At 71.7% G+C, this 55,483-nt stretch carries 50 protein-coding genes and 7 pseudogenes (1 of these 57 cut by a window edge); 31 read left to right on the top strand and 26 right to left on the bottom strand.

Features of this window, described 5'->3' with window-relative positions; all coding sequences use genetic code 11:
- The 4 genes from uraD to ACFY2Z_RS03335 all read left to right on the top strand — a co-directional run.
- On the top strand, positions 1-498 hold the 3' portion of the coding sequence (uraD, locus tag ACFY2Z_RS03350) for a 2-oxo-4-hydroxy-4-carboxy-5-ureidoimidazoline decarboxylase (RefSeq protein WP_390742479.1). The gene continues 12 nt to the left of window position 1, outside the view; only the last 498 of its 510 coding nucleotides appear in the window; its start codon lies off the left edge, out of view; it ends in the stop codon at positions 496-498.
- Between the two features lie 78 nt (positions 499-576).
- Positions 577-984 (top strand): hydroxyisourate hydrolase, encoded by a 408-nt coding sequence (gene uraH / locus ACFY2Z_RS03345; protein WP_390742478.1) that lies wholly within the window; start codon positions 577-579, stop codon positions 982-984.
- A gap of 4 nt (positions 985-988) precedes the next feature.
- Positions 989-1,909 (top strand): factor-independent urate hydroxylase, encoded by a 921-nt coding sequence (gene pucL, locus ACFY2Z_RS03340; RefSeq protein ID WP_390742477.1) that lies wholly within the window; start codon positions 989-991, stop codon positions 1,907-1,909.
- 21 nt (positions 1,910-1,930) lie between these two features.
- Entirely contained in the window at positions 1,931-3,307 is a 1,377-nt protein-coding gene (locus tag ACFY2Z_RS03335) for an 8-oxoguanine deaminase (protein WP_390742476.1), read from the top strand.
- Positions 3,308-3,432: 125 nt separating this feature from the next.
- On the opposite strand, the gene ACFY2Z_RS03330 is transcribed toward ACFY2Z_RS03335, so the two are convergent.
- From ACFY2Z_RS03330 to ACFY2Z_RS03310, 5 genes are all read right to left on the bottom strand, one after another.
- Positions 3,433-4,026 carry an exonuclease gene (locus ACFY2Z_RS03330; protein WP_390742475.1) on the bottom strand — a complete coding sequence of 198 codons (594 nt, stop codon included), beginning with the start codon at positions 4,024-4,026 and terminating at the stop codon, positions 3,433-3,435.
- Positions 4,027-4,224: 198 nt separating this feature from the next.
- Positions 4,225-4,647: an acyl-CoA thioesterase gene (locus tag ACFY2Z_RS03325; protein ID WP_390742474.1), complete on the bottom strand. Its 423-nt coding sequence runs from the start codon at positions 4,645-4,647 to the stop codon at positions 4,225-4,227.
- 59 nt (positions 4,648-4,706) lie between these two features.
- Positions 4,707-5,336, bottom strand: a complete 630-nt coding sequence (locus ACFY2Z_RS03320; protein ID WP_390742473.1) for a hypothetical protein — start codon at positions 5,334-5,336, stop codon at positions 4,707-4,709.
- Positions 5,337-5,346: 10 nt separating this feature from the next.
- The gene (locus ACFY2Z_RS03315; RefSeq protein ID WP_390742472.1) at positions 5,347-5,997 is read right to left on the bottom strand and encodes a histidine phosphatase family protein; all 651 of its coding nucleotides are present in this window, start codon (positions 5,995-5,997) and stop codon (positions 5,347-5,349) included.
- A gap of 77 nt (positions 5,998-6,074) precedes the next feature.
- Positions 6,075-7,283, bottom strand: coding sequence for a pyridoxal phosphate-dependent aminotransferase (locus tag ACFY2Z_RS03310; protein ID WP_390742471.1), 1,209 nt, complete (start codon positions 7,281-7,283; stop codon positions 6,075-6,077).
- An 88-nt stretch (positions 7,284-7,371) separates the two neighbouring features.
- Between ACFY2Z_RS03310 and ACFY2Z_RS03305 the strand changes: the two genes are divergently transcribed.
- A complete protein-coding gene (locus ACFY2Z_RS03305; RefSeq protein WP_390742470.1) occupies positions 7,372-7,998 on the top strand; it encodes a winged helix-turn-helix transcriptional regulator in 627 nt (208 codons plus the stop codon).
- A gap of 96 nt (positions 7,999-8,094) precedes the next feature.
- Here ACFY2Z_RS03305 and ACFY2Z_RS03300 read toward each other — a convergent pair whose 3' ends face one another.
- Genes ACFY2Z_RS03300 through ACFY2Z_RS03290 form a run of 3 tightly spaced genes read right to left on the bottom strand, consistent with a single transcriptional unit; the run spans position 8,095 to position 11,760 of the window.
- Positions 8,095-8,904 carry a hypothetical protein gene (locus ACFY2Z_RS03300; RefSeq protein WP_390742469.1) on the bottom strand — a complete coding sequence of 270 codons (810 nt, stop codon included), beginning with the start codon at positions 8,902-8,904 and terminating at the stop codon, positions 8,095-8,097.
- Positions 8,904-10,169 carry a VWA domain-containing protein gene (locus ACFY2Z_RS03295; protein ID WP_390742468.1) on the bottom strand — a complete coding sequence of 422 codons (1,266 nt, stop codon included), beginning with the start codon at positions 10,167-10,169 and terminating at the stop codon, positions 8,904-8,906. The genes ACFY2Z_RS03300 and ACFY2Z_RS03295 overlap by 1 nt, the downstream gene beginning before the upstream one ends.
- 43 nt (positions 10,170-10,212) lie before the next feature.
- Positions 10,213-11,760, bottom strand: a complete 1,548-nt coding sequence (locus ACFY2Z_RS03290; protein WP_390742467.1) for an IucA/IucC family protein — start codon at positions 11,758-11,760, stop codon at positions 10,213-10,215.
- A gap of 55 nt (positions 11,761-11,815) precedes the next feature.
- On the opposite strand from ACFY2Z_RS03290, the gene ACFY2Z_RS03285 reads away from it, so the two are divergent.
- A complete protein-coding gene (locus tag ACFY2Z_RS03285) occupies positions 11,816-13,318 on the top strand; it encodes an IucA/IucC family protein (RefSeq protein ID WP_390742466.1) in 1,503 nt (500 codons plus the stop codon).
- Positions 13,319-13,339: 21 nt separating this feature from the next.
- Here ACFY2Z_RS03285 and ACFY2Z_RS03280 read toward each other — a convergent pair whose 3' ends face one another.
- Positions 13,340-13,852 carry a MarR family winged helix-turn-helix transcriptional regulator gene (locus tag ACFY2Z_RS03280; RefSeq protein WP_390742465.1) on the bottom strand — a complete coding sequence of 171 codons (513 nt, stop codon included), beginning with the start codon at positions 13,850-13,852 and terminating at the stop codon, positions 13,340-13,342.
- 121 nt (positions 13,853-13,973) lie between these two features.
- On the opposite strand from ACFY2Z_RS03280, the gene ACFY2Z_RS03275 reads away from it, so the two are divergent.
- The 3 genes from ACFY2Z_RS03275 (at position 13,974) to ACFY2Z_RS03265 (ending at position 15,938) form a co-directional block, all read left to right on the top strand.
- Positions 13,974-14,348: an HGxxPAAW family protein gene (locus tag ACFY2Z_RS03275; protein ID WP_390742464.1), complete on the top strand. Its 375-nt coding sequence runs from the start codon at positions 13,974-13,976 to the stop codon at positions 14,346-14,348.
- A 379-nt stretch (positions 14,349-14,727) separates the two neighbouring features.
- A complete protein-coding gene (locus tag ACFY2Z_RS03270; RefSeq protein WP_390742463.1) occupies positions 14,728-15,642 on the top strand; it encodes a HipA family kinase in 915 nt (304 codons plus the stop codon).
- Positions 15,639-15,938 (top strand): SelT/SelW/SelH family protein, encoded by a 300-nt coding sequence (locus ACFY2Z_RS03265; protein WP_390742462.1) that lies wholly within the window; start codon positions 15,639-15,641, stop codon positions 15,936-15,938. The genes ACFY2Z_RS03270 and ACFY2Z_RS03265 overlap by 4 nt, the downstream gene beginning before the upstream one ends.
- A gap of 27 nt (positions 15,939-15,965) precedes the next feature.
- On the opposite strand, the gene aceB is transcribed toward ACFY2Z_RS03265, so the two are convergent.
- The gene (aceB, locus tag ACFY2Z_RS03260) at positions 15,966-17,585 is read right to left on the bottom strand and encodes a malate synthase A (protein WP_390742461.1); all 1,620 of its coding nucleotides are present in this window, start codon (positions 17,583-17,585) and stop codon (positions 15,966-15,968) included.
- Between the two features lie 232 nt (positions 17,586-17,817).
- On the bottom strand, positions 17,818-18,426 hold the full coding sequence (locus ACFY2Z_RS03255; protein ID WP_390742460.1) for an NTP transferase domain-containing protein: 609 nt from the start codon (positions 18,424-18,426) through the stop codon (positions 17,818-17,820).
- Between the two features lie 185 nt (positions 18,427-18,611).
- Here ACFY2Z_RS03255 and ACFY2Z_RS03250 point away from each other — a divergent pair, with 185 nt between their 5' ends.
- Complete coding sequence (locus tag ACFY2Z_RS03250) at positions 18,612-18,926, top strand: DUF5955 family protein (RefSeq protein ID WP_390742459.1); 315 nt, start codon at positions 18,612-18,614, stop codon at positions 18,924-18,926.
- A gap of 69 nt (positions 18,927-18,995) precedes the next feature.
- On the opposite strand, the gene ACFY2Z_RS03245 is transcribed toward ACFY2Z_RS03250, so the two are convergent.
- Positions 18,996-19,790, bottom strand: coding sequence for an IclR family transcriptional regulator (locus tag ACFY2Z_RS03245; protein WP_390742458.1), 795 nt, complete (start codon positions 19,788-19,790; stop codon positions 18,996-18,998).
- Positions 19,791-20,062: 272 nt separating this feature from the next.
- Here ACFY2Z_RS03245 and allB point away from each other — a divergent pair, with 272 nt between their 5' ends.
- From allB to ACFY2Z_RS03210, 7 genes are all read left to right on the top strand, one after another.
- Entirely contained in the window at positions 20,063-21,403 is a 1,341-nt protein-coding gene (gene allB / locus ACFY2Z_RS03240) for an allantoinase AllB (RefSeq protein WP_390742457.1), read from the top strand.
- Between the two features lie 45 nt (positions 21,404-21,448).
- Entirely contained in the window at positions 21,449-22,606 is a 1,158-nt protein-coding gene (alc, locus tag ACFY2Z_RS03235; protein ID WP_390742456.1) for an allantoicase, read from the top strand.
- Positions 22,607-22,776: 170 nt separating this feature from the next.
- Positions 22,777-23,595, top strand: a complete 819-nt coding sequence (locus tag ACFY2Z_RS03230) for an AIM24 family protein (RefSeq protein ID WP_388967930.1) — start codon at positions 22,777-22,779, stop codon at positions 23,593-23,595.
- Between the two features lie 204 nt (positions 23,596-23,799).
- Positions 23,800-24,195 (top strand): ribonuclease domain-containing protein, encoded by a 396-nt coding sequence (locus ACFY2Z_RS03225; protein ID WP_390742455.1) that lies wholly within the window; start codon positions 23,800-23,802, stop codon positions 24,193-24,195.
- A gap of 259 nt (positions 24,196-24,454) precedes the next feature.
- Positions 24,455-24,679, top strand: coding sequence for a DUF397 domain-containing protein (locus tag ACFY2Z_RS03220; RefSeq protein WP_390742454.1), 225 nt, complete (start codon positions 24,455-24,457; stop codon positions 24,677-24,679).
- A gap of 581 nt (positions 24,680-25,260) precedes the next feature.
- A complete protein-coding gene (locus ACFY2Z_RS03215) occupies positions 25,261-26,520 on the top strand; it encodes a sensor histidine kinase (RefSeq protein ID WP_390742902.1) in 1,260 nt (419 codons plus the stop codon).
- Between the two features lie 155 nt (positions 26,521-26,675).
- Positions 26,676-27,848, top strand: coding sequence for a cytochrome P450 (locus tag ACFY2Z_RS03210; protein WP_390742453.1), 1,173 nt, complete (start codon positions 26,676-26,678; stop codon positions 27,846-27,848).
- 32 nt (positions 27,849-27,880) lie between these two features.
- Here ACFY2Z_RS03210 and ACFY2Z_RS03205 read toward each other — a convergent pair whose 3' ends face one another.
- A complete protein-coding gene (locus tag ACFY2Z_RS03205; RefSeq protein WP_390742452.1) occupies positions 27,881-28,891 on the bottom strand; it encodes a Gfo/Idh/MocA family oxidoreductase in 1,011 nt (336 codons plus the stop codon).
- Positions 28,892-29,007: 116 nt separating this feature from the next.
- Here ACFY2Z_RS03205 and ACFY2Z_RS03200 point away from each other — a divergent pair, with 116 nt between their 5' ends.
- The 9 genes from ACFY2Z_RS03200 to ACFY2Z_RS03160 all read left to right on the top strand — a co-directional run bounded on the left by ACFY2Z_RS03200 (position 29,008) and on the right by ACFY2Z_RS03160 (position 40,389).
- The gene (locus ACFY2Z_RS03200) at positions 29,008-29,757 is read left to right on the top strand and encodes a GntR family transcriptional regulator (protein WP_390742901.1); all 750 of its coding nucleotides are present in this window, start codon (positions 29,008-29,010) and stop codon (positions 29,755-29,757) included.
- 152 nt (positions 29,758-29,909) lie between these two features.
- On the top strand, positions 29,910-30,914 hold the full coding sequence (locus ACFY2Z_RS03195; RefSeq protein ID WP_390742451.1) for a sugar ABC transporter substrate-binding protein: 1,005 nt from the start codon (positions 29,910-29,912) through the stop codon (positions 30,912-30,914).
- A complete protein-coding gene (locus ACFY2Z_RS03190) occupies positions 30,911-31,975 on the top strand; it encodes an ABC transporter permease (RefSeq protein WP_390742450.1) in 1,065 nt (354 codons plus the stop codon). The genes ACFY2Z_RS03195 and ACFY2Z_RS03190 overlap by 4 nt, the downstream gene beginning before the upstream one ends.
- Positions 31,976-31,995: 20 nt before the next feature.
- A complete protein-coding gene (locus ACFY2Z_RS03185; protein WP_390742900.1) occupies positions 31,996-32,811 on the top strand; it encodes an ATP-binding cassette domain-containing protein in 816 nt (271 codons plus the stop codon).
- Positions 32,812-33,021: 210 nt separating this feature from the next.
- Positions 33,022-34,167, top strand: a complete 1,146-nt coding sequence (locus tag ACFY2Z_RS03180) for an ROK family glucokinase (protein ID WP_390742449.1) — start codon at positions 33,022-33,024, stop codon at positions 34,165-34,167.
- Positions 34,164-34,751 (top strand): sugar kinase, encoded by a 588-nt coding sequence (locus ACFY2Z_RS03175; protein WP_390742448.1) that lies wholly within the window; start codon positions 34,164-34,166, stop codon positions 34,749-34,751. The genes ACFY2Z_RS03180 and ACFY2Z_RS03175 overlap by 4 nt, the downstream gene beginning before the upstream one ends.
- Positions 34,752-34,867: 116 nt before the next feature.
- The gene (locus ACFY2Z_RS03170; RefSeq protein WP_390742447.1) at positions 34,868-37,672 is read left to right on the top strand and encodes a DEAD/DEAH box helicase; all 2,805 of its coding nucleotides are present in this window, start codon (positions 34,868-34,870) and stop codon (positions 37,670-37,672) included.
- A complete protein-coding gene (locus ACFY2Z_RS03165) occupies positions 37,669-39,897 on the top strand; it encodes an SWIM zinc finger family protein (RefSeq protein ID WP_390742446.1) in 2,229 nt (742 codons plus the stop codon). The genes ACFY2Z_RS03170 and ACFY2Z_RS03165 overlap by 4 nt, the downstream gene beginning before the upstream one ends.
- 195 nt (positions 39,898-40,092) lie before the next feature.
- Positions 40,093-40,389 carry a hypothetical protein gene (locus tag ACFY2Z_RS03160; protein WP_390742445.1) on the top strand — a complete coding sequence of 99 codons (297 nt, stop codon included), beginning with the start codon at positions 40,093-40,095 and terminating at the stop codon, positions 40,387-40,389.
- 19 nt (positions 40,390-40,408) lie between these two features.
- On the opposite strand, the gene ACFY2Z_RS03155 is transcribed toward ACFY2Z_RS03160, so the two are convergent.
- Complete coding sequence (locus ACFY2Z_RS03155; protein WP_390742444.1) at positions 40,409-40,885, bottom strand: hypothetical protein; 477 nt, start codon at positions 40,883-40,885, stop codon at positions 40,409-40,411.
- 272 nt (positions 40,886-41,157) lie between these two features.
- On the opposite strand from ACFY2Z_RS03155, the gene prpB reads away from it, so the two are divergent.
- Positions 41,158-42,063 carry a methylisocitrate lyase gene (prpB, locus tag ACFY2Z_RS03150; RefSeq protein WP_390742443.1) on the top strand — a complete coding sequence of 302 codons (906 nt, stop codon included), beginning with the start codon at positions 41,158-41,160 and terminating at the stop codon, positions 42,061-42,063.
- 88 nt (positions 42,064-42,151) lie between these two features.
- Here the strand turns inward: prpB and ACFY2Z_RS03145 are convergent.
- Together ACFY2Z_RS03145 and ACFY2Z_RS03140 are read right to left on the bottom strand one after the other, a co-directional pair.
- A pseudogene (locus ACFY2Z_RS03145) lies at positions 42,152-42,498 on the bottom strand (heavy metal translocating P-type ATPase); the annotation flags it as partial.
- Positions 42,499-42,643: 145 nt separating this feature from the next.
- A complete protein-coding gene (locus tag ACFY2Z_RS03140) occupies positions 42,644-43,030 on the bottom strand; it encodes an ArsR/SmtB family transcription factor (protein ID WP_390742442.1) in 387 nt (128 codons plus the stop codon).
- 131 nt (positions 43,031-43,161) lie between these two features.
- Here ACFY2Z_RS03140 and ACFY2Z_RS03135 point away from each other — a divergent pair, with 131 nt between their 5' ends.
- Both ACFY2Z_RS03135 and ACFY2Z_RS03130 read left to right on the top strand, forming a co-directional pair.
- The gene (locus ACFY2Z_RS03135; RefSeq protein WP_390742441.1) at positions 43,162-45,141 is read left to right on the top strand and encodes a heavy metal translocating P-type ATPase; all 1,980 of its coding nucleotides are present in this window, start codon (positions 43,162-43,164) and stop codon (positions 45,139-45,141) included.
- On the top strand, positions 45,138-45,536 hold the full coding sequence (locus tag ACFY2Z_RS03130) for a (2Fe-2S) ferredoxin domain-containing protein (protein ID WP_390742440.1): 399 nt from the start codon (positions 45,138-45,140) through the stop codon (positions 45,534-45,536). Before ACFY2Z_RS03135 ends, ACFY2Z_RS03130 begins: the two co-directional genes overlap by 4 nt.
- Positions 45,537-46,230: 694 nt before the next feature.
- On the opposite strand, the gene ACFY2Z_RS03125 is transcribed toward ACFY2Z_RS03130, so the two are convergent.
- The 4 genes and pseudogenes from ACFY2Z_RS03125 to ACFY2Z_RS03110 all read right to left on the bottom strand — a co-directional run.
- Positions 46,231-47,313, bottom strand: a complete 1,083-nt coding sequence (locus ACFY2Z_RS03125) for a PP2C family protein-serine/threonine phosphatase (protein ID WP_390742439.1) — start codon at positions 47,311-47,313, stop codon at positions 46,231-46,233.
- 146 nt (positions 47,314-47,459) lie between these two features.
- Positions 47,460-49,037 (bottom strand): SpoIIE family protein phosphatase, encoded by a 1,578-nt coding sequence (locus ACFY2Z_RS03120; RefSeq protein WP_390742438.1) that lies wholly within the window; start codon positions 49,035-49,037, stop codon positions 47,460-47,462.
- Between the two features lie 158 nt (positions 49,038-49,195).
- Positions 49,196-49,600, bottom strand: coding sequence for a Fur family transcriptional regulator (locus ACFY2Z_RS03115; RefSeq protein WP_390742437.1), 405 nt, complete (start codon positions 49,598-49,600; stop codon positions 49,196-49,198).
- A gap of 324 nt (positions 49,601-49,924) precedes the next feature.
- Positions 49,925-50,140: pseudogene (locus tag ACFY2Z_RS03110) on the bottom strand (12-oxophytodienoate reductase); the annotation flags it as partial.
- A gap of 180 nt (positions 50,141-50,320) precedes the next feature.
- Between ACFY2Z_RS03110 and ACFY2Z_RS03105 the strand changes: the two are divergent.
- Positions 50,321-50,685 (top strand): annotated as a pseudogene (locus ACFY2Z_RS03105) (transposase); the annotation flags it as partial.
- A 73-nt stretch (positions 50,686-50,758) separates the two neighbouring features.
- Here ACFY2Z_RS03105 and ACFY2Z_RS03100 read toward each other — a convergent pair.
- The 3 genes and pseudogenes from ACFY2Z_RS03100 to ACFY2Z_RS03090 all read right to left on the bottom strand — a co-directional run.
- Positions 50,759-51,114, bottom strand: a pseudogene (locus ACFY2Z_RS03100) (catalase); the annotation flags it as partial.
- A 209-nt stretch (positions 51,115-51,323) separates the two neighbouring features.
- Entirely contained in the window at positions 51,324-51,677 is a 354-nt protein-coding gene (locus ACFY2Z_RS03095) for a DoxX family protein (protein WP_390742436.1), read from the bottom strand.
- Positions 51,674-52,374 (bottom strand): annotated as a pseudogene (locus ACFY2Z_RS03090) (acetoacetate--CoA ligase); the annotation flags it as partial. The pseudogene ACFY2Z_RS03090 and the gene ACFY2Z_RS03095, both read right to left, overlap by 4 nt.
- On the opposite strand from ACFY2Z_RS03090, the pseudogene ACFY2Z_RS03085 reads away from it, so the two are divergent.
- A pseudogene (locus ACFY2Z_RS03085) lies at positions 52,371-52,748 on the top strand (TetR/AcrR family transcriptional regulator); the annotation flags it as partial. The pseudogenes ACFY2Z_RS03090 and ACFY2Z_RS03085 overlap by 4 nt on opposite strands.
- Here ACFY2Z_RS03085 and ACFY2Z_RS03080 read toward each other — a convergent pair.
- The 3 genes and pseudogenes from ACFY2Z_RS03080 to ACFY2Z_RS03070 all read right to left on the bottom strand — a co-directional run.
- Positions 52,717-53,367, bottom strand: a complete 651-nt coding sequence (locus ACFY2Z_RS03080) for a TetR/AcrR family transcriptional regulator (protein WP_390742435.1) — start codon at positions 53,365-53,367, stop codon at positions 52,717-52,719. The pseudogene ACFY2Z_RS03085 and the gene ACFY2Z_RS03080 sit on opposite strands and share 32 nt — an antisense overlap.
- Positions 53,368-53,478: 111 nt before the next feature.
- Positions 53,479-54,525 (bottom strand): zinc-binding dehydrogenase, encoded by a 1,047-nt coding sequence (locus tag ACFY2Z_RS03075; RefSeq protein WP_390742434.1) that lies wholly within the window; start codon positions 54,523-54,525, stop codon positions 53,479-53,481.
- A gap of 163 nt (positions 54,526-54,688) precedes the next feature.
- A pseudogene (locus ACFY2Z_RS03070) lies at positions 54,689-55,483 on the bottom strand (cytochrome); the annotation flags it as partial.

Genomic DNA, 55,483 nt, shown 5'->3' with positions numbered 1-55,483 from the left:
GCCATGCCGCCGGGTCTCGCCCGGTTCAACACCCTTGAGGAGCACGCGGCCTCGGCCGTCCTCCATGAGGCGTGCGCCTCCACGGCATGGGCCGCCCGGCTGCTCGCCGCTCGCCCCTACCGCACCGCCGACGACCTCTACGCCGCCGGCGACGCGGCCATGGCCGAGCTGACCACGGCGGACCTCCAGGAGGCGATGGCCGGGCACCCGCCGATCGGCCGCCCCAGGCCGGGCGACCCCACCTCCGCCCAGGAGCAGCGCGGCATGGCGGGCGCCTCGGCGGAGCTGAGGGCGGAGATGCTCGAACTCAACCTCGCGTACCAGGAGAAGTTCGGGCACATCTTCCTGATCTGCGCGACCGGCAAGACGGGGGAGCAGATGCGTGACGCGGTCAGGAAGCGGATCGGCAACGCGCCGGAGGAGGAGTGGGAGATCGTCCGAACCGAGCTGGGGAAGATCAACCGTATCCGGCTCGCCCGGCTGCTCGACACCGACTGACCCACGACCGCCGGACTCCTCGACTCCGTCCGAGGCAGGACCGCCGGACTCCTCGACACCTCCTGAAGAGGACAGCGCATGAGCACCGAGACCACCGCTTCCGTCTCCACGCACATCCTGGACACCAGCGTCGGCCGCCCCGCACCGGGCGTCGCCGTCCGTCTCTCCGCCCGGGTGGGCCGGGACGCGGACTGGCGGACGCTCGGCGGCTCCGCGACCGACGCGGACGGCCGGTGCAAGGACCTTCCGGACCCACCGGAGGGGACCACCCACGTACGGCTCGACTTCGCCGTCGAGGCGTATCTCGCAAGGTCTGTGAAGAAGCCGGCCGAGGCGCAGCAGGACGCCCCCGCGCATCGGGACAGCGGGACCCCCGGAGCGTTCTTCCCGGAGGTGACGGTCACGTTCGCCGTCATGCCGGGGGAGCACTACCACGTGCCGCTGCTGCTCAACCCGTTCGGCTACTCCGTCTACCGAGGGAGCTAGCTGTATGACCGTCAACTCCGGCCCCACCCGCCCCGTGATCCTCGGACAGAACCAGTACGGCAAGGCCGAGAACCGAGTCGTCAGGATCACGCGGGACGGCGCCACCCACCACATCAAGGACCTCAACGTGTCCGTCTCGCTCTGCGGCGACATGGACGAGGTCCACTACTCCGGCTCCAACGCCCATGTTCTGCCGACCGACAGCACCAAGAACACGGTGTTCGCCTTCGCCAAGGAGCACGGCATCGAGTCCGCCGAGCAGTTCGGCATCCATCTCGCCCGTCACTTCGTGACGTCCCAGGAGCCCATCCGCCGGGCGCGGATCCGGATCGAGGAGTACGCCTGGGACCGGATCGAGCACACGGGGCGCGGCGCGCACTCCTTCGTCCGCAACGGCCAGGAGACCCGGCTGACGCAGATCACCTACGACGGCTCGTCATGGGAGGTCGTCTCGGGCCTCACGGATCTGACCGTGCTGAACTCGACCGACTCCGAGTTCTGGGGCTTCGCGAAGGACAAGTACACGACACTGCCCGAGACGCACGACCGCATCCTGGCCACGTCCGTCACCGGCCGCTGGCGCTTCGGCTGGAGCGACGACGCCCAGCGGATGCCGGACTGGAACACGTCCTACGCGGAGGCGAGGAGGCACCTGCTCCAGGCCTTCGCCGAGACCTACTCCCTGTCGCTGCAGCAGACCCTGTACCAGATGGGCGCGCGCGTCATCGAGCACCGTGGCGAGATCGACGAGGTCCGCCTCTCCCTCCCGAACAAACACCACTTCCTGGTGGACCTGGAGCGGTTCGGGCTGAAGAACGACGACGAGGTGTACTACGCCGCCGACCGGCCGTACGGCCTGATCGAGGCGACCCTCCTGCGGGAAGGCTGCGAGGCACGGATCCCGGTGGACCTCACCAACCTGTGACGGAAGCGAGAACCACGAATCATGACAGTCCGGCGCATCGTCATCGAGAACTGTTCGATCGCGACCGTGGACGCCCACGACACCGAGTACGCATCGGGACACGTCGTCGTCGCCGGCAACCGGATCGAGGCGGTCGGGGCGGGGGCGGCCCCCGAGGGCCTGGAAGGTGTCGTACGCCGTGTCGACGCGTCCGGCCACCTCGTGACCCCCGGCCTGGTCAACACCCACCACCACTTCTACCAGTGGATCACCCGGGGCCTGGCCACGGACCACAACCTCTTCGACTGGCTCGTCGCGCTCTATCCGATCTGGGCCCGCATCGACGAGCCCATGCTCCGCGCGGCGGCACAGGGCTCGCTCGCCATGATGGCCCGCGGCGGGGTGACCACCGCCATGGACCACCACTACGTCTATCCGAAGGGCTGCGGCGACCTGTCCGGTGTCATCATCCGCGCCGCCCGCGAGACGGGGCTCCGCTTCACCCTCGCCCGTGGCTCCATGGACCGCAGCGAGAAGGACGGCGGCCTGCCGCCGGACTTCGCCGTCGAGACCCTCGAAGGCGCGCTTGCGGCCACCGAGGCGACCATCGACGAGCATCACGACGCCTCCTTCGACGCCATGACCCAGGTGGCGGTGGCGCCCTGTTCGCCGTTCTCGGTCACCACCGAACTCCTCAGGCAGGGCGGGGAGTTGGCGCGGCGCAAGGGCGTGCGGCTGCACACCCACGGCTCGGAGACGGTCGAGGAGGAGAAGTTCTGCCACGAGCTGTTCGGCATGGGCCCCACCGACTACTTCGAGTCGACGGGCTGGCTGGGCGAGGACGTGTGGATGGCGCACTGCGTCCATATGAACGACTCCGACATCGCCGCCTTCGCCCGTACGAGGACGGGGGTCGCCCACTGCCCGTCCTCCAACGCCCGGCTGGCCGCGGGCATCGCCCGGGTCCCCGACATGCTCGCGGCGGGCGTGCCGGTCGGCCTCGGCGTCGACGGCACCGCGTCCAACGAGTCCGGTGAACTCCACACCGAACTGCGCAACGCGCTCCTGATCAACCGCCTGGGCGCGCACCGGGAATCCGCCCTGAACGCCCGTCAGGCGCTGCGCCTCGGCACCTACGGAGGCGCTCAGGTCCTCGGCCGTGCGGCGCAGATCGGGTCCCTGGAGCCGGGCAAGCTCGCCGACCTCGTGCTGTGGAAGCTCGACACGCTGGCCCACGCCTCGATCGCCGACCCGGTGACCGCGCTGGTCTTCGGCGCGGCGGCCCCGGTCACGCTGTCCCTCGTGAACGGCGAACCGGTCGTCGAGAACGGACGGCTGCTGCACGTCGACGAGGACGCCGTCGCCCGCTCCACACGGGAGGAGGCCCAGCGCCTCGCACGGATCGCCGCGCAGGCCTGAGCGGCGAAGACCCCGGCCGGGAGGGACGGCTCCCGGCCGGACGCCGTGGACCCGAGCGGGGGCCCACGGCGGCCGTCACCGGGGCACGCGCACCCGCGCGTGCCCCGGAGCGGCGTGTCGGGTGCCTACGCGGGCCCCGGCCACGCCATGAGCCGGGCGAGGAGCTCAGCCTGCTCGATCGCGTCGTCGAGGGCATGGTGGGTGTGGGGGCGCGTCGACAGGAGATGACGGGGCATGGTCCCCTTCGCCACGGCCCGCAGCGGCAGCCCGGCCTTCGTCGCGTACAGCGTCTTCATGTCCAGGCAGCCGGAGTGCCCGAAGGGGCTCGCGCCGGTGAAGCGGATCAGATACCAGTACAGAAACGTCCAGTCGTACGACGCCGGGTAGCCGCACATCACCGGCTGGGCCCCCGTACTCAGTTCGCGCACCCAGTCACTGAACTCGCCGAGTGCGACGGCCGGTTCGGCTCCCTCGGCCGTCAGCCTCTCCCGGTCGAGGCCACTCACCGCCAGCGCCTCGGGCACGAACGCGTCGGCGATCGGCCTGAGCTCGCGATAGAAGGTGTGATCCTCCGGATCGGCGGCCGTGAACCCGTCCGCGTCCTGCACACCGGCGACCGCCGCGCCGAGGCTCAGCATGGAGTACGGACCCGGGATCGGGCCGTCGGCCTCGATGTCGACGGAGATGTAAAGGCTGGGCTTGATGCGTCGTGCGGCCATGGACACGCAGCATCCCAGGTCACCGGGCTCCGCGCAGCCCGATTCAGCGCCACCGGAACTCCTGGCACGGCCGCGCCTCGGGCAGCCGTCCGGTGAAGTAGGCGGGCGTTCGAGGAGGCGTGAGAAGCAGCAGCGGCGGCGCGTGCGGTCCACGAGGCCGGGCGCGCCCCGGAGTCGCTCGACGCGTAGGCGCGGCGCTCACAGGCCGAAGAGCTCCGGCCTGCCCGTCAGCGCCCGGAAGCGGCTCTGCGGGTCGGCCAGCAGCCTGCGCTCCTCGAGGTCCAGCAGGCCACCGACGCCGGTCACCTCGGCGGCGACCGTACCGTCCGTCTTCCGTATCGACTGCACGACCCGGTACGTCTTGCCCTCGCCCCACTCGAAGGCGCACGTCACGTCCACCTCGTCGCCCGCGCGCAGCTCCCGCAGATAGCGGATGGTCGTCTCCAGGGCGACGGGACCGATCCCCTTGGACAGCAACTCGGACTGGCCCACCCCGGCCTCCTGGAGCATGCACCAGCGGGCGTGCTCCGCGTACTGCAGGTAGACGCTCTGGTTGAGGTGGCCCAGGGAGTCGGTCTCGTACCCCCGGACAGTCACGCGGACGGCAAACGGCTCGCTCAAGGCTTCCCCTTCTCCCGGCTTCGACCGGACGCTCCGGCCCACCGATCCTGGCATGTCCCTCACGCCCGTCGCGGGGATGCCAGCAGATAGCGGGCCCGCGTCCGTGGCTGTGTGTGTTCGCTCGTCTGCCAGCCCGCCTGTTCCAGCGTGGCCGCGCAGGCGCGCAGCGCCGCGAGGTCCGGCTCGTGCACGGCGACCGCCTCCGGCTGCGGCGTCGCGCGTACCCGGTAGCCGGTGCCCTGGTCGCCGGTCGCGGGCCGGTGCCCGGCCCCCTCCAGGGCGAGCGCGGCGGCCTGCACCAGATGGGTCCGCTCCCAGCCGCAGGGGCGGTCCGTGGCGCCGTCGGGATTGGTCATCCGGCGCAGCTCCAGCAGCCCCTGCCAGGCGCCGCGGACCTCCCGCAGCCGGGCCGGTCCGCTGTCCGCGGGCGCCTCACCGCCGACGCGTGCGGCGAACACACCGGAGTCGGCGGGCGCGGGCGCGGCCGCCGGTGGCTGCCCGGCGGGTGTCTCCCGTAGGCGATGACCCGCCGGGGTCAGGAAGTGGTCGTGCGGCGGACGCGGATGCCGAAAGGCCAGCCCCCGCTTCACCAGCGCGGCGAGCTGGACGTCTGTCCCCGTCAGCCGCCCGGTGAGGGGGTCGGCGGCTGCGATCAGGCGCTGTTGCACGGCGGTAGGCGGTCTGATCACGGCCCCTCCCTCACTCCTCGGACGGCCCCGCCTCCCCCGCGGAGAGGGACCCATGAGAACAGTAGGCGTCGGGTCTGACATTCCACCCGGCCACCACATGGCGCCGGTGCTCCGTGCTCAGCCGGCTCATCGTCCCCGTGGAGAGCTGGAACAGCGCGCCCCCCGACGTCGGCAGGCCGAGTCGCCGCGCGGTCAGCACCCGCAGGAAGTGGCCGTGGGAGACGACGACCACGCTGCCCTCCCCCTCGGCGAGCGCCGCGTCGATCTTGGCGATCATCCGGTCCGCGCGCGCCCCGACCTCCTCCGGGCTCTCCCCGGGATGGTCCGGGGGACCGGGCGCCACGCCGTCCGTGAACAGGAACCAGTCCGGTTGCGTCCGGTGGATCTCGACGGTCGTCACCCCCTCGTATCCGCCGTAGTCCCACTCGGCCAGGTCCGCGTCGACGCGCGCGCCCCCGATCCCCGCCAGCCGGGCCGTCTCCCGGGCCCGCTCCATCGGGCTGACGAACGCCGACTCGATGCGATGCCGCGCGATCAGCGGAGCGAGCCGGCGCGCCTGCTCCCGGCCCCGGTCCGTGAGAGGGACGTCGGTGGAACCGGTGTGCCGCCCGGACAACGACCACTCGGTCTCGCCGTGCCGTACGAGGAGGAGGTCACCCATCGTCGTGCCCTTTCTGTCTTCCTTCGTACGGTGGCACCTTCTCCCCGTGGCCGCAGGACAGGCTGCGCCGCTCGGCCCTACTGGCGGTAGCCGCTCAGGAATCGGCCGATCCGTCCGATCGCCGCCTCCAGGTCGTCCGCGTGGGGCAGGGTGAGGATGCGGAAGTGGTCGGTGTCCGGCCAGTTGAAGCCCGTGCCCTGGACCACCTGGATCTTCTCCCGCAGCAGCAGGTCCAGGACGAACTTCTCGTCGTCGTGGATCTTGTGCACCTTGGGGTCGAGGCGCGGGAACGCGTACAGCGCGCCCTTCGGCTTCACACAGGACACACCCGGGATCTCGTTGAGCTTCTGCCACGCCACGTCGCGCTGTTCAACGAGGCGGCCGCCGGGCGCGGTCAGCTCCTCGATGGACTGCCGGCCGCCGAGTGCGGCCTGAATGGCGTACTGGGCGGGGGCGTTGGCGCACAGCCGCATGGAGGCCAGCATCGTCAGGCCCTCCAGATAGTCGCGGGCGTGCTGCCGCGGGCCGGTCACGACGAGCCAGCCGGAGCGGAAGCCCGCGACCCGGTAGGTCTTGGACAGTCCGCAGAAGGTGAGGACCACCAGGTCCGGGGCGAGCGCGGCGGCCGAGTGGTGCACGGCGTCGTCGTAGAGGATCTGGTCGTAGATCTCGTCGGCGAAGACCATCAGGCCGTGACGGCGGGCCAGGTCGAGGATGCCCTCGATGATCTCCTTCGGGTAGACCGCGCCCGTCGGGTTGTTGGGGTTGATGATCACGACGGCCTTCGTGCGGTCCGTGATCTTGGAGGCCATGTCCTGGAGGTCCGGGTACCAGTCGGCCTGTTCGTCGCACAGGTAGTGCACCGCCTTGCCGCCCGCGAGGGTGGTCACGGCCGTCCAGAGGGGGAAGTCCGGTGCGGGGATGAGGATTTCGTCGCCGTCCTCGATCAGGGCCTGTACGGCCATCGAGACCAGCTCGGACACGCCGTTGCCGAGGAAGACGTCGTCCACGTCGACCTCGAGGCCCCTCGCCTGGTAGCGCTGGGCCACGGCGCGGCGGGCGGAGAGGATGCCGCGTGAGTCCGTGTAGCCGTGCGCCTGCGGCAGCATCCGGATCATGTCCTGAAGAATCTCCTCCGGCGCCTCGAAGCCGAAGAGCGCGGGGTTGCCGGTGTTCAGGCGCAGCACGCTGTGGCCCGCCTCCTCCAGCGCGTCGGCGTGCTCGATCACCGGACCGCGGATCTCGTAACAGACCTCACTCAGCTTGCTCGACTGACGGAACTCCATACGACCGCTTCCCCTCCGCTAACCGTGGTTGCTTGGTTTTACCAAGTGGACGCTTGGAAAGTCCAACAACACGTCTAGACTGCGTCGCATGTCACCTCGCCGAAGCTACGACCAGTACTGCTCCACGGCCCGCGCCCTCGACGCCGTCGGCGACCGCTGGACCCTCCTGATCGTCCGCGAGCTGCTCGCCGGTCCGCGTCGCTACACCGATCTGCACGCGGACCTGCCGGGCGTGAGCACGGACGTCCTGGCGTCCCGGCTGAAGGACATGGAGCGCGACGGGCTGACCGCACGCCGCCGGCTGCCGCCGCCCGGAGCGGCGTACGTCTACGAACTCACCTCCCGAGGGCGGGAGTTGCTGCCGGTGCTCCAGGCTCTCGGGGTCTGGGGCGCGCCCGCGCTGGCGGAACGCCGGCCGACGGACGCGGTACGCGCGCACTGGTTCGCCCTGCCGCTGCTGCGCGCGCTGCCGGGTGAGGGACTGGTCGAGGTCCGGCTCGACGAGGGGAGGTTCCATCTGCGGCTCGGCGTCCAGGAGGGCCCGGTGTACGGCGACGGGGCCGCCCCGGAGGAGCCGGACGCCCGGCTGGCCCTCGACGCGCCGACCTGTACCGCCCTGGGGGACGGTACCTTGACGCTCCAGCAGGCCGTGACGGACGGGCGCGTCGCGGTGTCGGGGGACAGCACGCTCGCGAAGGTGCTGCGCGGGGACTGACAGGACTCGGGGAGCAGCCCGGAGTCCCCGGACACGGGCGGGGCCCGCCGCGTCCCCCGGACACGGCGGGCCCCACCACCCGTGGACGACCGGGCGTCAGGCGCCCGGCGGCACCCGGTACGGCCGTCCCGAACCGCGCGTCAGCGCATAGCCGCCGATGCCCGCGAGCGCCGCGAGCACACCGCCGATCGCCGTCCACACCCAGCGGTCGGACCACCAGCCGGAGGTGTCCGGCTTGAGCGACGAGAGAGTGGGCGCGTCCGTCTCGGAGCCGGAACCGGAGCCGGAATCCGAGGACTTCTGTGCGATGCCCGGCACCAGCGGCTCGGCCAGCGAACCGTCCACCGCCGCCGCGCCGCCCATGTCCTTGGAGTCCACCTGGATCTGGGTGTTCACCGGCACTCCGAGGTCGGCCGCGCCGAGCCCCACGGCGGTCAGACGGACGTAGTACGTGCCCGGCAGCGGGTCGTTGGACCAGGCCTCCGACCAGGCGCGGACCGTGCGCAGCGTGCACGCGAGGTCGACTGCGGCCGCCCCCTGGGCCGCGGTGCGCGTCTGCGCCCCGTACTGGCACGCCTGACGGCGCCGCAGCCCGTCGTACACGTCCAGCTGCCAGGTCTGCGTCCCGCTCCGGGACGACGAGGGCAGCTTCACCGTCGCCTTCACGGTGGGCCGCTGCCCGGCCTCCGCGGGGAACTGCCAGTACAGGTAGTCACCCGTGGAGGCGTCGGCCGTGGCCTGCTGCCCCTGCTGGATCTCCGTCGCCGTACGGAACGACGTGCCCGCCGAGGTGGGCGCGGCACCGTCGTCCGAGGGGCTCGCCGAGGGCGAGGCGTCGGCGAGGGCGGGGGCGGCGGCGACACCCAGCAGCAGGGCAGCCGCGCTCAACGCTCTTACGAACAACATCAGTTGGTCCTCCAGATCGCGACCCGCCAGCGCGTCAGCCAGCCCCACAGCACACCCGCCAGGAAGCCGATCAGAACGAGGGCGCCGAGCAGCCACCAGCCGCGCCCGAGGCCGAAGGAGGCCACGTCGCTCGCCTGGTCGGGACCGTGGACGACGTCGACCGTCAGCTCCAGCGGAAGGCCGGGCGTGGTCTTCACACCCGCCACCGGGGAGAAGGAGTTGGCGACCTGGAGGCACACCGTCTCGGCGGGCGCGTTCTCGTCGTCGCTCTCCGCCTTCGGATAGCGCAGGCCCGTCGACATCACGTCCGTACGGCCCGTGCCGGTCGCCTCACCGCGTACGATCTCCCGACCGCGCACGGTGATCGCCCGCAGTGTCACGCCGTAGTCGGGGTTCACCTGCCGGTCGTCGGAGATGCTCACCGAGGCGCGCAGCTCCTGACCCGGCTTCACGTCCACCCGGTAGAAGCGGTGCTGCCCGAACTCCTCGCGGTCCGTGTACAGGCCCGACTTGAGCGTGGGTGCCGTCGTGCACTGCTCGGTGCCGTCCACGGCGACCGGAGTGACCACCTTGTCCGCCGTCCGGTCCACCAACTGGTTGACCTTGCCGGAGAGTTCGGTCTTGTGCTCCACCGAGGTGTAGGTGCCGCCGGTGGCCTCGGCGATGCAGCTCAGCTGCTTGCTCAGCTTGGTGTCGGGGACGAGTCCCAGCGTGTCGATGGTCAGCCCGACCCCCTTGGCCGCGATCTCCCGGGCCACCTCGCACGGGTCGAGCGGGGCGCAGGTGTCCTCGCCGTCGGTGATGAGGACGATCCGGCGGGTGCCGTTGCCCCCGTCGAGGTCGTCCGCCGCCTTCAGCAGGGCCGGGCCGATCGGCGTCCACCCGGTGGGCTGCAGCGTCGCCACGGCCGTCTTGGCGTCGGTCCGGTTCAGCGGCCCCACCGGGTACAGCTGTGCGGTGTCCTTGCAGCCCGTCTTGCGGTCGTTGCCGGGGTAGTTGGCGCCCAGCGTCCGTATGCCGAGCTGCACCCCCTCCGGCGTCGCGTCGAGGACCTCGTTGAAGGCCTGCTTCGCCGCCGTCATCCGCGAGTCGCCGTCGATGTCGCGCGCCCGCATCGAGCCGCTGACGTCGAGGACGAGATCGACCTTGGGCGCGGCCTGGGCTGTCGTCTCGTCGGCGACGGCGCCGGCCGGGACGGCGATCCCGGCCGCCAGGGCGGCGAGCAGGGCGCAGACGCCCGCCGCCAGCCGTTGTCTTGTGATCATCGGCGGATCTTATTGATCAATGGGTGCGCGCTTCAAAACGATCTTATTGATCCCAGGGGACGGGCATGCGAACGAGCGGGTTGGGCAGCTGCGTCCACAGATCCCCGCCACTCCCGGGGGACAGCCTCATCAGCGTCAACGCCTTCGCGGGCAGCGGCTCCTCGCGGAGCGCCACCAGATCGGACGTGGCCGGAAGCTCCCGTACGACGGCCTCCAGTGCCGCCCCCAGCGCGGGTGCCGAACCCGCCGTGGCCGCCAGCGAGCCCCCGACGAGCGCGCCGAACAGCTTGCGGCGCAGGGCCGTCTCGTCGTCCGTGACCATCCGGTCGGCCACCTCCGGAGCCTTGATGCCGTGCCGGGCCAGCCGGGCCGGGCTCACCCGGACGTCCGCGAGATCCCGGTAGACGAACCGCAGCGGCTCGTTCGCGGGCCCGAGCACCACCAGCAGGTTCTGGCCGTGCGCCTCCAGGGCCACGCCCAGATCGAGCAGGCGCAGCCCCACGGTCAGCGCGAGACGGGTGAACGCGGCGAGCCAGGCCGGGGACGCCGCGAGTCCGGTGGCCGGCAGGGCGGCCACCGGGACGACCCGCTCGCCCGCCGCCGGATCCGCGCAGCTCTCGGGCGACTCGCGCACCATCGCGGCCAGATCGGGCGAGTGCGCGCTGAACGCACCCAGGGTGCGGGTGACACGCAGCAGTCCGTCGGTGCGCGCCGCGACCGACTCCGCGAACTCGGAGACGACGAGCGCAGTCTCGACGGACGCGACCGAGATGTCCCGTACGGAGGAGGTCAGCCGGGCGCTGACCGCGGTCTTCACATGCGGGCCGTCATCGGACAGGGCCAGGGTGCGCAGGGACAGCAGCGGATGCGCGACCGGACCGTCGTGCGCCGCCCGGCCGAGCACATGCGCCGTCTGCCAGGGATGCACCGGCACCAGCGGGCGCCCCCCGTCCCACAGCCACGCCGGCCACTCGCCCCGCAGCACACCGTCGTCCGCCGGGACCAGGCCGAGGCGTACCAGGGGCCGGTGCTCGGGCCCGTAGGCGAGTTGCTCGGCGACCGAGAAGCCGGGCCGTGAGCGGCAGTTGGGGTGGTACGGGTGTCCGTCCACCACCCGCTGCTCCCATGCCCAGCCGGTCACCGGTTCGGGTGCGCTGTCCGGCTGGTCGGCGCGCGACAGCGCCAGCGAGGCCGTGCTGTCGTCGAGCTCGGCGGCGAACGCGGCACCGCCCGGCACACCGAGCGCCGTGACCAGCTCCGCCGCCCGGTCGTGACCACGACCGTCCAGCAGCACCTCGGTGACGTACGCGGTGGTCGCATACGGGTCGGCGGGCGGCCCGTGCAGCCGGCGCCCGTCCGCCAGATGGAGGATCAGCCCCTCGCGCGTCGGCTCACGGCGGACCGCCCACGGCAGCGGCTCATGGACCAGTGCCCGCCACAGGCGCGACAGGACCGCGGCCCGGGCGCCGGGGAGGGCGGCCGCGTACGCCGCCGACAGATCGGGCCGTACGCCCTCCAGCTCGCGGGCGAACCGGATCTCGGCGGAGGGGGAAGGGGACACGTTCGAACTCCTCGGGGACGGGCGGCGCATTCGTCGTGCCGGACCACGACAGACATACTGATCGTCAGTGCACCGTACGGAACGAATGGATCGCGTGGACCGCATGCACCCCAGGGACCGCGTCCCCGAGCCCGCCGACGCCTACGCTGCGGCGCCGCTGCTCAACTGTCTGCTCCGGGAGGCCGCGGACCCCGCCGGCGAGCAGGGCGTCCACCGGCTGCGGGCGGGCGGACGGCTGCTGCGCGTGCGCGGCGCCCGGCGCCCCCGCGACCCCGAGCTGCACACCGACGGTACCTGGCATCCGCTCACCCACGCCGAGCTGGTCAAACTCGCCGCCGAGGAGCTGCGCCGGGCCACCGGTCTGTCCAACCCGGAACTGCCCGGCGAGATGCTCGACAGCCGGGACGCGGTGGCCGCGATCCTCGCCGCACGTGCCCGTACGACCCCGTCGCCCGACCCTTATGTGCGCTCCGAGCAGTCCTTGATCACCGGTCATCCGCACCACCCTGCGCCCAAGGCGCGCGGCGGAGGACCGGTCGCGAGCTGGCTGCCGTACGCGCCCGAGGCGCACGCCCGCTTTCCGCTCACCCTTCTGGGGGTGCGCGAGGACACCGTCGTCGAGGAGGGCGACACCACGGCGCTCGACGCGCTGGGCACCGCCCCGCCCGGCTACCGGCTGCTGCCCGCGCACCCCTGGCAGCTCGACCTGATCGGCGGGCGCCCGGAGATCCGCGAGGCGTTCGAGGACGGGCGGCTGCTGCGGCTCGACGGCGCCCCCGGGACGGTGTGGCCCACGGCCGCGATCCGCACGGTGTACGCCCCCGGAGGCGACCACTTCCTGAAGTTCAGCCTGGACGTACGGATCACCAACGACATCCGCCGGCTGTGGCGCCACGATCTGCTCAAGCTGCGCCGCACCGACGCGGCGGCGGTGGCCGCGTTCGCCGCGCACCCGGGCCCGGCGGCCTGGCTGAGCGACCGCGGTTACCGCACGGCCGACTTCGCCTTCGAGGAACTGGCCGTCCTGGTCCGCGACGGTCTGCACCCCCATCTGCTGCCGGATGCCACCCCCTTGCTCGCCGCGGCCCTCGTCGAGGAGGACTTCGACGGCAGCCCGCTGGCCCGGCTCACCGATCCGGCGGCCTGGTGGACGGCGTATCTGCGCCAGGTCGTGCCCCCGACCCTGGAGGCGTTCGAGCGCCATGGGGTCGTTCTGGAGGCGCATCTGCAGAACACGCTGATCGCGGTGGACGCCGCGGGCCTGCCGGTACAGGCGCTGTTCCGGGACGCGGAGGGCGTCAAGCTCCTCACGGACGTGTCCCGGGAGGCGGGCTGGGAGCGGCTGGTGTACTGCCTCGTCGTCAACAACCTCACCGAGGTGGCCGCGCTGCTGGCGGAGCGCCACCCCGGCTGGAACCCGTGGCCCGCCGCCCGCGCGGAACTGGCCCGCCACCCCGTCCCCGAGATTCCCGCCCTGCTGGCCTCGCCCACCCTCCCGGGCAAGACGAACCTGCTGCTGCGCTGGACGGGCGCGGACGGCGCGGACGCGCGCTATCTGCCCCTGCCGAATCCGCTTGCCTGCCGCTGACCTCGGGCCGCCGGCCGACGATCAGCCGACCTGTGCGGACGGACGACGGCTCCGCGGCGGTTCAGGTCTCGCAGGATCCGTCAGGGAGGTGCGGGCCAGCGCGGCGGCGCGCAGGAACCAGTCGGCGATGACGGCGGTCTCGTCCGGCGTGTACTGCGAGAACAGGTCCGCCAGCAGCGCGTGGTAGGGGCCGTGGACGGCCCGCACCCGGTCGGCGGCGGCCGGGACGGCGACGACCCGCACCCGGCGCCGGTCGGTGGGGTCGGGCTCCCGGGTGACGAACCCGCCCTGCTCCAGTCGGTTGAGGATGCCCGTCACCGCACCGGTGGTGACATGGGCGCGTGCGGCCAGATCACCGGCGGTGACCACGGAGTCCCCGGCCGCGAGGACATGGGTGAAGCAGATGAGGTCCATGACGCTCAGCCCGAGGTTGCGGGCGAGCTCCTGCTGCCCCACGACACTCGTCGCGACGAGGTCGTGCAGTGCGCAGATGGCATCCGAGGCGGAGGCGGCCGGGCGTGACTTGCCCTCCATTGCGTTTCCCTTAGTTACTAAGATAAATTCCTTACTTGACAAGCCATCATAAGAGTGCGGAGCGCCGTCGACGGGTCGTGACGTGTGTAGGCCGGTCGGGTGCGCGCGGGGAGGCGGGCACATGGGCGAACATGGGCACGAGGAAGGCCACACCCTGGCCGGGTGGACGGGCTGCGTCCTCGCCACCGCAGGGACTTTGCTGATCGGCGCGGGCATCTGCGGCTGGCGTGCGGGGGTCTGGCTTGGGCTCGGACTCGTCGTGGTGTCCGTGCTGACCACGTGGTTCCTGCACCTCGCGGGCTGGGGCAAGCCGCCGGGGCCGCGGCCGGCCGACCGGCGGGGCATGCGCGTGCGGGACCTCTCCGCGCGTCGGGGCCATGCGAACTGCCTCGGGTGCCGACTGGCCGGACGGGGCGGCGCGCCCGCGAGTCAAGCGCCCGGGACCGCTGTCGGTGGCACCCGCGAGCCGGCCGCCGCGACCGACATGACGCCCTGAGGGCGGATGCGGCGTGCCCCGACCGGTGAGCGCCGGAACCGTCAAGGTGTCGATCAACAACTTCTGCGGGAGGTACACCACCCATGTCGAGGTGACCCGGGGTGGCAGGACTCTCGTGTACAAGGATCCGCGTCCGTGATCATCTGTAACTGATCGGCGGGTCGGCATCCGCTGAACTGCCCCTCTCGCCCAAGGCGAGGGGGGCAGTTCCGAAGTGTGACGCGAAGGAGGTCGGCGCGACGGCTCGCGCACTTCTCGTCGGCTGTCACGCTCGGTTACTATGCTCACTTCGTGCCGGGGCCGGAAGCAAGGGGCGCACTGCCACTGTTTCGGCGTGCTTCGTGAAACGTAAGGCAGAAGAGCCGTGGAGCCTGGGAAAATGCTGAGGGAGGTCACCGCCACCCGATACGTCACGCCCTTGCGGTCCGGCGGCTCCGTGCCCGGGATCGTCGAGGCCGACGACCTCGGAACCTACGTCGTCAAGTTCACCGGCTCCGCTCAGGGCGTGAAGGCGCTGGTCGCCGAGGTGATCGTGGGGGAGCTGGGCCGTCGGCTCGGGCTGCGCATCCCTGAACTGGTGTTCACCCATTTCGACCCCGCGATCGCCGCGCACGAACCCCACCAGGAGGTGCGCGACCTGCTGAACGCGAGTCCCGGTCTCAATCTCGGCATGGACTATCTGCCGGGCGCCCGGGACTTCACCCCCGAGGTCGCTCAGGCCTGCACGGTCGATCCGGTGGAGGCGGGCCGGATCATCTGGCTCGACGCCCTGACCGTCAACGTCGACCGTACGGTCCACAGCTCCAATCTCATGGTCTGGCCCACCTTCGGCACGGCACCCCCGCGGCTGTGGCTGATCGACCACGGTGCCGCCCTCGTCTTCCACCACCGCTGGGACGCCTCCGCGCCGGAGAAGGCGTACGACTTCCGTCACCACGCCCTCGGCCACTTCACCCCGGACATGCGGGCCGCCGAGGCCGATCTCGCGCCCCGCGTGACCGAGGAGCTGCTGCGCGAGATCACCGAGGAGGTCCCGGACGCGTGGCTGAGCGGCGAACCGGGCTTCGCCACGCCCGCCGAGGTCCGCAGGGCCTACGTGGACTATCTCTGCGCGCGAGTGAAGGCCTCCGAGTCCTGGCTGCCCACCGACTTCCCCACCCGGGAGGAACTCGCCGCCGAGGAGGCCCTGCGCGCGGCACGGACACAGCAGGGCCGGCCGGCCTGGCTCAAGCGGGTCCCCGACCTGCACGGCAAACCGGCGGCGGAACAGGATTGGTCGGTGCACCTGGGATGACGGACACGCCCGCGGACGGCGAGTACCGCGTCCAGATCGAGTACTGCACCCAGTGCCGCTGGCTGCCCCGCGCGGCCTGGCTGGCGCAGGAGCTGCTGACGACGTTCGAGACCGAGCTGACGGAGCTCGCGCTCAAGCCGGGCAAGGGCGGGGTCTTCGTCGTACGGGTCAACGACGAGGTCGTCTGGGACCGCCGCGAGCAGGGCTTCCCCGAGCCCACGGCGGTCAAGCGCCTCGTACGCGACCGAGTGGCCCCGGGAAAGCCCCTGGGCCACTCGGAGAAGACCGCGGAGTGAACCGGCCGGCGAGCCCCGGGGAGCGGGTCAGCCGGCGAGCTGCTCGTACGCCGGCAGAGTGAGGAACTCCGCGTAGTCCTCGTCCAGCGCCACCTTCAGCAGCAGGTCGTGGGCCTGCTGCCAGTGGCCCGCCGCGAAGGCCTCCGCGCCGATCTCGGTCCGGATGTGCGCGAGCTCCTCGGCGGCGACCTTGCGGGCCAGGTCGGCGGTCGCCTTCTCGCCGTTCTCGAACTCGACGCCCGCGTTGATCCACTGCCAGATCTGGGAGCGGGAGATCTCCGCGGTCGCCGCGTCCTCCATCAGGTTGAAGATGGCGACCGCGCCGAGGCCGCGCAGCCAGGCCTCGATGTAGCGGATGCCGACCTGGACGGCGTTGACCAGGCCCGCGTACGTCGGCTTGGCGTCCAGGGAGTCGACGGCGATCAGGTCGGCCGCCTTGACGTCGACGTCCTCGCGCAGCCGGTCCTTCTGGTTCGGCCGGTCGCCGAGGACCCGGTCGAAGGACGCCATGGCGATCGGCACCAGGTCGGGGTGGGCGACCCAGGAGCCGTCGAAGCCGTCGTCCGCCTCACGGTCCTTGTCCGCCTTGACCTTCTCGAGGGCGACCCGGTTGACCTCTTCGTCGCGCCGCGACGGGATGAACGCCGCCATGCCGCCGATCGCGTGCGCGCCGCGCTTGTGACAGGTGCGGACGAGGAGTTCGGTGTACGCGCGCATGAACGGCGCGGTCATCGTGACCGCGTTGCGGTCCGGCAGCACGAACCTCGCCCCGCCGTCACGGAAGTTCTTGACGATGGAGAAGAGGTAGTCCCAGCGGCCCGCGTTCAGCCCGGAGGCGTGGTCGCGGAGTTCGTAGAGGATCTCCTCCATCTCGAAGGCCGCCGTGATCGTCTCGATCAGGACGGTGGCGCGGACGGTGCCCTGCGGGATGCCGAGGTGGTCCTGGGCGAAGACGAAGACGTCGTTCCAGAGGCGGGCCTCAAGGTGCGACTCCGTCTTCGGCAGATAGAAGTAGGGGCCCTTGCCGAGGTCGAGCAGGCGCCGGGCGTTGTGGAAGAAGTACAGGCCGAAGTCGACGAAGGCGCCCGGCACCTGCTCTCCGTCGACCAGCAGATGACGTTCGTTCAGATGCCAGCCGCGCGGCCGCATGACGACCGTGGCCAGGTCCGCGTCGGGACGCAGGGCGTACGACTTGCCCGTCGCCGGGTCGGTGAAGTCGATGGCCCGGGTGTAGGCGTCGATCAGATTGAGCTGGCCGAGGACCACGTTCTCCCAGGTGGGCGCGGAGGCGTCCTCGAAGTCCGCGAGCCAGACCTTCGCCCCCGAGTTGAGGGCGTTGATGGTCATCTTGCGGTCGGTGGGTCCGGTGATCTCGACCCGGCGGTCGTTCAGGGCCTCGGGTGCGGGGGCCACCCGCCAGGTGTCGTCCGCGCGGATCGCGGCGGTCTCCGGGAGGAAGTCGAGGGTCGAGGTGCGCGCGATCTCCGCCCGGCGTTCGGCCCGGCGGGCGAGCAACTCGTCCCGCCGGGAGGTGAACCGGCGGTGCAGCTCGGCCACGAAGGCGAGGGCCGGTTCGGTGAGGACCTCGTCCTGCCGCGGCAGGGGCTCGGCGTCGATGACGACCGGCGACGGCGCTGGTGCGGACATGAGCTGTCACTTCCTTCGGCGAGCTGACGTGAGGAGCCGCAGCACGGGTTACGGCACCGGGTGCCAGGGGATCCGGATGTGGCTGACCACGCCTGTGAGCAGTCAGGTGCTTCTGATTAGTGGATACTAGTTTCCTCATGGTGGAAGCTCAATGATCTGTTGACGTCGAGATTCTCCACTTCGAGGCAGGGCGGCGCTCCGTGTCACCGAGTGCCCCGAGGAGAACCGCCGGTCACTCCAGGTGGACCAAGTCGCCCTCGGTGTCGATGTCGTACGGCCGCGCCACGTCCCCGCACTCGACGAGCCGCATCGCGTTCTCGTGCTCCTTCAGATACGCGCGGGCTCCCCGGTCCCCGGCGGCGGACGCCGCGATCCCGGCCCAGTGCGCGGTCCCGAGGAGCACCGGGTGACCCCGGACACCCCCGTACGCGGCCGAGGCCAGCGAGGTCCCGTCCTCGTACGCGGCAAGGACCCGCGCCGCCGCCTGCGGTCCGATGCCGGGCTGGTCGACGAGCGAGACCAAGGCGGCCCGCGCGCCCGTACCGGCGAGCGAGTGGAGTCCGGCGCGCAGCGAGGAGCCCATGCCCTGCTCCCAGTCCGGGTTGTCCACCAGCACGCAGCCGGACAGATCCGTGCGCTCCCGCACCTCCTCGGCCGCCGCCCCCAGGACCACATGGACGCGACCGCACCCGGCCGCCCTCAGCACCCCCACCGCGTACTCAACCAGCGGACGTCCCCGGTGCACGAGCAGGGCCTTCGGGCGCCCGCCCAGCCGCCGTCCACCGCCCGCGGCGAGGAGCAGTCCGGCGACCTCGGCCCGGCCGTCTTCACTTCGCGTCATACGTCCTGCATACCTGACCCCGCGGCGGCCGTGTGGCGCCCCGGGACTGAATTTCGGTCCGCGCGGTGGCGCCCGGCGCACCCCGTGGCGTTTACTGACCCGCGTCCCCGGGCGCCGGGCCGACGCCACGGGGCGACGGGCGGTGGTGCGCCGCCGTGCGCACGACACGGTGTGAGGGGGAAGCTGTGTTGCGGAGCTTGGGGCAGAGACCGGTGACCGGCAGCGACGAGGATCCGAGGGTGGTGGAACTGCGGACCGCGGTGTCCCGGCTGCGCCGTGAACTCGCCACTCTCCCGGCCGAGTTCCCCGACCGGGGCATCGCCGAGGACGAACTCGCCGTCCTCGCCGCGATGGCCGCGGGCGGCGTTCCGGAGATCCCGCGTCTGCGCCGCTCCCTGCTGCTGATCGCCGGCGCGATCGGCTCGGTCAGCGCTCTCGCCAGGGGGCTCGCGGAGGTCCGTGACGCGGTGGAGGAGTTCGGGGAGCCGCGACGCGGCTGACCGGTGCGGCGGCCTGTCTTGAGGCGCGGGGTGGCGGACCGGCGGCCGGCCGGGCGGCCGGTCCGGTGGTCAGTTCCCCGCGCCGGCCAGGGCCTCTGACAGTTCCCTCGCCACCTGCTGGAGCACCGGCACGATCCGCTCCGTCGCCGCGTCGGTGACCCGGCCCGCCGGGCCTGAGATGGAGATCGCCGCGGCCGTCGGGGCGCCGGGCACGGACACCGCGAGGCACCGGACCCCCATCTCCTGCTCGTTGTCGTCGACCGCGTACCCGACCCGGCGCACCTCCTCCAGAGCGGCGAGGAAGGCATCCGGCGTCGTGATGGTCCTCTCCGTCGCGGCGGGCATACCGGTGCGGGCCAGCAGGGCGCGCACCTCGTCGTCCGGCGTGGTGGCGAGCAGCGCCTTGCCCACGCCCGTGGAGTGCGGCAGCACCCGGCGGCCCACCTCGGTGAACATCCGCATCGAGTGCTTGGACGGCACCTGCGCCACGTACACGATCTCGTCGCCGTCGAGCAGCGCCATGTTCGCGGTCTCGCCGGTCTCCTCCACCAGCCGGGCGAGACAGGGGCGCGCCCAGGTGCCGAGCAGCCGGGACGCCGACTCGCCGAGCCGGATCAGTCTGGGGCCGAGCGCATACCGGCGGTTGGGCTGCTGACGTACGTAACCGCAGGCCACCAGCGTGCGCATCAGACGGTGAATCGTCGGCAGCGGCAGCCCGCTGCTCACGGACAGCTCGCTGAGGCCGACCTCGCCGCCCGCGTCCGCCATCCGCTCCAGCAGGTCGAAAGCGCGCTCGAGGGACTGCACCCCGCCCGTGGCGGACTTGGCGGGGGCGTCGCTGGCGCTGGACGTCGACGTCGGCACGGCGCGTTCCTTTCGGGACTGGCGGGAGGGGCAGCAGCCTACCCGGCAGGCGGTCGGGTCCCCGCTGGTACGGAGCGATGTTCTGCTCACTGGAAGCCTACTTCCGTCTGGCAGAAAGGCTCAGAAGGCGTACGCCGGGGCGCCGGACGGCGGTCCCGCCCTTGACGGCGTCGGAAGCGGGGTGAAGACTCCTTCAACAGAACGTTGAATTCCGTGGGGTGGGCGCCCGTCCCGCTCCCGGAGGCGGCGACGGCGCGGAGAGAGGGGCCCGGGTGTCCGACGCTGAACTGGTGCTGCGGTCGAGACGCGTCATCACGCCCGAGGGGACGCGCGCCGCGTCCGTCGCGGTCGCCGGGGGCACGATCACGGCCGTCCTGCCCTACGACGCCCAGGTGCCGGCCGGAGCGCGACTGGAGGACTTCGGCGACGACGTCCTGCTGCCCGGACTCGTCGACACCCACGTCCACGTCAACGACCCGGGCCGGACCGAGTGGGAGGGCTTCTGGACGGCCACCCGGGCGGCGACGGCGGGCGGCATCACCACCCTCGTCGACATGCCGCTCAACTCCCTGCCGCCGACCACGACGGTCGGCCATCTCCGTACCAAGCAGCGGACCGCGGCCGACAAGGCCCATGTCGACGTCGGTTTCTGGGGCGGGGCGCTGCCCGACAACATCAAGGACCTACGGCCGCTGCACGACGCGGGCGTCTTCGGCTTCAAGGCGTTCCTGTCACCCTCGGGCGTGGACGAGTTCCCGCACCTCGACCGGGAGCAGCTCGCCCGCTCCCTGGCCGAGATCGCGGGCTTCGGCGGCCTCCTCGTCGTCCACGCCGAGGATCCGCACCGCCTCGCCGCCGCCCCGCAGCAGGGCGGCCCCAAGTACGCCGACTTCCTGGCGTCCCGGCCGAGGGACGCCGAGGACACCGCCATCGCCGAGCTGATCGCCCAGGCCAGGCGGCTCGACGCACGGGTGCACGTACTGCATCTGTCCTCCGGTGACGCACTGCCCCTGATCGCCGCCGCACGGGCGGAGGGCGTGCGGATCACGGTGGAGACCTGCCCGCACTATCTGACCCTCACAGCCGAGGAAGTCCCCGACGGAGCAAGCGAGTTCAAGTGCTGCCCGCCCATCCGCGAGGCCGCCAACCAGGATCTGCTGTGGCAGGCGCTCGCCGACGGCACGATCGACTGTGTGGTCACCGACCACTCCCCGTCGACCGCCGACCTGAAGACGGGCGACTTCGCCACGGCGTGGGGCGGCATAGCGGGCCTGCAACTGAGCCTCCCCGCCGTGTGGACCGAGGCACGCCGGCGCGGCCACGGCCTGGAGGACGTGGTCCGCTGGATGTCCACGCACACGGCGCGTCTTGTGGGGCTCGGATCCCGCAAGGGTGCCGTCGCGGCGGGCCACGACGCGGACTTCGCGGTCTTCGCTCCCGACGAGACGTTCACCGTCGACCCCGCCGCCCTCCAGCACCGCAACCGTGTCACCGCGTACGCCGGCCGGACCCTGTCCGGGGTGGTCAGGTCCACCTGGCTGCGCGGCGAACGCATCGCGGCGAACGGCGAGTTCACCGAGCCGAAGGGCAGGCTGCTCACCCGGAGCCACTGACGTGACCTCGCACCGGCCGAACCCCGAAAGGACGATCTGATCACCGTGACGGCGCAGCATCCCACCGGTCCGGCCCGCTTCACCGGCGACGCACACCCCTACGCCGGCGGTGACCCGTACGCGGACTACCGCACCGCCGACTTCCCCTTCATCCACCACGTCGACCTCGCCGACCGCCGCCTCGGCGCGGCGGTCATCGCGGCCAACGACGAGTTCTTCGCCCCGCGCGAGAACCTGCTGGTGCCGGAGCGGGCCGAGTTCCACCCCGAGCGCTTCGGGCACAAGGGCAAGGTCATGGACGGCTGGGAGTCCAGGCGCCGCCGCGGCGCCTCGGCCGGGCACCCGTGGCCCACCGCGGACGACCACGACTGGGCACTGGTCCGGCTGGGTGCGCCGGGTGTCGTACGCGGCATCCTCGTCGACACGGCGCACTTCCGGGGCAACTACCCGCAGGCGGTGTCCATCGAGGGCACCTCGGTGCCGGGCACCCCCTCGCCGGAGGACCTCCTCGCCGACGACGTGAAGTGGACGACACTCGTCCCGCGCACACCGGTCGGCGGCCACGCGGCCAACGGCTTCGTCGTGGCGGCGGAGCAACGGGTCACACATCTGCGCGTCAACCAGCACCCCGACGGCGGCATCGCGCGGCTGCGGGTGTACGGCGACGTGGTGCCCGACCCCGAGTGGCTGCGGGTGCTGGGCACCTTCGACGTCGTCGCCCTGGAGCACGGCGGCCGGGTCGAGGACGCCTCCGACCTCTTCTACTCGCCCGCCACCAACACCATCCGGCCGGGCCGCTCCCGCAAGATGGACGACGGCTGGGAGACACGGCGCCGCCGCGACCGGGGCCATGACTGGATCCGCTACCGGCTGGCGGCCGAGGCGCGGATCCGGGCGATCGAGATCGACACCGCGTATCTGAAGGGAAACGCGGCGGGCTGGGCGTCGGTGTCGGTCAGTGGCGGCGGGGACGCCGGGGACGCCGGGAGCGCCGAGGGCGCCGAGTGGCGCGAGATCCTGCCGCGCACCCGCCTCCAGCCCGACAGCAACCACCGCTTCGTGCTTCCGGCGGAGGCCGTCGGCACCCACGCGCGCGTGGACATCTATCCGGACGGCGGCATCTCCCGGCTGCGCCTGTACGGCTCCCTGACCGAGGAGGGCGCGGCGGCTCTGAGGGCGCGACACCAGGAACTGGGCGGCTGACCGGCGGACGCACCCACCGCCGCTGAACGGATTCGAGAGGCTCGGACGAACGGGTTCGCGGGGCTCGGACGAACGGTTTCGCGGGGCCTGGACGAACGGATTCGAGGGGCTCGGACGAACGGGTTCGCGGGGCCCGGAACCAATCGGACCGGCTCCCGCGTTCTCCCCTCGTGACTCTTCAGCAAGAAATCGTCGGCAACGCCATGCAGATGGCGGTCGTCAACCTGAGCCCCGGCCAGACCGTGTACTGCGAGGCGGGCAAGTTCCTCTTCAAGACCACGAACGTGACGATGGAGACCCGCCTCTCCGGCCCGTCGAACAGCGGCGGCCAGCCTCAGGGCGCGGGCCAGAGCGGCGGCATGGGCGGCTTTCTGCGCCAGGCGATGGGCACCGCCATGCAGGTCGGGCAGCGCGCGCTCGCGGGCGAGTCGCTGGCCTTCCAGTACTTCTCGGCCCAGGGCGGCGAGGGCACCGTCGGCTTCGCGGGCGTGCTCCCCGGTGAGATGCGCGCGCTGGAGCTCGACGGCAGGCGCGCATGGTTCGCCGAGAAGGACGCCTTCGTGGCCGCCGAGTCGACCGTCGACTTCGGCATCGCCTTCCAGGGCGGCCGCACCGGCATGAGCGGCGGCGAGGGCTTCATCCTGGAGAAGTTCACCGGGTACGGCACGGTGATCATCGCCGGCGCCGGCAACTTCATCGACCTCAACCCCGCGGACTTCGGCGGCCGCATCGAGGTCGACACGGGCTGCGTCGTCGCCTTCGAGGAGGGCATTCAGTACGGCGTCCAGCGTGTCGGCGGCCTCAACCGCCAGGGGATCATGAACATGGTGTTCGGCGGCGAGGGCCTGTCCCTGGCCACCCTGGAGGGCAACGGCCGCGTCATCCTGCAGTCCCTCACCATCGAGAGCCTCGCCAACGCCCTGAAGAAGGCTCAGGGCGGTGACAAACAGGGGCCGACGGGCGGACTGTTCTCCACGAACGTGGGCTGACGGAAGCACCGCGAGCAGCACCGCCGCGTTCGGCGTACCGTCCACCGCGAGCGGCCGGTACGCCACGACCGCATCCGCTCGCGCGGGCCCAGGCACAAGGGCCGGGGGCCGCAGGTTAACGTCCCGAGAACTCATGAGACGCCACGGGAAACATTGTTGAGTTGTCATTGACATGCCATGCTCTACGCGCGTCATCATGACTCCATGAGATTCCCCCCACGCGCAACCCGGATCGGCGCCGCAGCCGCCGTCCTGACTGCCCTCCTCATGGGTGGCACCGTCTCCGCCACCACCGCGGACGCCGCTGCCACCTCCGTCGGCAGCATCTGCTACAGCCGCCTGCCGTCCCAGGCCCACGACACTCTCGACCTCATCGACAGTGACGGGCCCTTCCCCTACCCGCAGGACGGCATCGTCTTCCAGAACCGCGAGGGCGTCCTGCCCAAGCAGTCGAGCGGTTACTACCACGAGTACACGGTCAAGACCCCCGGCTCCTCGACGCGCGGCGCACGACGCATCGTCACGGGTCAGGAGTACGAGGAGGACTACTACACCTCCGACCACTACGCCACGTTCAACCTGATCGACTTCGGCTGCTGACCACGCGGTGCGCCTGCGCCCGAGGGGAGTTGCCTCACCCCCTGCGCGGGCGCTCGCGTCTTCGCCGTCGGATGCCCCGACGTCCCAACGCCCGCTCAGGAAGCCCGACTTGGGTCCTCTGCCGTCATCGTCCCGGCGTCCGTGATCCATGGCCGCCGGTCGACGAGGCCGGTGCGGGATTACCGCCGGTTTGCGAGGTTGGTCCGACTGGGTGAGGGTGGATGAGGAACGCACAACCGAGCGTCGAACGGAGCTTCTGATGCGTGCGAAGAAGGCTGCACTGTACGCGCTCGACCTGACGGATGCACGCTGGGTCAAGAGCAGCAAGAGCACCACCGGACCTTACTGCGTCGAGGTGGCGGACCTTGGTGGCGGAGCCGTCGCGGTCCGTGACTCCAACCACGTCGACCTGCCGCCTCTGCGGTTCACCGCGGAAGAGTGGGCAGCGTTCCGAGAGGGCGTGCGCGAGGGCGAGTTCGGCTAGGACACCCCGCGTAGTACGTACGTCCAGCGTCACAGCAACACCAGAGCCGGGCCCGGCTTCCGCTGTGCAGATTCAGCTGTGGCCGTCCTCCAAGCCCAAAGCGCTTGGGCAGTCGACGGCTTCCTCCTTCCTCCCTTGATGCCTCCAGATCGTGCTGTCGGTCACGAGTCGACCCCGCCCGGCGGGACACACCGGGCGGGGTCGACGTCTGCCCGTCGAAAGTGCCGCCCTCACGGGTGGGCCGCGTCGACAGTACTCGGTGGTGCGACTTCGGTCGCCGATCACGCTCACGGGGAGGCGCCCATGCCGTACGCCGCCTAGATTGGTCGACCGTGAGTGGAGACGAGCCGGCACGTTCGGCGGGGCGGACGGCGCCTCGGCCCGAGACGGCCACACAGGGGTTCCGCACCGTGCCGCGCCCGTCGCGGACAGGGTGGCCACGACGGCGGCAACGGCCGACGGGTGTGCCCGCGCAGGCAGGGGCCGACACCCGTGCAGCTCGTCCAGCCCACCTCGCCGCGGCACCCGCAGCCGACGTCACACCGACCGGGGCCCCCGGCCCGCACATCGCGTCGCAGTCCCTGCCCTTCGCGGGGTCCCCGGGCCGGGCGGCGGGCGCGTACGGACTTCCCCGGCACCGCTGGTTCCTGCCCTCGGCCGTGATCGCGGAACTCGACCCCGAGGCCGGTGGCGGACGCCGGCCGCGGCGCACCGTGCGCGACTGGGTCGTCGACTCCGGGTGCTTCGTGCTGGCCGTACTCCTCGCGTTCGCGGCCGCGATCTCGGTGAACAAGGAATCCCACACCACGCATGTCGTCGTGCTCGTCGACGTGGCACTCGGCGCCCTCGCCTGCGCCGCGGTCTGGCTGCGCCGCCGGTGGCCGCTCGGGCTCGCCCTGGCGATGATCCCGGTGAGCCAGCTCTCCGACACCGCCGGGGGCGCGGCCATGATCGCGCTCTTCACCGTCGCCGTGCACCGGCCGTTCCGGTACGCGGCCTGGCTGGGCGGCGCCCAGCTCGCGCTGGCCCCGCTGTTCTTCTGGCTGCGGCCCGACCCGGACCTGCCCTACCTCGCCGCCGTCCTCCTCACCGCGCTGGTCACGGTCGCGGTCGTCGGCTGGGGCATGTTCGTACGGTCCAAGCGGCAGTTGATGCTGAGCCTGCGGGACCGGGCGCGGCGGGCCGAGACCGAGGCGGCCCTGCGGGCCGAGCAGGCCCAGCGGCTGGCTCGGGAGGCGATCGCGCGCGAGATGCACGACGTCCTGGCGCACCGTCTGACACTGCTCAGCGTGCACGCGGGCGCCCTTGAGTTCCGTCCCGACGCGCCCCGGGAGGAGATCGCGCGGGCTGCCGGGGTGATCCGGGAGAGCGCGCACGAGGCGTTGCAGGACCTCAGGGAGATCATCGGTGTGCTGCGGGCCGGGGACTCCGACGACGCGGGCCGTCCCCAGCCGACGCTGGCCGCGCTCGACGCCCTGGTCGCCGAGTCCCGGGAGGCCGGGATGGAGGTCGTCCTCGTCCACCGGGTCACGGACCCCGGCGCCGTACCGGCTTCCGTGGGCCGCACCGCGTACCGCATCGCCCAGGAGGGCCTGACCAACGCGCGCAAACACGCCCCCGGGACCGAGGTCACGGTGACGGTCGCGGGCGCGCCCGGCGACGGCCTCACCGTGACCGTGCGCAATCCCGCCCCGCCCGGCGAGGTCCCGCATGTCCCCGGCTCCGGCCAGGGCCTGATCGGCCTGACGGAACGCGCGACCCTCGCCGGCGGCACCCTCGACCACGGCACCACGGGGGACGGCGGCTTCCGGGTCCGGGCCCGGCTGCCGTGGACGGCCTGACGATCGAACGACGCGCGGCGTCGGCCCGCGCGCCGAACTCGGACTCAACAACCGAGTGCAGCTCGCCCTGTTGACGCACGACGCGGGACTGCTGGACGAGGGCGGGCACTGAACGGGTGCCTCGCTCGTTGCAGAGGTGACGGAGGGGGAGGGCCGTGATCGATCTGGGGGAGTACGGCGCGCGGTTCACACAGAGCCCGCACGAGGTCTACGCGGAGCTGCGCGAGCGCGGCCCGGTGCACTGGGTGCGCACGCCACCGCCCGACCCGTGGGAGGCCTGGCTGGTCGTCGGGTACGAGGAGGCGCGCGCCGCCCTCACCGACCCCAGATTCTCCAAGGACGCCACGAAGAACGGGCGGTTCAGTCCGGAGGAGGACGTGATGGGGCGGCATCTGCTGGTCGTCGACCCGCCGGAGCACACCCGGCTGCGTTCCCTCGTCGCCCGCTCGTTCACCATGCGCCGTGTGGAGGCGCTGCGCCCGCGCGTCCAGCAGCTCACCGACGAGCTGATCGAGGAGATGCTGCCCAAGGGGCGGGCCGACCTGGTGGAGGCCTTCGCCTATCCGCTCCCCATCACGGTCATCTGCGAGCTGCTCGGCGTCCCGGACATCGACCGGGGTGCCTTCCGCGCCCTGTCGAACGAGGTCGTGACCCCGTCCGGCGCGGAGGCCGGATTCGCCGCCATGCGGCAACTGGCCGGTTTCCTGGACGAGTTGATAGAGGACAAGCGGTGTACGGCCCCGGCCGACGACCTGCTCGGTGACCTTCTGCGCACCCGCGCGGAGGACGGCGACCGGCTCTCGGGCAGCGAACTGCGCGCGATGGCCTTCCTCCTGCTCGTCGCGGGCCACGAGACGACGGTCAACCTGATCACGAACGCCGTGCACACGCTGCTCACCCACCCGGAGCAGCTCGCCGCGCTGCGCGCCGACATGACGCTGCTGGACGGCGTCGTCGAGGAGGTGCTGCGCCTGGAGGGACCGGTGGAGTCGGCGACGTTCCGCTACGCGTCGGAGTCGCTGGAGATCGCCGGGACCGCCATCGCCGAGGGCGACCCGGTGATCATCGGGCTCGGCTCGGCCGGCCGGGACGGATCCCGCTATCCCGACCCCCACCGCTTCGACGTCCACCGCGCCCCGCAGGGCCATCTGGCGTTCGGGCACGGCATGCACTTCTGCCTGGGGGCGCCCCTGGCCCGGCTGGAGGCGCGCACGGCCCTGCGCACCCTGCTGGAGCGCTGCCCGGACCTGGCCCTCGACGGCCCGCCCGGGCCACGGCTGCCGGGCATGCTGATACGGGGAGTGCGGAGCCTTCCGGTGCGCTGGTAGCGGACGTGGAGCGGACCGCGTCAGGGGGCGGATCAGCGGCGCAGGCCTGCGATCTCGCCCAGGTGCACCGGGCGGCGCTCCCGGCGGGACAGCTCGCAGGCCTCCGCGATCCGCAGCGCCTGCAGGGCCTCGTGCCCGTCGCACGGGTTGGCGCGCTCACCCCGCACCACCTCGACGAAGGCGGCGACCTCGGCCTCGTAGGCTGGCGCGAAGCGCTCCAGGAAGCCGGTCCAGGGCTTGTCCGCCGGCGGCGGCCCGGCCGGTTCCGTCGAGGTGATCGGAGTGCGGTCGTCCAGGCCCACCGCGATCGTGTCCAGCTCGCCGGCCAGCTCCATCCGTACGTCGTAGCCGGCGCCGTTGGTGCGGGTCGCGGTCGCCGTGGCCAGCGTGCCGTCCTCCTGGGTGAGCACCACCGCCGCCGTGTCGACGTCGTGCGCCTCCCGGTACATCGCCCCGCCGGCGTCCGACCCGGTCGCGTACACCTCGACCACCTCCCGGCCGGTGACCCAGCGCAGGATGTCGAAGTCGTGGATGAGGCAGTCGCGGTAGATGCCGCCGGAGACGGGCAGATACGCGGCCGGCGGCGGCGCCTGGTCGGCCGTGAGCGCGCGGACCGTGTGCAGCCGTCCGAGCCGTCCGGAGCGCACGGCCTCCCGCGCGGTCGCGTAGCCCGTGTCGAAGCGGCGCTGGAAACCCATCTGCAGCACGGTCCCCGCGGCGTCGACCTCGGCCAGCGCGGTCAGCGTGCCCGCCAGGTCCACCGCGATCGGCTTCTCGCAGAACACCGGAAGCCCGGAGCGCGCCGCCCGGCCGATCAGCTCGGCGTGGGCCGCGGTCGCCGTCGTGATGACCACGGCGTCCACGCCCCAGGTGAAGATCTCGTCCGCACCGGGTGCGGCCGTCTCGCCCAGCCGGTCCGCAAGCGCATGGGCCCGGACCGTGTCCACGTCGGTGATGATGAGCGAGCCCACGTCACGGTGACGGCTGAGCGTGGCCGCGTGGAAGCTGCCGATCCGACCTGCTCCGATGAGTCCGATGCGCATGGGAACAACCTGGAGGCGTACCCCCCGCCCTGTCAATGCTTTGTCCGGACAACCGGACTACACAACTTCCCGTCAACAGGTCCCGGAGCTACGCTCGCTCCGTGCCGAAACCAGATGTGGATCCGACCGTCTCCCTCAAGCTCGGCGTCGACCGGAACAGCCCCGTACCGCTGTACTTCCAGCTGTCCCAGCAGCTGGAGGCCGCGATCGAGCACGGGGAGCTGACGCCGGGCAGTCTGCTGGGCAACGAGATCGAGCTGGCCGGGCGCCTCGGCCTGTCCCGGCCCACCGTCCGTCAGGCCATCCAGTCCCTGGTCGACAAGGGACTGCTGGTGCGCCGCCGCGGCGTCGGCACCCAGGTCGTGCACAGCCAGGTCAAGCGCCCCCTGGAACTCAGCAGCCTCTACGACGACCTGGAGGCGGCCGGGCAGCGCCCCGCGACCCGGGTTCTGGTCAATGCCTTCGCGCCCGCCTCGGCCGAGGTCGCCGCCGCGCTCGGGGTGCCCGAGGGCGTGGAGGTGCACCGCGTCGAGCGGCTGCGCCTCGCGCACGGCGAGCCGATGGCGTATCTCTGCAACTTTCTGCCGACCGGTCTGCTGGACCTGGAGACCGAGCACCTGGAGTCGACGGGCCTGTACCGCCTGATGCGTGCCGCGGGCATCACCCTGCACAGCGCCCGGCAGACCGTCGGGGCCCGCGCCGCCACGCCGGTCGAGGGCGAGCGACTCGGTGAGCCCGAGGGTGCCCCGCTGCTCACCATGCAGCGCACGACGTTCGACGACACGGGTCGCGCTGTGGAGTTCGGCACGCACACGTATCGTGCCTCGCGCTACTCGTTCGAGTTCCAACTGCTCGTACGTCCCTGAGTCTTCGGGCCTCTCCCGCCGTCCCCCGTTCCCTGCCCCTGCGGCTCCGAAGCGCCTCCCCGCCGCCCCACCAGCCCCCTGACCTGCGGCGTCGATCCGCGGTCGGTGATACTTGGTGGTTCCAAGGAACTACGCAAGAAGGGCACGGGCTCGTGGCACGGTTTCGGACCTGGGCAACCATCGCGCTGGCAGGGGCGCTCGGCCTATCCCTGGCGGGGTGCAGCAGCCACGGCGGGAAGCGTGCCGAGGACGCCCGCAACGCGGCCTCCGCCCAGGGCCGGGCGGCGGTGAGCACACCCCGCTGGACGTTCGCGATGATCACCCACTCGGGGGACGGCGACACCTTCTGGGACATCGTGCAGAGCGGCGCCGAGCAGGCCGCCGTCAAGGACAACATCAACTTCCTGTACTCGCACGACGCCAATGCCCAGCAGCAGGCCCAGCTCGTGGACGCCGCCGTGGACCAGAAGGTCGACGGCATCATCGTCACGCTGGCCAAGCCGGACGCGATGAAGGCGGCCGTCGCCCGCGCCGAGAAGGCCGGCATCCCCGTGGTCACGGTGAACTCCGGCTCGGAGGAGTCCAAGGCGTTCGGCGCGCTCGCGCACATGGGCCAGGACGAGACGATCGCGGGCGAGGCCGTCGGCGACGAGCTGAACAAGCGCGGCCGCAAGAAGGTCCTGTGCGTGCTGCACGAGCAGGGCAACGTGGGCCACGAGCAGCGCTGCGCGGGCGTGAAGAAGTCGTTCCACGGCACGGTGGAGAACTTCTACGTCAACGGCACCAACATGCCGGACGTGCAGTCCGCCCTGGAGGCGCGCCTCCAGTCGGACAAGTCCGTCGACACCGTCGTCACCCTCGGCGCCCCGTACGCCGACACCGCGGTCAAGGCCAGGTCGGACGCCGGCAGCCGGGCGGAGGTCGACACCTTCGACCTCAACGCCAAGGTGGCGTCCGAGCTGAAGGACGGCACCCTGGGCTTCGCCGTCGACCAGCAGCCCTACCTCCAGGGCTACGAGGCGGTCGACCAGCTCTGGCTCTACAAGTACAACGCCAACGCCCTCGGCGGCGGCCTGCCGGTCCTCACCGGACCGCAGATCATCACCAAGGACCAGGCCGCCGCGCTCGAGGAGTACACGAAGCGGGGGACGCGATGACCGCCTCCGCACCGGCATCCGCGCCCGAGAGCCCGCGGACGGGCACGGACGAACGCCTGCTCGGGACCTCCCCGCTGAAGCGGCTGCTCGGCCGCCCCGAGCTGGGCTCGGTGGTGGGCGCGCTCGCCGTCTTCCTGTTCTTCTCGATCGTCGCCGACAGCTTCCTGCGGGCCTCCAGCCTCAGCACGGTGCTGTACGCGTCGTCCACGATCGGCATCATGGCCGTACCGGTCGCGCTGCTGATGATCGGCGGCGAGTTCGATCTGTCGGCGGGCGTCATGGTCACGTCGTCCGCGCTGATGTCGTCGATGTTCAGCTACCAGATGACCGCCGACGTCTGGGTCGGCGTCGGTGTGTCGCTCCTGGTCACGCTCGCGATCGGCGCCTTCAACGGCTTTGTGCTGACCCGCACCGGACTGCCCAGCTTCATCGTCACGCTCGGGACGTTCCTGATGCTGACCGGCATGAACCTCGGCCTCACCAAGCTGATCAGCGGCACCGTGTCCACCAAGTCGATCTCCGACATGGACGGCTTCTCCTCGGCACAGGCCCTCTTCGCCTCCACGTTCACCGTCTGCGGCGTCCAGTTCAAGGTCACCATCCTGTGGTGGCTCGCCCTGGTCGCCCTCGCCTCCTGGATCCTGCTGCGCACCCGCGCCGGCAACTGGATCTTCGCGGTCGGCGGCAACGAGGACGCGGCCCGCGCCGTCGGCGTACCGGTGCGGCGCACCAAGATCGGCCTGTACATGGGTGTCGCCCTCGGCGCCTGGATCTCCGGCCAGCATCTGCTGTTCTCGTACGACGTCGTCCAGTCCGGCGAGGGCGTCGGCAACGAGCTGATCTACATCATCGCGGCCGTCATCGGCGGCTGTCTGATCACCGGCGGCTACGGGTCCGCGATCGGCTCGGCGGTGGGCGCCCTCCTCTTCGGCATGACCAGCAAGGGCATCGTCTTCGCCGAGTGGAACCCCGACTGGTTCAAGTTCTTCCTCGGAGCGATGCTGCTCCTCGCGACCCTGCTCAACATCTGGGTCCGCAAGCGCGCGGAGGCCACGGCATGACCAACGACGTGACCACGGACATGACCGAGGACATGCCCCAGGACGACGTCACCGAGCGCACCGCGCTCGTCGCCCTGCAGGACGTCAGCAAGCGCTACGGCAACGTCCGCGCCCTCGAAGGGGTCTCCCTGGAGGTGCACGCGGGCGAGATCACCTGCGTCCTCGGCGACAACGGCGCGGGCAAGTCCACCCTCATCAAGATCGTGGCGGGGCTGCACCGGCACGACGGCGGCTCCTTCCGCATCGAGGGCGAGGAGACCCGTCCGGCCTCCCCGCGCGAGGCCCTGGACCGCGGGATCGCCACGGTCTACCAGGACCTCGCGGTGGTCTCGCTGATGCCGGTCTGGCGCAACTTCTTCCTCGGCTCCGAGCCGCGCCGCGGCGTCGGCCCCTTCAAGCGCCTGGACGTCGACTTCATGCGCCGGACGACCCGCGAGCAACTGCTGCGCATGGGCATCGACCTGCGCGACGTCGACCAGCCCATCGGCACCCTGTCCGGCGGTGAGCGCCAGTGTGTGGCGATCGCGCGGGCGGTGTACTTCGGTGCCAAGGTGCTGGTCCTGGACGAGCCGACGGCGGCCCTGGGTGTGAAGCAGTCGGGTGTGGTCCTCAAATATGTGGCTGCCGCACGGGACGAGGGTCTGGGTGTTGTTTTCATCACCCACAACCCGCATCACGCGTATCTGGTGGGCGACCGTTTCGTGCTGCTCAAGCGCGGCACGATGGTGGGCAGCCACACCCGTGAGGAGATCACTCTGGACGAGCTGACCCGGCAGATGGCGGGCGGCGACGAGCTGGACGATCTGCGCCATGAACTGGAACGCGGCCGTCTTTAGGGGCGCGAGGCAGCGGCCTGTGCGGTCCCGTCGGGCGTTCGGATCCGTGCGGCTCCGCCGGGCGGAGCGGTCCCTGCGGCTTCGCCGGAGGAGCGGCACCCGCCCCGGCGGAGCCGTGGGTGCCGCACGGCCCGCGGCCGTTCCGCCCGGCACCGGGCGCCGGGACTCCGCGATGCAAGCCCGCCGCGGGGTAAGGCAGAATCGGGCGCGATGAGCACCTACCGCGACCTCACCCACCGCGGCTCCGCCCGGGCCACCGTCCTGCGGACCGTGGGCACACGCGAGCGCCGTTCCCATCTGACGGCCCCGCGGGTCCCGACGGTCGGCATCGACATCGGCGGCACCAAGGTGATGGCGGGCGTCGTCGACGCCGACGGCAACATCCTGGAGAAGCTCCGCACCGAGACGCCCGACAAGTCCAAGAGCCCCAGGGTCGTCGAGGACACCATCGTCGAGCTGGTCCTGGACCTCTCGGACCGGCACGATGTGCATGCCGTCGGCATCGGCGCGGCCGGCTGGGTGGACGCGGACCGCAACCGCGTCCTGTTCGCCCCGCACCTGTCCTGGCGCAACGAGCCCCTGCGCGACCGCCTCGCCGGCCGGCTCGCCGTCCCCGTCCTGGTCGACAACGACGCCAACGCCGCCGCCTGGGCCGAGTGGCGCTTCGGGGCCGGCCGCGGCGAGGACCACCTCGTCATGATCACCCTCGGCACCGGCATCGGCGGCGCCATCCTGGAGGACGGCCAGGTCAAGCGCGGCAAGTTCGGCGTCGCCGGCGAGTTCGGCCATATGCAGGTCGTGCCCGGAGGCCACCGCTGCCCGTGCGGCAACCGCGGCTGCTGGGAGCAGTACAGCTCCGGCAACGCCCTGGTCCGCGAGGCCAAGGAGCTGGCCGCGGCCGACTCCCCGGTGGCGTACGGGATCATCGAGCACGTCAAGGGCAACATCGCCGACATCACCGGTCCGATGATCACCGAGCTGGCCCGCGAGGGCGACGCGATGTGCATCGAGCTGCTCCAGGACATCGGCCAGTGGCTCGGGGTGGGCATCGCCAACCTGGCGGCGGCCCTGGACCCCTCCTGCTTCGTGATCGGCGGTGGGGTCAGCGCGGCCGACGGCCTGCTCATCGGTCCCGCCCGGGACGCCTTCCGCCGCCATCTGACCGGTCGCGGCTACCGGCCCGAGGCCCGTATCGCACGCGCCCAGCTCGGCCCCGAGGCCGGGATGGTCGGCGCCGCGGACCTCGCCCGGCTCGTCGCCCGCCGCTTCCGCCGCGCCAACCGGCGCCGCGTGGAGCGCTACGAACGCTACGAGCGGTACGCGCAGTCCCGCCGCATCGCCAGGGGGTCGTTGTGACCGCCACCGTTTCGATACCGCGCCAGTCGTCACCGCCGGACGAGCCCTCGAGGCCCCCGGAGGGCGGGTGGCACAAGTTCCGGCGCCGGGCGCTCACCCTGCTGATCATCGGCTTGCTCATCGGCGTCCCCGCCGGCTACCTGGTGATCTCCGCCAACCAGAGCCGCAACAGCGGCAAGGACAAGGAGGCCAAGTACTCGGCGACCGGACTGACCGAGGGCTGGCCCTCGCGGGTCCAGCGCCGCCTGTACAGGGTCTGGATCCCGTGGGACGCCACGGACGTGGCGTCCTACGAGACGAACAACTGGAAGACCAGCCGCCTCTACGTGCGGTTCAGCACGAGCGACGACGGCCTGAACCGCTTCCTCAGCACTCTGAAGGCCACGCCCTCCTCGCTGAGGAAGGACTACCTCGCCATCGGCGAGCGCGACCGGCACGTCGTCGACTGGGCCTTCACGGGACCGGGCCCTTGGTCCGGGCTGACCCATGCGCAGAAGAACCCCGCACCCACCCTCGACGTCGTCGTGAACAGGGCCGACCCCCAGCACCCGACGGTGTACGTGGTCTCGCGCACGATCCCCTGACGGCCGCGGCCGGCCCCGGACCGTCCGGGCCCGGCCGCTCGCCGGAGCCGATTGTCAGACCCCGCCCGTAGAGTCGAAGACGTTCGATACGACGACGGCGGGAGGTGACCGGACAGATGGCCGACCAGATGGCCGAGGCGGCCGTGCCCGTGCGGCTGGCCGCCGTCTTTCTGCCCGAGCCGCTGCCCCGCCGAGGCCGGGTCGCCTTCTGGGACCCGGAGGACGCACGACCGCCGTCCGGAGCCAGCGAGGAACTGACGGTCGTGCGCCCGTACGGATCCGGAGTGCGCAGAAGCACCGTGCCCGCCGTGACGCTGCCGGTCGCCGAGGCCCTGCCGCTGCTCACCCGGGCCCGGCGCGATCCCGCCGCGCACCCCGCCACCGCATGCTGGGGCGCGGCCGCCCTGCACGCCCTCCGGCTCGTCGCGCGCGGGCGCCTGCTGCCCGGGCTCACCCCCGAGGGGGACGACGCCTGGCGCGCCGGTCCACTCGAGCCGGCCGACATCACCCACCTGAGGGCCATCGCCGCCGCCCTTCCGTACGAGGGGCACGCCGTTCCGCTCCCGGGCAAGGGCCCCCTGCTGCTGCCCGAGCCCGAGGCCCTCGTGCGGTCCTTCCTCGACGCGGTCGCGGACACTCTGCCGCGCACCCCGGCCGCCGCCCACACCGCGGGCCGGCCCTTCGCGGCGGCCGGGCCGCAGCGGCTGCCGGAGGCCCACGCCTGGGCCGCCGAGGTGGCGGCCGGGATGGACGCGGGGGTACGGATCTCGCTGCGCCTGGACCTGTCGGCGTACGACCTGTTCGACGACGCCGAGGGTGCCCGCCGCTCCGGAGCCGCGGTCGTGCAGGTGCACAGCCTCGCCGACCCGACCCTCGTCGTGGACGCGGCAGAGCTGTGGGCGGGCCAGGCGGCTACCGCGTTCGGCCCCCGCGCGCGGGTGGACGCGGCGCTCGCCGTCCGCCGGGCGGCCCGCGTGTGGCCCCCGCTGGAGCGGCTCGCCGAGCAGGAGACGCCGGACGTCCTCGCGCTGTCCGAGGAGGAACTGGGCGAGCTGCTGGGCGTCGCGGCCACCCGGCTGGGCGCGGCGGGGGTCGCGGTGCACTGGCCCCGGGACCTGGCGCAGGACCTCAGCGCCACCGCGGTCGTGCGGCCCGCGCCCGGCTCGTCGACCGACGGCACGGGGTTCTTCGAGAGCGAGGACCTGCTGCGGTTCCGCTGGCAGCTGGCGCTCGGCGGCGACCCGCTCACCGAGGCGGAGATGGACGCGCTCGCGGAGGCCCACCGGCCCGTCGTCCGGCTGCGCGACCGGTGGGTGCTGGTCGACCCGGCCCTCGTCCGCAAGGCCCGCAAGCGGGAGCTGGGTCTGCTCGATCCCGTGGACGCGCTGTCCGTCGCGCTCACCGGCAGCACGGAGGTCGACGGCGAGACGGTGGAGGCGGTGCCGGTCGGCGCGCTGGCCGCGCTCCGGGACCGGCTGACGGCGTGCGTCGGCCCGGTGGAACCGCCCCCGGGACTCGCCGCCCGGCTGCGGGACTACCAGCTGCGGGGCCTCGGCTGGCTCGACCTCATGACCTCCCTCGGCCTCGGCGGCTGCCTCGCCGACGACATGGGGCTCGGCAAGACGGTCACCGTGATCGCCCTGCATCTGCGCCGGGCCCGTCGCGAGCCGACCCTGGTGGTCTGCCCGGCCTCGCTGCTGGGCAACTGGCAGCGGGAGATCACCCGGTTCGCCCCCGGCGTCCCGGTCCGCCGCTTCCACGGCCCCGAACGCACCCTTGACGACCTGGACGGAGGGTTCGTGCTCACCACGTACGGGACGATGCGCACGGCCGCCCCCCGGCTCGCCGAACAGCCCTGGAGCCTGGTCGTCGCGGACGAGGCGCAGCACGTCAAGAACCCCTACTCGGCGACGGCGAAGGCCCTGCGCACGATCCCGTCGCCCGCCCGTGTGGCCCTCACCGGCACCCCCGTGGAGAACAACCTCTCCGAACTGTGGGCCCTGCTCGACTGGACGACTCCCGGACTGCTCGGGCCGCTGAAGTCCTTCCGCGCCCGGCACGCCCGCGCCGTGGAGAACGGCGAGGACGCACAGGCCGCGGAGCGCCTGGCCCGCCTGGTCCGTCCCTTCCTCCTGCGCCGCAAGAAGTCCGACCCGGGGATCGTCCCGGAGCTCCCGCCGAAGACGGAGACCGACCACCCGGTGCCGCTCAGCCATGAACAGGCCGCGCTGTACGAGGCGGTGGTCCGGGAGTCCATGCTGGCGATCGAGACGGCGGAGGGCATCGCCCGCCGGGGCCTGGTCCTCAAGCTCCTCGGCTCGCTCAAGCAGATCTGCGACCACCCCGCGCTCTATCTGAAGGAGGACACCGGGACGGCCGCCGGCCTCATCGCGCGCTCCGGGAAACTCGCCCTGCTCGACGAGCTGGTGGACACGCTGCTGACGGAGGACGGCTCGGCACTGGTCTTCACGCAGTACGTCCGCATGGCCCGCCTGATCACCACGCACCTGGCCTCCCGCGCGGTGCCCGTAGAACTGCTGCACGGCGGCACCGCGGTGCCCGATCGCGAGCGGATGGTGGACCGCTTCCAGAGCGGGGCGACCCCGGTTCTGGTCCTCTCCCTGAAGGCGGCGGGCACCGGCCTGAACCTCACCCGCGCGGGCCATGTCATCCACTTCGACCGCTGGTGGAACCCGGCGGTGGAGGAACAGGCCACGGACCGGGCCTACCGCATCGGCCAGACCCAGCCGGTCCAGGTCCACCGACTGATCACCGAGGGCACGGTCGAGGACCGTATCGCCGAGATGCTGGAGTCCAAGCGCGCGCTGGCCGACGCGATCCTGGGCGCCGGCGAGTCGTCCCTGACCGAACTGACCGACCGTGAGCTGAAGGACCTGGTGTCGCTGAGGAGGGCGGAGTGAACGGGGCGGAGAAGGAGACGCGTCCCGAGGAGACACCGGGCGCGGACGGGGGCCCCGCCGACGCGGTGCGCCGCGCGCTGCGCGCCGCACGGGATCGGGAGCGGGAGCGGGCGGCGGAGGAGCACCGGGACGGTGAACCGCCCGCCGAGGACGCGGAGGTCAGCGTGCCCGAGGAGCGGGCGACGAAGCCCTCCCGACCGGGCGACGCGGCACGCGCGGCCCTACGACGGGCGAACGCGGACCGCCGCAGCGGTACGGAGCCCGGGACGGGCGCGGTGACGCCGGACGGGCCCGGCAACGAACCTCCGGCCCGGACGGGTACCGGGACCGGCGGAGGGTCCGGAGAAGACACCGGGGGAGACGCGGTGACTGGCGCGCCCCCGGAACCCGCCCGGGCCACTCGCCCCGGCGATGCCGCCCGCGAGGCCCTGCGCGCCGCCCGGGCGGAAGCCGCCCGTGCCGAGGCGGAAGCCGCCCGTGCCGAGGCGGAAGCGGAACGAATGCGGAACACGACGGCGGAGGACCGCGAACCGCAGCGTCCGCCCGGCCCCTCCAGCGCACCCGGCAGTCAGGCCGCGCCCGGCACACGGGGATCGACCGCCGAACCGGGCGCGCCCGGCGGCAGTACAGAGCCATCCCGTGTCGTCCGGTTGTCCGGGGCCCGGCGGCGCCGGGACGCCCGTACACGGGCGTCCGGTGACCGGAGCAGAGAGGTCCGGGATCTGATCGCCGGGGCCTTCGCGCTCCCGCCGTCGGTGGCACCGCGAGGCGGGACTGCCGCTCCGCCATCCAACGGCGGCAAGAAGGAGGAGGCGTCCACCCGCTCCTTCCCCGAGGTGGTGGACCTGTTCTCGAAACGCCGACAGGTGAAGCCGGATCCGTCCGAGGAGCCCCGGGAGACGCCTCCCGCCGCGCCCCCGGCGGCGCGCTACCCACGTTCCATGGCTGCCCCGGGCCGCGACGGCGACCTGCGGCGCACCTTCGCCTCCCTGCCGACGCGCACAGCGAAGCAGAGGTCCGGGGACGGCGCCTCCGACCGGTTCGCCGGGACGTGGTGGGGCAACGCCTGGGTCGCGGCGCTGGAGGAGGGCGCTCTCGACCCGGCTCGGCTGACCCGGGGACGGGCGTACGCGGACCGGGGGCACGTCGATGCCATCACCGTCACCCCGGGGCTCGTCCTCGCCTATGTCCAGGGCAGCCGTCCGCGTCCGTACCGGGTGCAGGTGCGGCTGCGGACGTTCTCCGACGAGGAGTGGGACCGGTTCCTGGACGCCGCCGCCGAGCGGCCGGGCCATATCGCCGCGCTGCTGGACAAACAGGTGCCGCACTCCCTTGCCGAGTGCGGGGTCCGGCTGCTCCCCGGGCCCGGCGACCTCGAACCGCACTGCAACTGCCCCGACGACGGCCGCCCCTGCAAGCACGCCGCCGCGGTCTGTTATCAGACCGCCCGGCTGCTGGACCAAGACCCCTTCGTGCTGCTCCTGCTCCGCGGCCGGGGCGAGCGTGAACTGATCGACGCGCTGTCCCGGCGCAACGCGGCCCGCGCGGCCCGTGCCGCCCGGGAACAGCAACCCGCGCCCGTGCCCGGAGTACGGGCCAGTGCGGCCGTCGCCCGGCGCGCACTGCCGCCGCTCCCAGCGCCGTTGCCGCCGCCCGCCCACCCCGAGCAGCCACCGGTGTATCCGGCGGCGCCCGGCGGCCCGGACCCGCTCGCGCTGGACCAGTTGGCCACCGATGCGGCGGCCCGGGCGCACGCCCTGCTCACCACCGGGCAGGATCCGGTCGCGGACCTGACGCTGTGGCAGGACGCGGTACGGCTGGCCGCGGCCCGCCCGGGTTCCGGCCTCACAGCGGCGACCCGGCCGCTGTACTCCTCGCTGGCCGCCGCGACCGGGCGGACCCCGGCCGACCTGGGGCGGGCGGTGGCCGCTTGGCGGCAGGGCGGACCGGAGGCCCTCGCCGTCCTGGAGGAACCGTGGGACCCGCCGGCCGGCCGCTTCGACCGCGCCCGTCCCCAGCTCCTGGCCGCGGACCTGCCCGCGTTCCGGCCCTGGCGCAACCGCCTCACCCATCCCGACGGGCACGCCCAGCTCCGGCTCGGCCGGGACGGACTGTGGTACGCCTACGAGTCGGAACCGGGCCAGGAGGACTGGTGGCCCCGAGGCACCCCCGACCCGGACCCGGTCGGCGCACTGACGGGACTGGGGGCTCCGGCCGAGCGGTGACGGCACCAAGGGCGAGCGGCAGCGAGCGGTGAACGGCCCGTCAGGTCAACGGCTCTCAGGCCGGAGCCGAGTGCGGTCGTCGAAGACCTGACGGTCCGATAGCGTGGCGGCGCGGCGCGCGGTGTCCGTCCTCGTGCCGCCGTACCTCCAGGCCGTCTGCTGCACAGACCGGCCACCGTGCCTTCGGGAGACCCCTTGTCCCGCACCACCGTTGTCGTACTCGCCGCCCTCGCCCTCGCTCTGACGGCCTGCTCGGCCCCGAGCCACGGCACGCCCGCGCGCCCGACCGCCAAGGCCACCCACGCGAGCGCCGGTCAGATCGCCGCCTGTACCGACAGGATGGTCACCGGGCGGCACGGCGGGATAGGAGCGCCGGAGTGTGCCAGCCTGCCGCAGGCCGACTACCTGAAGGCGCTGCAGGTCGCGAACCAGCGAGGGCAGGAAGCCCTGCAACGGAGCAACAGCAGCACGTCGCAGCCCACACAGCCGTGACGGAGGGGTACCGGCGGGTTCACCGAGCGGGCTCCTCGTGATCCTGCTCAGGATGTTCCTCGGGTGCCGGCCCGATGAGGACCTGTATGTCGCGGAGGGCCTCGCGATAGCCGTCCCCGAAGCCGGTGTCCGCGGTGACGGGTTCGCTGGCGATCCAGGCGCGGATCCGGGCGACGGCCCCTGCGGTCTTGAGACGTTCGGCGGGGGAGAGGGTGTTGAGGGTGGCTTCCGGATCCTCGCCCCCCTCAGGGTGCCGTGCCGGGATCGCGCCGAGAAAGGCGGGCAGGCGCTCGTCGAACGCGGCGTGGGCGACATCGTCGCGGGTGAGGAGTTCGCGTCGCACATAGGAGGCGATGCGCCGCCACTCCTCGCGCTCCTCGGCACTGAGAGAGCCGTTTCCGGCGGCGCGTTCTGCCCGGTCGACGGATCTGCGGATCTTGGCGCGGGCCCAGGCCAGGGCGTCCGGGTCGTGGTCGTAGCGGTCGAGGCTGCTCATGCGAACTCCTCTGAGACGTCGATGAGTTCCGTGGTGCCCGCGATGGTCGGCTCGGTAACACCACACGCCCGCCTGGCGGTTCATGGCCGACTCGGTCTCTGTGAGTCACACGATCGAGTGAAATCTCCCCGACGGTTGGCCCGCGCACAGGCCACCGCCGGGCTTCCAGGTGTCCGCTTCAGGCACTGTCGCCCCAGAAGGCGAGGAACCCCGTGATCGAGCACCACGTCCGTGGCCGCGTACGACGCACACCTGCCGAAGGGCCTGTTCTGATGCTCCACACCCGTACCACCCCCGCCGAGCGTCGGCGTGCCCTGCGTGAGCGTCTGGCCACCGGTCGGCTGCTGCCGATGCCGGGTGCTCTCAACCCGCTCTCCGCCCGCCTCATCCAGGACACCGGCTTCGAGGCCGCCTACCTCTCCGGCGCGGTCCTCGCCGCCGACCTGGGCCTGCCCGACATCGGTCTGACCACCTCCACCGAGGTCGCTGCCCGTGCCCGGCAGACTACCCGGGTCATCGATCTGCCCGTCCTGATCGATGCCGACACCGGCTTCGGTGAGCCGATGAACGCGGCGCGCACCGTGCAGTTGATGGAGGACGCGGGCCTGGCCGGGCTGCATCTGGAGGACCAGGTCAACCCCAAGCGCTGCGGCCACCTCGACGGCAAGTCCGTCGTGCCGCGCGAGGAGATGACCCGCCGCATCCGGGCCGCGGTCGACGCCCGCCGCGACCCGGACTTCCTCCTGATGGCCCGTACCGACGCCCGTGCGGTGGAGGGCCTGGCGGCGGCGATCGACCGGGCGAAGGCGTACGTCGACGCGGGCGCCGACGCGATCTTCCCCGAAGCCCTCGCGGACGAGGCCGAGTTGGAGGCGTTCCGTCACGCGGTCCCCGTCCCCCTCCTGGCCAACATGACGGAGTTCGGCAAAGGCCCCCTGCTGGACACCCGGACCCTGGAAAATCTGGGCTACGACATCGCCCTCTACCCGGTCACGCTGCTCCGCCTGGCCACGGGCGCCGTCGAGGAGGGCCTGCGCACCCTGGCGGTCGAGGGCACCCAGCAGCCCCTGCTGTCCCGAATGCAGACCCGCTCCCGGCTCTACGAGCTCCTCGGCTACGCCGACTACACGGCCTTCGACTCGGCCGTCCACGACTTCACCCTCCCGCCTGGCACCTGACGCACCCAAGGCATCCGCCCCGTCCACCGCCGCGCCTGGCGCAGAGCGCCCCGACCGCCCCCACCAGGGGGCGTGATGACGCGTCGTGACCCGGGATGCGACGATGCCCGACGAACAAGGCGACGGCGGAACGAGGAAGCCGGCCGCCGACACACCGACGGAGATCAGCGTGTCCATGGTGGCGGCGCCGTGCCGGGCGTTGGTCCAGGCAGCCTTGTGGAAGGGCCAGGCGGCGTACGTCACCACGGGTGCCGCCAGGGTCAGCGAAAGCCACTGCCAGTACTGGAACTGCAATGCCGGAACCATCGCCATCGCGATCACCGGCACGGCCGGCACCACCGCGGTGGTCAGTCGCTGCCGCAGCGGTATCAGTTCCTCCCGCTCCTCGCCCGCCAGGCCGCTGCCGGGTTCCGGCTCGGTACGGGGCGGGGTCGGCGCGCTGTTCGACACCGGCGTGCGCTGGTTGCCGTGGGCCGTGCTGGCCGGGAGGGGATTCGTCTGCGTGGCGCTGGTGGCCAGGTTGCACCGCGCCGGGCATCTCACGCCGGAGCCGGTCCCCGTTGCTGTGCCTGGGTGAGGCTCAGCGGACCCCGGCTGCAACCTCGGTGGTGGCCGGGGTGTCGCGCAGGCCGAGGCGCAGGTGTTCGACGTGGTGGAGGGCCTGCTCCAAGAGGTCGGCCACGTGGTTGTCGTAGAGCGCGTAGATGACCGAGCGGCCTCGGCGTTCTGTCGTGACCAGGCCGAGGTTGCGCAGCAGGCGCAGCTGGTGGGAGCAGGCGGACTGTTCCATGCCGACGGCGTCGGCGAGTTCCGTCGCCGCGCACGGGCCCTCCTGCAGGCGGGCCAGGATCCGCAGGCGGGATGGTGTGGCGAGCGCCTGGAGAGTGGCGGCGACGTCGGCGGCGCCCACGGTCTCCAGGCGCTCGCGCGCAGTGGCGGTGGTCTTTCCGTCAGCTCCGTGGCCCATGGCCTTCATCTTACGGAGAAGCATCCATGAACGCATGAATGACTCTTCATGCTGTCCTGTACGGTTGGACGAGCGGCGCTGGGTTTCCGGCTGTCGCGAGAACGCCATGCCCTCGTGAAGGACTCCCCCCGATGACCTCCACTCTCGCCCCGGCCTCCGCCGACGTGCACGCCTCCGCGCGCGACACCGTCGCGCCCCGGCGCCGTACCCGTGTTTCCGCGCTGCCCGAGGCCCGCTGGGCGGCAGCCGCCCTCGTCCTGTTCCTGATCGCGCTGCCCTTGCAGCTGACCGGCGCCCCGGCGTGGACCTGGGGGCCGCTGTACGCCCTGACATATGTGGCCGGTGGCTGGGAGCCGGGCTGGGCGGGGCTCCAGGCGCTGCGGGAGAAGACGCTGGACGTGGACCTGCTGATGGTCGTCGCCGCTGTCGGGGCGGCGACGATCGGGCAGGTGATGGACGGCGCGCTGCTGATCGTCATCTTCGCCACGTCCGGTGCCCTGGAGGCCCTCGCTACGGCGCGCACGGCCGACTCCGTACGGGGGCTGCTGGATCTCGCGCCGGCCACGGCCACCCGGATCGACGCCGACGGTCGTGAGGAGACCGTCGCCGTCGAGAAGCTGACCGTCGGCGACACGATCCTGGTCCGGCCCGGTGAGCGCGTTGGAGCCGACGGCCGGGTGCTCGACGGCGCGAGCGACGTCGACCAGGCGACCATCACCGGTGAGTCGCTGCCCGTGGCGAAGGAGAAGGGCGACGAGGTGTTCGCCGGCACCCTCAACGGCACCGGTGCCTTGCGCATCCAGGTCGAGCGGGACGCCTCGGACACGGTGATCGCCCGGATCGTGCGCATGGTGGAGGAGGCGTCGGAGACCAAGGCACCGACGCAGTTGTTCATCGAGAAGGTCGAACAGCGTTACTCGCTGGGCATGGTGGTCGCGACGCTGGCCGTCTTCCTCGTCCCGCTCGCCTTCGGCGCCGCTCTGACCGGCTCGCTGCTGCGGGCGATGACCTTCATGATCGTCGCCTCGCCGTGCGCGGTCGTGCTGGCGACCATGCCGCCGCTGCTGTCGGCGATCGCCAACTCCGGACGTCATGGCGTGCTGGTGAAGTCCGCCGTGGTCATGGAGCGGCTCGGCGAGGTCAACGCGGTGGCGCTCGACAAGACCGGCACGCTGACGGAGGGCACCCCGCGCGTCACCGACGTACGGCCGTTGACCGGCTCCGGCCTGGACGAGGTGGATCTGCTGACGCTGGCCGCCGCGGCCGAGCACTCCAGCGAGCACCCGCTGGGACGTGCGGTGGTGGAGGCGGCGCGCGAGCGCGGGCTCGCCCTGCCGGTGGCGGAGGACTTCGACTCCAAGCCCGGCATCGGTGTGACTGCCACCGTCGACGGCCGCGCGCTCGCGATCGGCGCTCCTGCCCGGCTGCTCGCCGATGCCACCGACCCCGACTCCGGGCGCGCCGCGGCTCTGGCGAGCGGACTGGAGGACGGGGGCCGCACCGCCGTCCTGGTCATGGCTGACGGCGCCCCGGTGGGCGTGCTCGGCATCGCCGACCGGCTGCGTGCAGACGCCACCACGACGGTCTCCGCTCTCTCCTCCCTGACCGGAACCGCGCCCCTGCTGCTGACCGGAGACAACCCGCGCGCCGCCGCCCGCCTCGCCGCCGAGGTCGGCATCCGGGACGTACGGGCCGGCCTGCTGCCGCAGGAGAAGGTGAGCGCGGTCAAAGAGCTGGAGGGCACCGGCCGCAAGGCGATGGTCGTCGGCGACGGCGTCAACGACGCTCCGGCGCTTGCCGCCGCCCACACCGGCGTGGCGTTGGGCCGTGCGGGCTCCGACCTGGCGCTGGAGACCGCCGACGCGGTGATCGTGCGCGACGAGCTCGCCACCGTGCCGGCCGTGATCTCCCTGTCCCGGAGCGCCCGGAAGCTCGTCGCGCAGAATTTGGTCATCGCCGGCGTCTTCATCGCCGGCCTGGTGGTGTGGGACCTGGCCGGCACTCTGCCGCTCCCGCTCGGTGTCGCGGGCCACGAGGGCTCTACGGTCATCGTTGGCCTCAACGGGTTGCGGCTGCTGCGCGAGGCGGCCTGGCGGCGGGCGGCCGAGTGAGCCGGCGGAAGGCGCCTGCTGCGCAGGCGGCTCCCCGGTGCACGGTGACCGTGTGCCGGGGCTGCTGCTGCGGCACCGCCAAGGTCCCCGGCGTCGACCACGCCGCCCAGTTGGCCACTCTCAAGGCCGAACTGGCGTCCGTCGCCCAGGTCCGCGCGGTGAACTGCCTCGACGCCTGCGAGCAGGCCAACGTGATCGTCGTACAGCCGTCGTCGGCCGGCCGGGCGGCGGGCGGTCGGCCGGTCTGGCTCGGGTTGGTCAACGACCCGGACGTGACCGCCGATATAGCCGCCTGGGTCCGAGGCGGCGGCCCCGGTCTCGCCGAACCCCCCGACATCCTCGACCTGTACGAGTTCAGTCCGTCCCGCCGCGTGCGCCAGGCTGTCGAAGACTGAGAGGGGCCGTCCGCTCGCGGTGAGCTCGGGGTGTGTCCCACCATCGAGGTCGGCCGCTGTAAATGCGTAGGTTTTACACAAGCCTGATCTGCGAGACGAAGTGGCCACAGTCCACCAGCGCTGGACGGGGTGATGCCTTGCCAGCGCAGCCACCCGCGCAAGTGGACGTAGTCACACAGCTCTTGCCCCGTGGAGCGTTGCTGGCAGGCGTCCGTGCGGCCCGCCGTGGTGCGGATCGGCGGGTGACCGTCGCCACGTTTCGTGTCCGCCCGGCCCGCCTCGGGGCGTCACTGCCGGTGTGCATGCGGTCATTCGGGACTGCTCGGTGATCAAGGACGGCCGCGGCGCATCGTGGAGCTCTCCTTGGCCGAGGCTGTGACCTGTGAAAACTCAGACCATGGGGTGTCTGGCTGGGAAAGCACCCCTCCGTAGTTCTCAGGTATTCGCGAGGTTCCCCGGCCTCACGCGGGCGAATCCGTTCCGAGAACGGCTATACGGCACGGGGCATCGGCATCTTCGTACCGTCGCTCTCTCGCCGGATCTACCGCACCCCGGACGGCTCGGCAGGCGCGCCGTCCCTGGAGCAGCTCCGGCAAGCCCTGAGGGTGGATACCGACAGCGATGGCACGCACGGGGCCGATGCCCCGTAGGGCCACTTCTCGTGTCCCGAGTCCCCGGCCGGGTGCGGCTGCCCTCAGCTGCCCGGTCCGACGCGTTGGGCGACCAGGGCCGCGAGGTCGTCGTCGCGGGTGCCCGAGACGTAGGCGCGCAGGTCACGCTGGAGGTGGTCGAGGAGTTGACGGGGATCTGCCGAGGACCATCGGCGGATGCGCCGGCTGAGAGGGTAGAAGGTCCCGTTGAGGTCGCGGCTCTCGCTGACGCCGTCGGTATAGAGAAGCAACAGATCGCCGACGGAGAAGGGGACGACATCGACCTGGTAGTGGGCGCCGAGCAGGCCGGCCATGTTGACGGGTGGTGACGGCGCGCTGGGTTCCACCTCGCGCACTTCTCCGTCGTGCAGCAGTATCGGAGCGGGGTGGCCGCAGTTGACCAGGCGCGCGATGGATTGCCCGGCGGGGATCTCGACCAGCAGGATGGTGACGAAGCGCTCCATCACGTCATCAGCGGCAAGGTCCTCGCAGTATTGGTTCATGCTGGTCTCCAACCGTGCTGCAAGGTCCGGCAGATCGGGTGCGGCGCGCACGTTCACCCGGAACGAGCTGAGCACCACGGAGGCGGCCTCGACGGCCGGAAGCCCCTTGCCGCGCACGTCGCCGATGATCAGCCGCACCCCGTACGGGGTCTGGAGCGCTTCGTAGAAGTCGCCGCCGATCCGGGCGTGCGCGGCAGCGGCCTGGTAGAGCAGTTCGATGTCGACGTACCCGAGGTGGCGTGGCAGCGGACGCAGCAGCACCTGCTGCGCGACATCCGCCACCGTGCGGACCTCGGCGAGGGTGCGCTCCCGGTGCTGACGTGCCCGACTGGCGTAGGTGGCGGCCAGGGTGATGGCCGTGATCGCCAGCAGGGTGAACAGGCTCTGTGTCTGGCCGAGGTCGTGGTTGGCGGCACCCGCGAGCGTGGTGGCGGCAATGATGGCCAGCAGCCCGATGGCCAGCGTGCCGGTCACTGGCCACATGGCGGCGGCCAGTGCCGGCGCCGCCCCCAGCAGCCGGTTGAACTGCAGGTGGGGCGTGAGGACATCCGCCACCACGGCCAGGGCGATCACCAGCAGCGGCGCGAGGTGCATCCAGTCGAACGGCCGGCGCACTGGCCACATCCGCCGAGGGAGCCGCTTCCGGCTGATCCCCCGCCACGGCGACCGAAGGGTGATCCGACGGGAGGGGACGGGCTCCTTTTCGACGCCCGCGGTGGCCGACGACCCTGGAATCCCCGAAGGGGGGTGGTGGCTTTCGCGAGGCGGGCTCATGTCGGAAGGTCCTGTTCGGTCCAGACGGTCTTGCCGGAAGCGGTGTAACGAGTCCCCTGGTGCTGTGTGAGCTCGGTCACGATGGACAGGCCGCGACCGCACTCGTCGCCCAGCGTCGCCCGTCGCGGATGAGGGGCCGCGCTGCTGGTGTCGGAAACCTCGCAGATGAGTGTGCGGTCGTCATTGATCAGACGGAGTTCCACCGGCCCGGCGGAGTAACGCATGGCGTTGGTGACGAGTTCGCTGACGATCAAGGTGGTGGTGTAAGCGAGTTCGTCGAGCATCCATCTCGCCAACTGCCGGCTGGTCCAGCTGCGCGCGGCGGCGACAGCGGCGACGTCCCGCGGCAGGCTCCGGGTCGCGACGTGGCCGGCGTCGAAAGCCCGCGTGCGGGTCGCCAGCAGGGCCGGCTCGTGACCGGGAGACGCGCCACAACGGACACCCTCAACGATCTGCTGGGTATCCGGTCCGGATCGGCTCAACACTTCGTGCAGCCGATCCGTCACGGCCTGTGAACCGGGACGCGGGTCGTCGGTGGCACCGCTGTTCAGGAGCAGGATGCTGCCCGGTTGTACATCGATGTCGGTGGCCTCGAAGGGTTGACCGCCGGCGCCCAGGGGCGGACGGGAGGCCAGGGCGGGGGCGCTGACGGTGCCGTCCGGGTGGACGATCACGATGTGGGCATCACCTGCCCGGGACGCGCTGCAGTGCCCGGTGACAGGGTCGTAGACCACACATATGCAACTGGAATCGACGTACTTCAGGCCGAGGGGGTGCCGATGAGGAGCCTCGTGGTCCCGGTCCAGGCGGGTCGCCACGTCGTCCAGGCGCGACAGTATCTCGTCGGGCCCCAGGTCCTGCAGGGCGAGCGTGATGATCATCGCTCTCAACTGGCCCATGCCCACCGCGGTGTCGGCGCCCTGCCCTTCTGCCACCCCGACCACCAGGGCCGCCCGCGCGCCGGAGAGAGGAATGATGTCGAACCACTCTCCGCCGGATCCCTCCACCGGGACGTAACTGTGCGCAGCCTCGAGTGCGCTGAGGGAGGGAAGCGCCTCGGGAAGCAGGGTCCGCTGCAGGAGCCGGGCGCGGGTGCGCTCTTGGATGTGGCGGCGGACGAGGTCGATGCACAACGCCGCTCGGTCCGCGAACCTGACGGCTGCCTGGATGTCGCCTGCGTCGTAGGGAGCCGAACCGGCCCGGCGGTACAGGGCGACCAGGCCGAGAACGACGCCCCGCACAACGAGAGGGACCACCACGAGGGAGTGCACCCGCGCCTCCCGCATCCGCCGTGCGCGCGCCGGATCTTGAGCCAGCCATCGGCTGCGCTCATTGAGCTCACGGATGAAGCGTGGGCCCATATGGGCAAGGCTCTGCCGGTACGGGGTCCTCGGCCGGATCGGGCTCACGTCACCGACCGCGTACGCGGGCCGGACTCCACTGGCTCCTCGCAGGCACTGGAAGGCGGCACGCCGAAACGGCGTGCTGCCGCACAAGGCACCCGGCTGGGGCGCTTCGCCCCGCAGGGTCAGCTCCGACACCTCCACGGTGACGATGTCGCCCAGCTCAGGCACTGCGGCCTCGGCGATCCTCTCGGCAGTGCGGAATATGTCAGTTGCAGTGCCCCCCGGGCAGTTCTCCAGCTCTGAATGGGTGCAGGCAAACACAATGACCGCCTATAGGCATTGGCAAACTTTTAAGGGTGCCACCCTGACCCCGCGCCGCCGAACGATCAGCGGTGTTCGGCGGTGGCGCAGCGCGGGCAGGCGCCCCAGTAGGTCACGGCGGCCTCGTCCACCCGATAGGAGTCGGGCAGGTCGGCCTGAAGACACGGGGCCTCCCCGATCGCGCAGTCCACGTCGACGATGTCGCCACAGAATCGGCACACGAAGTGGTGGTGATTGTCGTTCCGCTCGGCCTCGTACCGGGCCGGATGGCCTGCGATCTGCGTACAGCGGACCAGGCCGACCTCCGTGAGCACGCGCAGAACGTTGTAGGCGGCCTGCAGGGACAGCCCACCCGTGACCTCTTGGGCCCGAACCCGGACGGCCTCGGCATCGGGATGGCCGCCCAGTTCCTCGACAGCGGCGAGTACGGCCATGCGCTGCACCGTCACCCGCAGACGCGTCTCGCGCAAGCGCGTCGCTGCTCGAGCCATGGGCTCGTGCACGTCTTGATCCGGAAACTTGGTCATCGTTTCCCTCCAGACCTCTGGATTCGGCCTGTCCTGAGCCACGCTAGGTTCTGGAGTAATTCAAGGCAATAGAGACATACACTTTCAGTTCATCTCTTACCTAGTTTTAATGCTTCAATCCGGACAGTTCTCCTGTCGAAAGCTCACCGGGACGGCGGCGGGCCGAACGCGTCACGCCTCACGCGAGCCCTCCCAGGCCCGCACCGGGCGGCTCAGAGCTCGGTTCCCCGCGCCCCTTGCGGGGCGCGGGCGGCCTTGCTGTCGGTGCAGGGTCTTCAGCGATGCCGCGTCATACGGCTTCAAGGTGTCGTAGCGGCCCTGAAGGATCTTCCTGGCCCACTCCGGATCCTGGAGCAGGGCGCGGCCCACCGCGACCAGGTCGAACTCCTCCGATTCCAGGCGGTCCAGGAGGTTGTCGATGCTCTTGACCGGGGCGCCCTCGCCCTGGAACGCGCGAAGGAATTCGCCGTCCAGGCCCACCGAACTACGGCCGGCGGAACGATCGGGTGCGTGGTGCGGCGTTCGTGCCAGGCGAGCACCGTTGCGACGCCGATGACGGCGAGGCATTCGAGCAGCGTCGGCGCGGCGGTCCACCCCGGCCCGGGTACGTCGGCCAAGGCGTGGACCAGGATCATTATCCTCAGCGGGTGGCAGGGACAGCCTCGGCTCGCCACCAGCAGGCCCGACAACCTCAAGACCGAGCATCGCGATCTTCTGGTCCGGCTCACCGGCGCCTGCCCCGAGAGGACCCAGCTGGTCAGCAGTATCGGGAACTTCGCCCAGCTCCTGACGCCTTGCGCAGGAAATGCCCAGACGCTCTCGCACTGGATCGTCCAGGTCCACGCAGCCGACCTGCCCCATCTGCACGCCTTCACCCGGGCCTGGACCGAGACAGCGACGCCGTGATCGCCGCGCTCACGCTTCCGTACAGCAACGGCCCCACCGGAGGCGTCAACAACAAGACCGAGCGGATCGCTCGACAGATGCACGGACGAGCGGGCACCCACCCAGCCGCCCGGCAGCTACTGAGTGACCCAGCCGCGGCACCGGTTCCAACTGTGCCGTCCCGAGGACGTGTTCGACTTCATCATCCGCGCCCGAGTTTCCTTCGGACGTGTAGAACTTGAGCGCGAACCCGCGCGGGTCACGCCAGCTGTCCGCGCTGCCCCGCTCTCCCGCGACCGTGGAGAACCGGATCAGCGTGTCGGTCCTGATGCCGGGCTGGAACACCGCCGCCCGCGTGAAGGCGCTGACGTCGTTCGTCACCTCGAAGTAACCGAAAGCACCATGGCCCTTGGCGTGCGGCTGCCGCTCGGGAATCCGTTCCCGGTTGAAGTTGGCCATCTGCTCGATCAGGTAGTGATCGGTCTGTTCGCACCGACGGTGAGTGAGAAGGTGTCGCTTGCAACGGGGATGCCCGCGTCCGTCGTGGTAGGCCTGGGCTGCAAATCGGTCATACCTGGTCTCCTGCTCGATGTCGTGGAGGGTGAGCGCACGGAACGCAAGCCAGGCCTGTGCCCCAGCGAATGGCCGGGCCACCGATTCAGTCGCCAGCCTCGGCGTGGGCTCGCTAACAGGGCTCAGGGCCTCCGCCTCCGGCGCGCAGCAGCCGACAAGGAGGATCATCTGCGTATCGCAGGTTGGCCGCTGAAGTCCTCGGCCAACGTCACGAGCCGCCACCGGCAAGCAGCACGAGATACCAGGCGACCGCAGCAGCGCATGTCACCGCAGGGAGGAGTTTGGCCAGCCCGTCGCCCTTGCGTACGTGCGTCGTCACGGCACCGGCGAGCAGCATCAGCAGCCCGATGCCGGCCAGGCCGCCGCACAGCGGTACGACCGGGCCGAGGGCCACGCCGATGGCGCCCGCCAGCTCCAGCGTGCCGATGACCCGGTAGGCCGCGGTGGTGAAGCCGGCGTGGGCGGCCGGCTCGGGCATCGGACCCAGGGCCAGGATCTTGGCCGCGCCCAGCAGGGCGAAGATCAACGCGATGAGACAGGTCAGCGAGGCGGAGAGGATCACGAGACGCCTTCGGGGGTGTGCGGGCGGCGGGCCTGGCGGCGTTCGGCGCCCAGGGCGGCGAAGTAGGCGATCAGGTCGGGGTTGTCGACCGCGGAGGGGTTGAGGACCTGCGCGGCGGGGGGCCTTGGAGAAGGCGTTTGACCGGGACCTCGAGTTTCTTGCCGGTCTTGGTGTGCGGGATGGCCGGTACGGCGAGGATCTCGTCGGGCACGTGGCGAGGTGAGGCGCCGGTGCGGATCGCGTCGCGGATCTTCTCGCACAGGGACTCGTCCAGACCGACCTCGTCGGCGAGGACCACGAAGAGCGGCAGCCAGTAACCGCCGTCGGGTTCCTCCGCGCCGATGACGAGGGCCGCGGCGATCTCGGGGAGGCGTTCGACGATGTCGTGGATGTCGACGCTGCCCAGGCGTACGCCGTTGCGGTTGAGCGTGGCGTCGGAGCGTCCGTGCACGATCACGGAGCCGTGGGAGGTGAGGGTGATCCAGTCCCCGTGCCGCCACATGCCCGGGTAGGCGCTGAAGTAGGCGTCGCGGTATCGGGTGCCGTCGGGGTCGTTCCAGAAGTACAGCGGCATCGACGGCATCGACGGCATGGGCCGGGTGACGACCAGTTCGCCGACCTGGTCGACGACCGGCCGTCCCGCGTCGTCGTACGCCGCGAGCGCCACGCCGAGGTTGGGAGCCGACAGTTCACATCGACGACCCGGCCTAGCTGGTCGCCGCCGGCTTCCGGCTCACCGCCCGGATGGCCGACTCCCACCCGGAACTCATGCGAATCCTGCGCGACCGCGGCCTGGCCCACATCCACTCCGACCGCGGCCTCGCCCGACGCGCCCTGCACGACCTGGAGATCGGCATCGCCTCAGGCCGTTTCACCTGCGGGAACGCGACCACCGCCCTGTCCGCCCTGGGCGGCACCCTGATGTCCCTCGTGGCGCTACGGCTGGCCCGCCCCGACCTCGACGGCGACGAGGCCGCCTCCGACCTGGCGGAGATGGTCCTGCGCATGCTCGGCCTCGCTGCGGACGACGCCCACGAGGTCACCCGTCGCCCGCTGCCCGATCTCGCCTGATGACCTCCTGCACCTGAAGCGCGGCCCTCTGTGGTGCTGCGCCGGCGGCGACGAGGAACGCGGTTGCCGCGGCCCCGCCAGTCGGGTCCGGCCACGGGCATGCGGCGTTCTCCTCGGCGAGGGCCAGCATCAGTGCCTCCAGTGCTTGGGCGAGGACGGGTGCGGGAAGGTGGTCCGCGAAGACGCCTTCGCGCTGACCGCGCCGTAGGGTTGCGATGGCTTCCGCACGGACCGGTGCCAAGGTGGTGCGGATCTCGTCCTCTCCCAGGTGGCGCCGTACCGAGGCGATGAGCATGCGGTAGTGGTCGCCCACCGTCCATGCCGCCAGCGCCATCCGTGTCATCGCCTCGATCGGGTCGGCATCCGCGGAGCGGGCCCTGGCGAACGCCTGCCGGAGTTCATGGCCTGCTTCCTGTGTCAGGTCGGCGATCAGCGCATGTCGGCTGGGGAAGTGTCCGTAGAGGGTGCGCCGGGCGACGCCGGCCGCCTGAGCGATGCTGTCGAGACTCGCGTCCGGGTCCTCCAGCAGTTTCCGCCGGGCGCTCGCGAGGATGCGTCGGCGGTTGGAGTGAGCATCCTTGCGCTGCGGAGTACGGCACGGGGTGTCGGTCGTCTGCATGGTTCTTTCTCTCCATGGTTGCCGGAAAGCCGTGGGCGCCGGTGCTCCCACAAAGCACCGGCGCCCACTCACCCCTGCCCGAGGTGGCTTTGATGTCCTGCTGAACAGGTGTCAGGGGACGAGGACGAGGCGGATCGGGTCGCCGATCTTGTTCTCCAGACGGTGGATCGCGATGGCCGCGTCGGCCAGCGGGAGGTGGTCGGTGATGGAGGGGGCCAGGTCGAGGCGGCCGGCCGCGGTCAGCTGCACCAGCTCGGAGACGGATTCGGGGGAGCCGCCGTAGTGTCCGCGTACCTGCTTCTGCAGGTAGTTGAAGGTCAGGCCCTCGGTGATGGTCAGTGGCCGGGGTGTGATGCCCACCAGGATCAGGGAGCCGCCCAGGCCGAGCACGGAGGCGGCCTGCTCGCGGACGGCGGGCACGCCGGCGCAGTCGAAGGCGAAGTCCAGGCCGCGTCCGCCGGTGGCTGCGCGGACCTGGTCGGCGAAGTCGGGGGCGGCCGGGTCGAGCGCGAGGTCCGCGCCGAAGGCCAGGGCACGCTCGCGGGCGCTGGGCAGCGGGTCGACGGCGATGATCGGGGCGGCGCCGACCAGGCGGGCGAGGCGCACGTTGTGCGCGCCCACTCCGCCCACGCCCCACACGCCCACGGACTGGGCGGGTCGGACACCGGCGGTGGTGACGACGGCGGCGTAGGGGGTGGAGACCGCGTCGGGGATGATCGCGGCCTGGTCGAAGGGGAGGCTGTCGGGGATGGGGATGAGGATGTCCTCGCGGGCGACGACGTACTCGGCCCAGCCGCCGTCGTAGTCGATGCCGGCGGTGAGCATCTGGGTGCAGGGGCGGCGGCGCACGCATCCGGCGCACGTGCCGCAGGTCTTGCCGGCCTCGAGGGTGACGCGGGTGCCGACGGTGAGGCCGCGCTTGAGGTCGGGGCCGAGCGTGTGGATGACACCGGAGACCTCGTGGCCGACGGTGATGGTGTCGGAGGTGGCGAACAGCGGGACGAGGGAGCCGTCGATGAGGTGGACGTCGGAGAGGCAGACGCCGGCGGCCTTGACCTCGATGAGGACCTCGCCCGGGCCCGGCATGGGGATCGGGACCTCTTCCACGGCGAACTTCTTGCTGTCCAGGTGGAAGCGTCCGGCGAGCATGGTGTCCATGAAGGTCTGCTTTCGGTGAGCGGCACCAACCACGGGTATCCAGGGGTGCCATGGGGTGTGTCTGGAGGGGCTTGTGGTGGCCGGGAGACGTACGGTCGGCAGCGGGGGGTGCCGCACGCCTCCCGGCGGCTGGGGGTCGGCGCGCCTTGACGGCGTGCGACGGTCAGGCGAAGACGTCCTGCTGGTAGCGCTCGTCCGCTTCGAGCTGGGCGAGCCACTGCTGGGCGGTCTCGTCGTCGCTGCCGGTCTTCTGGCGGTGGATGGCGGCGAGGGCTTCGCGGACGGCGGGGGCCATGCGGCGGCCGTCACCGCAGACGTAGATGTAGGCGCCGTCTTCGATCGCCTGCCACACCGTGTCGGCGTTGTTGGCGATGGCGTTCTGCACGAACCGGGCCGGGTGGCCGGTCACCGCGGAGAAGGCGGTGTGGATCTGGGCGATGCCGGCCTGCTCCCAGTGCTGCATCTCCTGCTGGTAGAAGTAGTCGTGCTCGGGGTGGCGGCAGCCGACGAACACCTGGGACAGGCCCACCTTGGTGTCGTTCGCGTGTTGGGTCGCCCGCTCCTCCAGGAAGCCGCGCAGCGGTGCGATGCCGGTGCCGGGGCCGATGAGGATCAGCGGCGTGGTGGGGTCGGCCGGTGGGGCGAAGGTGGGGGAGGGGACGCGGACGTAGCCGTAGAAGACGTCTCCGGGTTCGAGTCCTGCGATGTAGGAGGAGCAGGTGCCGCGGTACTGGCCGTCGCCGGACAGGGCCGGGCCTTCCAGCAGGCCCACGGTCAGGCGCACCTGGCGGGGGTTGGCCGACGGGGCGGAGGAGATGGAGTAGAAGCGGGGACGGATGGGGCCCGTCATCTCCAGGAACACCGCCAGCGGCAGCTCGACGGCCGGGAAGCGCTCCAGCAGGCCCAGCACCGAGATGCGCTTGCCGAGGATCTCCTTGCTGTAGCGCTCCTCGGCCTC

Source organism: Streptomyces sp. NPDC001222 (genome assembly GCF_042896945.1).
In the GTDB taxonomy this organism is placed as follows: Bacteria; Actinomycetota; Actinomycetes; order Streptomycetales; family Streptomycetaceae; genus Streptomyces; species Streptomyces gibsoniae.
This window is presented reverse-complemented; position numbering and strand designations above follow the sequence as displayed.

What these genes read in the sequence shown, in the direction of transcription:
- uraH (WP_390742478.1), top strand. Translation starts at nt 577, where the DNA reads ATGAGCACCGAGACCACCGCTTCCGTCTCCACGCACATCCTGGACACC.
- pucL (WP_390742477.1), top strand. Translation starts at nt 989, where the DNA reads ATGACCGTCAACTCCGGCCCCACCCGCCCCGTGATCCTCGGACAGAAC.
- ACFY2Z_RS03335 (WP_390742476.1), top strand. Translation starts at nt 1,931, where the DNA reads ATGACAGTCCGGCGCATCGTCATCGAGAACTGTTCGATCGCGACCGTG.
- ACFY2Z_RS03330 (WP_390742475.1), bottom strand. Translation starts at nt 4,026, where the DNA reads ATGGCCGCACGACGCATCAAGCCCAGCCTTTACATCTCCGTCGACATC.
- ACFY2Z_RS03315 (WP_390742472.1), bottom strand. Translation starts at nt 5,997, where the DNA reads ATGGGTGACCTCCTCCTCGTACGGCACGGCGAGACCGAGTGGTCGTTG.
- ACFY2Z_RS03310 (WP_390742471.1), bottom strand. Translation starts at nt 7,283, where the DNA reads ATGGAGTTCCGTCAGTCGAGCAAGCTGAGTGAGGTCTGTTACGAGATC.
- ACFY2Z_RS03305 (WP_390742470.1), top strand. Translation starts at nt 7,372, where the DNA reads ATGTCACCTCGCCGAAGCTACGACCAGTACTGCTCCACGGCCCGCGCC.
- ACFY2Z_RS03300 (WP_390742469.1), bottom strand. Translation starts at nt 8,904, where the DNA reads ATGTTGTTCGTAAGAGCGTTGAGCGCGGCTGCCCTGCTGCTGGGTGTC.
- ACFY2Z_RS03295 (WP_390742468.1), bottom strand. Translation starts at nt 10,169, where the DNA reads ATGATCACAAGACAACGGCTGGCGGCGGGCGTCTGCGCCCTGCTCGCC.
- ACFY2Z_RS03290 (WP_390742467.1), bottom strand. Translation starts at nt 11,760, where the DNA reads ATGCGCCGCCCGTCCCCGAGGAGTTCGAACGTGTCCCCTTCCCCCTCC.
- ACFY2Z_RS03285 (WP_390742466.1), top strand. Translation starts at nt 11,816, where the DNA reads ATGGATCGCGTGGACCGCATGCACCCCAGGGACCGCGTCCCCGAGCCC.
- ACFY2Z_RS03280 (WP_390742465.1), bottom strand. Translation starts at nt 13,852, where the DNA reads ATGGAGGGCAAGTCACGCCCGGCCGCCTCCGCCTCGGATGCCATCTGC.
- ACFY2Z_RS03275 (WP_390742464.1), top strand. Translation starts at nt 13,974, where the DNA reads ATGGGCGAACATGGGCACGAGGAAGGCCACACCCTGGCCGGGTGGACG.
- ACFY2Z_RS03270 (WP_390742463.1), top strand. Translation starts at nt 14,728, where the DNA reads ATGCTGAGGGAGGTCACCGCCACCCGATACGTCACGCCCTTGCGGTCC.
- ACFY2Z_RS03265 (WP_390742462.1), top strand. Translation starts at nt 15,639, where the DNA reads ATGACGGACACGCCCGCGGACGGCGAGTACCGCGTCCAGATCGAGTAC.
- aceB (WP_390742461.1), bottom strand. Translation starts at nt 17,585, where the DNA reads ATGTCCGCACCAGCGCCGTCGCCGGTCGTCATCGACGCCGAGCCCCTG.
- ACFY2Z_RS03255 (WP_390742460.1), bottom strand. Translation starts at nt 18,426, where the DNA reads ATGACGCGAAGTGAAGACGGCCGGGCCGAGGTCGCCGGACTGCTCCTC.
- ACFY2Z_RS03225 (WP_390742455.1), top strand. Translation starts at nt 23,800, where the DNA reads ATGAGATTCCCCCCACGCGCAACCCGGATCGGCGCCGCAGCCGCCGTC.
- ACFY2Z_RS03220 (WP_390742454.1), top strand. Translation starts at nt 24,455, where the DNA reads ATGCGTGCGAAGAAGGCTGCACTGTACGCGCTCGACCTGACGGATGCA.
- ACFY2Z_RS03205 (WP_390742452.1), bottom strand. Translation starts at nt 28,891, where the DNA reads ATGCGCATCGGACTCATCGGAGCAGGTCGGATCGGCAGCTTCCACGCG.
- ACFY2Z_RS03190 (WP_390742450.1), top strand. Translation starts at nt 30,911, where the DNA reads ATGACCGCCTCCGCACCGGCATCCGCGCCCGAGAGCCCGCGGACGGGC.
- ACFY2Z_RS03185 (WP_390742900.1), top strand. Translation starts at nt 31,996, where the DNA reads ATGACCGAGGACATGCCCCAGGACGACGTCACCGAGCGCACCGCGCTC.
- ACFY2Z_RS03180 (WP_390742449.1), top strand. Translation starts at nt 33,022, where the DNA reads ATGAGCACCTACCGCGACCTCACCCACCGCGGCTCCGCCCGGGCCACC.
- ACFY2Z_RS03170 (WP_390742447.1), top strand. Translation starts at nt 34,868, where the DNA reads ATGGCCGACCAGATGGCCGAGGCGGCCGTGCCCGTGCGGCTGGCCGCC.
- ACFY2Z_RS03155 (WP_390742444.1), bottom strand. Translation starts at nt 40,885, where the DNA reads ATGAGCAGCCTCGACCGCTACGACCACGACCCGGACGCCCTGGCCTGG.
- prpB (WP_390742443.1), top strand. Translation starts at nt 41,158, where the DNA reads ATGCTCCACACCCGTACCACCCCCGCCGAGCGTCGGCGTGCCCTGCGT.
- ACFY2Z_RS03140 (WP_390742442.1), bottom strand. Translation starts at nt 43,030, where the DNA reads ATGGGCCACGGAGCTGACGGAAAGACCACCGCCACTGCGCGCGAGCGC.
- ACFY2Z_RS03135 (WP_390742441.1), top strand. Translation starts at nt 43,162, where the DNA reads ATGACCTCCACTCTCGCCCCGGCCTCCGCCGACGTGCACGCCTCCGCG.
- ACFY2Z_RS03125 (WP_390742439.1), bottom strand. Translation starts at nt 47,313, where the DNA reads ATGTGGCCAGTGCGCCGGCCGTTCGACTGGATGCACCTCGCGCCGCTG.
- ACFY2Z_RS03080 (WP_390742435.1), bottom strand. Translation starts at nt 53,367, where the DNA reads ATGCAGACGACCGACACCCCGTGCCGTACTCCGCAGCGCAAGGATGCT.
- ACFY2Z_RS03075 (WP_390742434.1), bottom strand. Translation starts at nt 54,525, where the DNA reads ATGGACACCATGCTCGCCGGACGCTTCCACCTGGACAGCAAGAAGTTC.